The organism is Paenibacillus sp. FSL H3-0286 (assembly GCF_045040705.1).
In the GTDB taxonomy this organism is placed as follows: domain Bacteria; phylum Bacillota; class Bacilli; order Paenibacillales; family Paenibacillaceae; genus Paenibacillus_AQ; species Paenibacillus_AQ odorifer.
Genome location: NZ_CP150285.1, coordinates 4,142,960 through 4,200,630, shown reverse-complemented (window position 1 = coordinate 4,200,630; position 57,671 = coordinate 4,142,960). Strand labels below are relative to the sequence as shown.

Genomic DNA, 57,671 nt, shown 5'->3' with positions numbered 1-57,671 from the left:
CAATTCAGTGAAACGTTCACGGATTACTGTAGAGAGAAAAAGATCATGACCGAGTTTGTAAGATTTCATCCCTTGATTGGCAACGCTACGGAATATCAAAGTGGTCTGACCACCGAATGGAATAGGAATACAATTTATATTGATTTGACTGTGGGTTCGGAGTCAGAGCTCATCCGGCATTATGGCAGCAATCATAAACGGAATATTCATAAATTAAAGTCCGCACCCTTTACGATTCGAAACTCGAATCTGAAGGATCGTATTGAGTCCTTCAGTGAATTGTATTACGGAACACTAAACGATTTACAGGCGGATTCTTTTTATTATTTTCCCAAAAAATTTATAGAAGATACTAGTCATCTACTTGAGGGGAGAGTAGAGCTATTCGAAGCTATGGATGGGGAGAAAACGGTGGCGACCAGCATCGTGTTACATGAACGACCGTGGATGCATTATCACCTATGTGGTTGGGATCGCGCCTATCTGCAGTGGTCACCTACCAAATTGCTAATACACGCAGCAGCCAAGTGGGGGATGGAAAATGGCTTTGAATGTTTTCATCTTGGCGGGGGATATAAGGGGAATGACGACTTATTTCAATTCAAGCATAGATTCGCGACACAACTGGAACCCCTTGACTATTACTTAGGTAAACGAATTTTTTTCCCAGAGTTGTATGAGCGGATCATATCCTTTTGTGACACCAGAATATCAGGAAATTACTTTCCGCTCTATCGGCATCCAGATCTCGATATGATATGTATTCCATCTGAAGAAATCGGTCCAAATGGAGAAAGGAGCTTCGCATGAGCATTCGTCAAACGAGCATTCTGCCACGAATCTTGTTATCCCCGCCGCATATTAGTGGACGTGAGCAGGTCTACATGGAGGAGGCGATACACTCTGGTTGGATTGCTCCTATTGGTCCGCAAGTTGATGCGTTCGAGCGGGAGATGGCCGCCTACACAGGATCAAAGGGTGCACTAGCGTTAAGCTCTGGCACGGCGGCGATTCATCTCGCACTTCGTCTAGCCGGTGTCACACAAGGAGATTACGTGATCTGTTCAACGCTCACGTTCGTTGCTAGCGCCAATCCTATTTTATATTTGGGGGCCACCCCCGTATTTGTCGATTCAGAGCCTGAGACCTGGAACATGTGTCCGCTAGCTTTTCAGCGGGCCTGCCAAGCTTTGAATGACAAAGGGCTGCTGCCAAAAGCGGCTGTTGTCGTCAATTTATACGGACAAAGTGCAGACATGGCGCCCATTGTAGAAATAGCTGACCGATATGGAATTACCTTGATTGAAGATGCTGCCGAATCACTAGGTGCTTTCTATCAAGGCAAGGCCAGCGGAACCTGGGGCCGATTCGGAATCTATTCTTTCAACGGAAATAAGATTATTACGACGTCAGGTGGGGGCATGCTCGTATCCGACGATACCGAAGCCTTAGATCAAGCGCGCTTCTGGTCTACGCAAGCCCGAGACACTGCCCCTCATTATCAACATTCCGAAATGGGATACAACTATCGGTTAAGCAACCTGTTGGCAGCCATAGGACGCGGTCAATTAGAACTGCTTGAAGAGCGAGTAGAGCGTCGCAGATCTATTGGCCGGCGATATAGGGAACGGTTAGGTTCCATACCGGGTCTTCATTTTATGCCGGAAGCGCGCAATTGTCGCAGCACGCACTGGTTGAGTGCGCTGACCATCGATGAAGAAGTGGCGGGGTTCTCTTCACAACAACTCCTGTCATGTCTGGAACAGCACAATATCGAAGCTAGACCTGTATGGAAACCGCTGCATTTACAACCCTTGTTCGAGAGCAATTACTACTATCCTTACAGTGAGGAATACAGTGTATCGGATAAATTATTTTCAACAGGTGTCTGCCTGCCTTCTGGAAGCTCTTTATCGGATGAGGATTTGGAACGTGTCGTTTATGCGATAGAGACATGTAACCAATACCGTTGATTCATCTTATTTAGCCTTCCATCCGCTGGCAGCTGATCCGCTTTCCTTCACATACAAAGTGGCTTGTGCCGTGCCATCCGTTCGCATGGCCAGACTGCCAACTGGGGCGGTTACGACTCCCTCGGGCGAACCCTCTACTATGAACACCGCGGGCAACACTGCCCCGCCAGTGAGGCGAATGGCCCGTTTGAAGTTACCGTAGGTCGAGAACCATTCAGGGAGCGAATATGGATTATACAAGGTTCCTAGTGATGTGCCTTGCATGCCGATTAGTGTTTCGAATTCTAGAATTCGCTTTACCTTCACTGCTCGGGTATCAAACACCGCTACATTATTGAGGCGCAGAGACGGTTTAGCTGCACCGTAAGAAGAGACTAGCACTACCTGATTGGTTCCGCTATTGCGGACGATCATATTGTCGACAGTAGCCATCGCGTCAGACTCCGTTGTGAATAAATGCAAGGTATTGCCCGTTAAATCCTGTGCATCTATCGTCCCCACATAAAGATCTCCTCCGTCGATTCGGACACCACTTGCTAAGGTGGAACCCGAGCCGTACATTCCTAACGAACCGATATGCAATCTTGGTTTACCTCCGGCAGCATTAAACGCTGCATAGATCGCAGGGCCCCCGATGCCATCGAACTTGGCGCTAGCGATATCAATAAATTGTGAATAGATCGTCTGTAGACCGAAGCTAGCTTTATGATCGGTGGAGCGGATAGCCAAGTGATTGATTTTCAGCGTCAGTCCATAGGACAGTAAGGCTGGACTTACCGATCCGCTTACACGCATATCTAGTGAACCGATGTCGAGTGTCCAGAGTCTAGCGATAGCATCTGTAAGCCCTGCTGATAGATCGTTACCGAAACCAATGGTAGTCAAGGAGTCGAATCGCTGATAAAAGCTGCGCGTTCCTTTAAAGACGTCGGGTTCAAGATCGAGAGAGTTAGCGCCAGTAAAACCTGGTGCGCCACCGCGGCTATTATTCAGAACCGCTCTGTTGACATGAAGCTGGTCTACAAAATGGACCACAAAGTTCTTTCGTCCAGCAGTCTCACAGCGTGCATATCCGATGTGCACATTAACGGAGGGGATTTCTTCTGTCCCCCCAATGAAGATATTATCCCCATAGCAATCGTGAGAGTACACTGACTCTATCGTTATATTTTGCGAAGAAGAAATGAACAAGCCGTGAAGCTGATCGTTGACGGCTGTTTTAACAGTCGATGCACTTCCATCAATTTCAAGGGTGCCCGCGATTGTGATATTTGAGGCATTTAAGATTACTAGAACCCTAGTGTCTGAAGGTGGGTTCGGGGCAAGCACAAGTTTGGAGCCGGCTTCAAAGCTTAAATTCGTTTTGGCCGGAATTCGAAGACACCACCAGTCGAGGATGGAGGGGTTACGCATGCGTCCCGAAGATACCTTATATACACCTGGAGGAAAGATTACTACTTTGTTTTTGGCGTTTCCCGCATTGATAGCATTTTGAATCGCTACTGTATCGTCCTTGATACCGTTTCCTACAGCGCCGTACGATCGGACGTTCACATAACCGTTAGTCTCAGGGTCTATTTTAATAGATGTGACCGCACCATCAGAAAGGATGGACGTAGTCACCGAGCTGTCTGGAATAGGGGCAGTAGCCATATACTTCACTCCTTTATCCTTTGATTTTGTATTTTATGTGAATTTTTCGGGGAATGCACGGTACAAAGATCACTCTTAGCGGGCGAAAGGAGTTTTTTATTTTGAAGGTATTGGTAACTGGGGGGTTAGGCTTTATTGGATCCCATGTGGTTGATCGGCTAATAAAAAAGGGCATAAAAACTGTGATTGTAGATAATGTATCCGGAGCCTCCGGTCTGACTTATATGAATCCTGCTGCGGTTCTGTATAAGTACGATATTCGGGATGAGACTTTGCATGAGGTGTTTAACCTTGAAAAGCCAAATGCGGTCATTCATCTGGCTGCACAGATCGACGTCAGAGAATCACAGCGGAACCCGTTATTTGATGCGAATGTGAATATTGTTGGCACGCTGAATGTACTGCGCATGTGCGAGATCCATCAGGTTCAAAAGCTAGTCTATGCCTCATCGGCAGCGGTTTATGGGAACCCGGAATATTTGAGCATTGATGAGCAGCATCCCTTAAATCCCGAGTCCTGCTATGGTGTATCCAAAAGTGTACCAGAGTCATATATTCGGATGTTTTCCAGCTTACATGGGCTAAAATATACGATACTGCGTCTCGCTAATGTATATGGGCCTAGGCAAAGTTCACATGGGGAAGCTGGCGTTGTTTCCGTTTTTCTGGATCGCATAAAGCAAGGGAAGAATCTTGTTATCTATGGGGACGGTGAGCAGACTAGAGATTTCGTCTATGTGGAGGATGTGGCGCAAGCGTTTGTTGACGCGCTTCAGACCGAAGGCAGGGTGAATAATGAGACGATGAATATTAGCAGCGGAATACCAACCTCGATAAATACGATGGTTCGGATGATAAGCGACATCACGGGTGGTGATTTCCTGACAACCTATGCGGAGCCCCGTCCGGGGGATATTCTCCATAGCTATTTAAACAATCAAAAAGCTCAGGAATTATTGTCTTGGTTCCCTAACCATAACTTTCATACCGGGCTGGAAAAAACAATTACTGACCGCTTAAGTGTAGGAAGCGCAGTAGATCATTAAAAACACCCATTGAAAGGGGCACTCCGCATGGAACGCAAAATGAACTCGGAAATGTTCGTTCTTCGTAGTGTAGCCTGCTTAAGTATAGCCCTGCTGCATGCTCTTTATCGGGTTTATGATGATGGAAATACATCTTGGGTAGAGTCGGTGGGTTTACTGTTAACGTTTGGCACACCTGTATTCGTATTTATCTCCCAATTCGTGTTGTCATTTGCCTATCCCAATGAAATTCCAGCGAGATTTTGGGAGAAAAGAATCAAGTATATTTTATTGCCTTACTTTTTTTTTGGGACCTTGTATGCAGGACTAAAAGGATTGGAGCTGTCGAGTAGTGATGGCATTCCTTTGCTGCAGGCTTTTTGGTATTACCTCTGGCGTCATTTGCTGATTGGAGATTTCCATGGTTATTTTATACTGATTATCTTTCAGTTTTATGCTTTATTCCTCTGGTTTCAGACGTATGCGAAGCGGCTTAACCCCCGCAATATTCTAATCGTATCGTTCCTTATTAACGTTATCTATTTGGGTTTCTTCAACTTTACTACGCCCGCAGATACGGCTGCCGCCCATTATTTCTGGGATAAAATGTACTGGATTTTCGCACCTGGTTGGATTTTTTACTTTACAGTAGCCTATTACTTGGGACGAAATGAGCTGTGGTTCCGGGAAAAATTAAAAAAGTTCCGCATAGCCGTATACACGCTCCCGGTTCTGACAGGTGCGCTAGTGCTGTTCGTGAATAGTCAAGGCTGGATAACGGCGCATAGCTCCAAAAGAATTGATATGCTTCTATTCGCCTTAAGCATGATTTTGCTGCTCTTCTCCGTGGCATCGAAAATGAAGAAAGTGCCACGTGTACTGGAATGGAGCAGCAGATATTCTTTTGGCATATACTTGCTTCATCCTTTGCTATTGGCTATATTCGTTAAGCTTCCAGCTTCATTTGGGTTGCAAAACCTTGGACTATTTAGTGTTCTGCTGCAATTTGTCGGTTGTGTGGTAGGCTCGGCACTTATAATGAATTTAGCGAATCGAATTCCTGGCGGAGCGTTTGTATTCGGTCGGATCGGCGTTGGGATAAACCCAAGCAAACCACCGAAATCGCTGGATAAGCCGATAACTCCGAGTATTGGGAATGCAAACTAGCTTGGATTTGACCGGCCGCTAATCGTCTGTATTAAGGTGATTAGTGGTCTTTTTTGTTTTTGTATTAATTGCGATTACTTCGCTAATTACATTGCTATTACATCGCGATTACATCGCACTAGCAGTATCCTCTCAATTCTCATTAAAAAAGCAAAATAGTTGTAAAAAGTACAATTAAGCTCTTATGCTCGCAGCTTTAGGGCAGTTTAATTGCAAATTTTACAACTATTATTCTAGAATCCCGCCATATTGAGGCAATTGCTCGTATTTAAGTGTATAGAGTGCAACTAAATCCACAAAGGCTACCTTCAAAGCGTATATAGTTGCACAAAATGCAATTAAACAAACTTCGTCGTTACCACGCCCTAGCTGCACTGTGCGTTGGTGGTAAATACAATTAAACAAACTTCGTCGTTACCACGCATTAGCTGCACTCTTGCACATTGGCGGTAAAGTCCCAGTATAATTGTTGTATTATGGTCAGTTCACACGAGGTTTTGTTTGTTCGGACTGTATTGCAGCTATTTTCACTTTTTAGTTCATTTTGCGATAGTTTCGGACTGTATTGCGCTTATTTCCATAAAAACACACATTATGGAAGCTACTTTGCACGAATAGCTGCATCTAAGTCCGATAATTTAGCAAAATGAATGAAATTATTAAATTAACGGCTCCTCAGTCCGATCTATAGTGAGGGGGATCTAATTAGATGAACTTCGATTATAGTCGAAGGGACCTAAATTAGTTAGTCTATAATTAGGTAGTCCCTTTATGGTTTTTTACATCCAGAGAATAATGCATCGTGCAGAATATTAGGAGGAAATGAATAGTGGAACTTGGAGTAAGCACATTTGTCGAGACCACACCTGATGTCCAAACGGGTGAGACAATAAGTCATGCAGAACGACTACGTGAAGTAGTGGAGGAAATTGTACTTGCCGAAGAGGTGGGATTAGATGTATACGGAGTAGGTGAGCATCATCGGCATGATTATGCGGCGTCTTCACCTGCGGTTGTACTGGCTGCGGCTGCTTCGTTGACTACTAAGATCCGGTTGAGTAGTGCTGTAATGATCCTGTCTTCAGCCGATCCGGTGCGTGTCTTTCAGGACTTTGCAACGCTGGACGGAATTTCAAACGGACGTGCGGAGATTATGATCGGCCGGGGTTCGTTTACAGAGTCTTTTCCTCTATTCGGATATGATCTGAAGGATTATGAAGAACTGTTTAATGAGAAGCTGGAATTGTTATTAGCCATCCAAAAGTCAGAAAAAGTGACCTGGAAAGGCAAACACCGAGCAGCTATAGAAAATTTGGGGATTTACCCGCGTCCGGTTCAAGATCCTTTACCGATTTGGATCGGGAGTGCAGGAAGTCCAGAGTCTGCGATCCGCACAGGATCACTAGGTTTGCCTTTTGTTTTAGCGATTATAGGGAATGTTCTACCACTGGATTATGCTTCACATGTACAGCTTTACAAAAAAGCAGCAGCTGAAGCCGGGCATGATATTTCAAAATTTCCAATCGCTTCGCATTCACACGGGTTTATAGCGGAGACTAATCAGTTAGCGCTGGAGAAATTTTTTCCTTCAACGCATGCCCGGACCAATGTGCGGGCGAAGGAAAAAGGAACACCTCCGTACCATCGTGCAGATTATGATGTAGCGTGCAGCTTAGAGGGCGCCCTTTACGTAGGTGATCCAGAAACTGTCGCTAATAAAATCATTCATCTGCGCAAGCATGTGGGAATTACGCGATTCTTTTTACATGTGCCGCACGGTACTATGCCTCATGAGGATGTTATGCAGGCGATTAGACTGCTGGGCACCGAAGTGGCCCCACGTGTGCGGGAAGAAGTAGCGCGCTGGGAAGCAAGTAACCGGTAATTTAGTAAGCTGCGTCCTTAGGACGTGGCTTTTTTTGTAAGGTATACTGAAGAAATGAATAGCGTTTTATACAGGAGGGGCAATGGAAAAAAATCATTATTTATCTCAATTCAATTTGCTTCAATCGTTAGGACTGGAAGATCTAATTGAAATGGAAGAATTAACGCGAATAACAGTAGTCCCCAAAAATACATATATCCAAACACCGTCAACCTTTTCTGAAGGACTGTTTTTTGTGAAAAAAGGAAAGGTTCGCTTATACCAATTAAACGCAAACGGTAAGCAATTTACATCGGATATCCTCAGTGAGGGTAATGTTTTTGGTGAAATGGGTATGATTTCTTTTGGAACGAAGGAACATTATATTGAAACGATTGAGGAAAGCCATATCTGCACAATTGATCCTGCAAGGTTTGAAGAATTCATCTCTCACCGGCCTAGGTTTATGATGTCATTATTGCAAGTATTGAGCGACCGCATAAAAAGTATGAGTCAGTTAACTCAGAATCTAGCCATCGGAAATCTGCATGATAAAATATTGTGCGTTCTTTTAAAGCTAGCGGATCAGCATGGGGTTGAGCATAAGGATAATTGTTACAAAATTAATGTTCCTCTATCGCATCAAGAAATCGCTAATTTAATTGGAGCCAGCAGAGAAGCTGTAACAGTGGCATTACAAGAATTGGTGAAAGCGGAGGTTATTCAGACAGGGTTCAGAACTATCTATATCCAGCGAGACAAGATTTTGGAAAGAAATATAACATAGCTATCGAGTTGTAAACGAGATTACAGCTTCATTTTTAGAAACAACGGTATCCTAGCTATGACATGAAGGTGATTTAAGCTTTCAAATCATAGTGAAGGGACGATTTCCATGGAACACAGGAAGGGCGCTCGAAAGGTTACTGAAATTCCCGTTGAGATTGTAGAACTGCTGAATAAAGGATATTTACAGAGCGTGAATTTAACGGAATGGCTTGCTGTGGATCATCTTGTCTTGTTAGAAAATGTACTGAATGAGCTAGGTTTTGAACAGGAAGCTAAACCAATTTTACAAAGGCTGAATGCGTTATTGGAAAAGAAAATCATGAAGCTCATCCCGGTGATTTCACGTGAGTGGCAGCTTCTATTTGACTGTAAATCAGAGCTGGAACGTTCCCGGCTATTTGCAGTGTTAGCTCATCATAAATCCGATAGTGTTCGCTGCTGGGCTGCTTATATCGTGGGCCAGAATCATCAATGGAGTCTAGTTCAAAAACTAACAGCAATCCGTCCTTTTGCAGCGGATGGGCATTTTGGGGTGCGTGAGATTTCATGGATGGCTTTGAGGGAATCAGTCATTGCCGAGCTGGAAGCGTCCATTGAATTGTTAAAGGATTGGGTTCATGATCAGGATGCGAATATTAGGAGATTTGCGATCGAATTGACGCGCCCACATGGGGTATGGGCAAAGCATATTACAGCACTCAAAGAAAATCCAGCGATTGCCCTTCCGCTATTAGAACCGCTTAACTCTGATCCGGCAAAATACGTTCAGGATTCTGTAAGCAATTGGTTAAATGATGCTAGCAAAAGCCATCCGGCATGGGTACAGCAAATTTGTGATGAATGGTTGAACCTATCAGGTACCAAGGAAACAAAGCGGATTGTAATCCGGGCTACAAGAAGTATTACTGATCAAAAATAAAATAAGTGCATCACTTTAGACTGGATAATCAAACGTCAAACACTATGGGCTAATAAGTGTTGGCGTTTTTTTGTTGTGGAGTTAACTTGGATAATTCAAGAGAAAGACTCCTTCGTGTTTATTATTTAAACCAAAATTCATGAAAATATTTATATTGTTAATCCTCAGGTCATCTGTTATACTCAGAAACACCAAATGTTATAAAAACTAACACTCATTAAAGGAATGGAGGATTTTCGTATGAAAAAACAAATAATTCGTAATGTAGGTGTCACGTTATCCCTATTTTTAGGGGTGAATTCGTTATCTTGTGTTATGTATGCTAACACGACGAACGATGCGTATAAACCAAAAACCCATGTTCTGAAGGCGAATTCGGAGACTGTTCGATGGGGGAATATAGGTAAGGGAGATCCAGCTCTAACTGTGCATTCGGGAGATATCGTAACGGTTGAGGCCATTACACATCACTCAGGGGATGATTACGAGCGGATGATTAAAGGAGATGCGGGAGTAGAGGATATTTTCCACTGGATTGAAGGGGAGAAGAACGAAGCGCTCCGCGGGCCAGGCGTACACATTATGACAGGTCCTATCGCTGTTGAAGGTGCTGAACCAGGAGATGTGCTGGAAGTTAAGATTCTGGACATGAAGCTGAGACCAAATGGGAATGACCAATACGCTGGCAAAACATATGGCGTGAATGCCGCAGCGAACTGGGGCTATCTATACGGAGATATGGTAGAGGAGCCGAAAAAGCGTGAGGTAGTAACTATCTACGAGATGGATACGGAGGGTGGAACAGATTATGCAACAGCTGTATATAACTACAAATGGTCTGTGCAAACCGATCCAGATGGTCAAGTGCACCCGACAATTGACTACCCGGGTGTTATCGTTGACCATAATACGATTGATAAAAACTTCGATGTGCTAAAAGGTGTGAAAATTCCGGTTCGTCTCCACTTTGGTACAATGGGTGTGGCGCCGAAAGAAGCGGATGTTGTTGACTCCGTTCCACCTTCTTACAACGGCGGTAACGTAGATGATTGGCGGATTACCGAAGGTGCAACAATGTATTATCCTGTATCCGTAGCTGGTGCACTACTGTCGATCGGTGACCCGCATGCCGGTCAAGGCGATTCGGAGATTAACGGAACTGCGATCGAGACATCGGTCACTGGGGATATACAAGTCATTCTTCATAAAAAAGCATCGCTTAACAACAAGCTGAAAGGTTTAAACTTCCCATTACTTGAAAATGAGAACGAGTGGGTTGTGCATGGATTCAGCTACGCCAATTATTTGGAGGAGCTGGGGGCTAGTGCTCAGACGGATATCTTCAAAAACTCGTCCATCGACAAAGCGATGAAGGATGCCGCTCATAAAACAAAAGATTTTTTAATGGCTGGAATGGAATTGAGCGAAGATGAAGCGTACTCTCTGATGTCTGTGTCAGCTGATTTTGGAATTACACAAGTGGTGGATGGAAACTGGGGCGTACACGCCCTAATTGATAAAGGTCAATTCGGCGATTCCGAGCGCAAGCCCGTGGTTTTACGGAGCAGCTTTGAGAACTTTGGAGCAAAGGTTGGCTGGCAGCCAGCCACTAAGACAGTTACGCTAAGCTACAATGGCAATGTTCTGGAGATGAAGGTTGGAGCGACAACGGGGATTTACAACGGAGAGACAGTGAAGCTTGTAGCCCCAATAAGTGTTGTGAACGGGAAGATCGTGGTCAGCGAATATTTCGTGAACTTTTATAAAGCTAAGCTGGCTAAGACAGAATAAGACGAAATAGCAATTATTCGATAATCCTAAAAAAATCCATATGAGAAAAGAACCGTCTTTATAGGCGGTTCTTTTCTCATATATTCAATCCGTCCTGATTTTTGTGGCGTTTTAATAAGATTTGGTTTTCTACACGTACCAGTCCATCCAGACAGTAGATTGATTCATGCATAAACCGTTCCATCTCTTCAAGATTCTCTACCAAGATGTGAATATGCAGAATACATGGTCCCGTCATTTCGTATAATACAGCTACGCGTTCGTTTTCCTTTAATACATCGACGATATGATTTAAATGAGCAGGTTCTACTTCAAGTTCCAGGTAGGCGGAGATTTTCTTTCCTAGCTTTTCAGCACTGATGACAATCGAGAACTGTTCAATAATCCCTTGATTGACTAGCCGATCAATACGATCTTTCACCGCGACACTTGATAAACTGACTTCTTTAGCTAGATCAGTATAGGAAATTCTGCTGTTTTGGGCCAGCCGCATCAAAATATGGTTATCGATAGGATCTAACATGCGGATTCGTTCACCTCTTTTTTCGTAATTGTATCAGAAAAAAAGTGGAAATGCCTAGTAGCGCTTTACAGTAGAAGTGTGTGACGGCATTCTCTCCTGAGATAGTTGACATAAAAGAATTATTTCACTATACTGGCTGTAATCTTATATACGATATACGTTGAAGGAGCCCAGTAGTAACTTAGTCCCTGTTTCAGAAAGCCGGGGGTTGATGAAACCCGGTACACACTAAGCTTGCGAATTACACTTTGGAGTATCTCGGGTAATACCGAGCGGAATGGCGAACGATATCTCGTCAAGAGTGGTATCAATGGTATGCTTGAGCATAAGCGTTTCATGGGTGCAATCTGGGTGGTAACACGGTTATTCAATCGTCCCTATGTCTACAATAGACAAGGGGACGATTTTTTTTGTTTTTAAATATAAGGATTTATAGGGTTCACTTCATCAATACTCCTTATATTTCTCGCTGAAACGGTCCCGTCCTAATCAGGAGGGCGAACCGTTTCCGCTTGGCGGACTGATGTTTCATTTATAGGATAACTACTAATTTTGAGGGGTGTAAGGCAATGAATATTATCGACGAACTAGAATGGCGCGATGCCATCAATCAACAAACAGATGCCGAAGGGCTTAGAGAACTGACCAATCAAAAATCGGTATCCCTGTACTGCGGTGTAGATCCAACAGGTGACAGTATGCATATTGGCCACTTGATTCCATTCATGGTGCTCAAAAGATTTCAACTGGCAGGACATCGTCCGGTGATTCTTATTGGTGGGGCTACGGGAACGATTGGTGATCCAAGTGGACGTCAATCCGAACGCTCTTTGCAAACGCTGGAGCAAATCCAAGCCAACGTTGACGCACTTACAGCACAGATGAAAAAACTGTTCGTGACTGATGGCGACAATCAAATCCGCATGGTGAACAACTACGATTGGACGCATAAAATCAATGTTATCGAATTTTTGCGTGACTATGGTAAAAACTTCAGCATCAATTCGATGCTTGCCAAGGATGTTGTAGCGAGCAGATTGGACAGCGGAATTTCCTTTACGGAATTCTCCTACCAAATCCTGCAATCCCTGGACTACCTGCACCTGTTCCAGCATGAAGATGTGCAGCTGCAAATCGGTGGTTCTGACCAATGGGGGAACATCACAAGTGGCTTAGATCTGATTCGTAAAAAAGAAGGTTCTGAGGCGGTAGCATTCGGACTTACCATCCCGCTTATGCTGAAAGCCGATGGTACAAAATTCGGTAAAACAGCTGGCGGAGCCATTTGGCTGGATCCGAACAAAACGACAGCTTTTGAATTCTACCAGTTCTGGGCGAATACAGATGACCGTGATGTTGTGAAATACCTGAAGTACTTTACATTCCTCTCTAAAGAACAAATTGATGCACTTGCAGAAAAGGTGCAGACCGAACCGCATAAACGTGAAGCGCAAATAACACTGGCTGAAGAAATGACCAGATTCGTGCATGGTGAGGAATTGCTGGAGCAGGCTAAACGTATTACTGCCGCTCTGTTCAGTGGAGATATTAAATCTCTGACCGCTGACGAGATCGAGCAAGGCTTCAAGGAAATGCCGACCTACGAAACGACATTGGAGTCCAAAAATATTGTGGAGTGGCTGGTAGATCTAGGAATTGAGCCATCCAAACGTCAAGCGCGTGAAGACATCACCAAAGGCGCAATTTCCATGAACGGTGAAAAAGTTAGCGATGTAGCATTTGAAGTTACAGCCAGCGAAGCCATCGGCGGACGTTTTATCATTATCCGTAAGGGTAAGAAAAACTACAGCCTGGTGAAATTGTCCTAATAATAAGAAGCCTTCCTTATGAATAAGGAAGGTTTTTTGTTGTATTTTAAGTATAGAGGCCGACTATTTGCATATTAAGTGAAATTTGAAAGGTGAAATCGTCAAAATTATGGTAAGCTTAGGATTCGTGTGATTTATGGATTAACATGATATTCTACAACTATAACAGAAAATTAGGAGTGGTAATTTGAGAAGACAAAAACCAATGACCATGGAAGAATTAATGAATGAGTTACAAGGACAGAAAACGTATCAAGAAGATCCCAATCACATCTCTTTCGAGAAATTGTTTAATGAAGCGTTTATGAGTAAGTATTCCAATTACAAAAGTTTCGATGAGTTTGTAACCAAAGGGAACTTTCAAGTAAAGACAGAAGAAGATGTTGCTGACATACCTGATGAACTGTTTGATCGTCATGTTGTTAGGGAGACGAAGTTTGCGGATTGGAAATCCATGTTGGAAACAGCAAATAGAGAATACGTCCGTAATTAATAAGACTAGTCTCTAACTACCGTTAGACTCATCCACAAAGAAACTGTACACCCTTATTGCTTTGTCCCAACGGACAATGGGGAGTGCAGTTTTTTTGTGCCCAGTTATTTGACCAGCTATGATGTTTTACTCATTGTTGACTTGCAGATCTATGATTTAATTGAACAAATAGGAATTAGGTTCTACAAAGATAGTATTACATAGGAGGGGCAGAATCGTATGACTGCATGTATACAAACCTCTAAGCAGGAGACCCTTCATGTCATGTGGAAAACCGTCTCAGAGGATTGTAATCTAGCCTGTGATTATTGCTATTACAGTACTGCCGGGGGACATCCTCAGCAACCGATCCGGGTGATGGATACGGAGCTTCTGGAGCGGTTTATCGCTCAGTACATGAAAAGATCATCAGGGATAGCGACTTTCTCTTGGCAGGGTGGGGAGCCATTATTGGCCGGACTTCCGTATTTTGAACAAGTGATTTCATTTCAAGCTAAGTACGCTCCGCCTCATACGATGATCAGTAATGCACTGCAGACCAATGGAACGCTTATCCATGAGAAATGGGCGAAATTTTTTAAACGGTATAACTTTTTGGTCGGGATTAGTCTGGATGGCCCAGAGCCTATTCATGATGCTCATCGTGTAACGGGTTCGGGAAAAGGCAGTTATGATCTAGTTATGCGTGGGATTCGTCATTTACAGAATGAGGGTGTGGAGTATAGTATTCTGACGGTGATTCATGAAGATAACGTGACGAAACCAGATGAGTTGATGGCATTATATCTAGAACACGAATTTCCTAATATTCAGTTTATCCCCTGCATGGATTTTGTTTCTCAGAAAAGTGATGTAGCGGGACGTTTCCGAATTACACCTGAACAATACGGAGTCTTTTTATGCCGTACATTTGACCTTTGGTACAACGGTGGGTACCCAGAGCTTCCTATTCGTATTTTTGAGAATATGCTTCTTGTATTCATGCATCGTGAGGCAGAATTATGCGTTCACAACTCATGTTGCCCGAAGATGATGGTGCTTGAAACGAACGGGGATGCCTACCCTTGCGATTTCTTTATTGATGAAGAGAATAGGCTAGGAAATATCGGCCAAACTGACTTGGAAGCACTGCTAAGCAGCCCAGTATATGATGATTTTTTGTTAATGAAGCCCAATATGAATGAATCATGCTATAAGTGTGAGTACCTTAGCTTTTGCAATGGGGGATGTCCGCGCAACCGGAATTGGCTTGATGTTAATGATCGGACTGAGGTTGATTATTTCTGCCACAGCTACAAAATGTTCTACTCATACGCCTATGAACGCATGTTATTACTGGCGAACCGACTTAGATCGGAGCGGATGCTGGAGTACAGGAAAAGTGCAAAATCACTTCCAGGTCGAAATGATCCATGTTTCTGCGGAAGCGGGAAGAAATTCAAAAATTGCTGTCAGGCATTATAAGCTTTGACTACAGAAGGTTGTCCCAACAGTCATGCAAAGGATTGGGAACAACCTTTTTGTTATGTTATAGAACCATATGATTTCTCGCCATTATTGCCGCACCCGTCACCACAGCTTCTTCTTTTAATATACCTAGGGAGAAGTGAGGTTGGTATTCAGGATAACGGTAAGTGTTTCTCTGTGCCACCTCCACCGCTGTTTGGAAAAACAACTCGTGAGAGTGAATGAGCGCACCGCCTAGAATGATGGTCTCTGGATGAAACAGGTTGATAACGTTGGCGAGTCCGATCCCGAAGTGGCTGGCAGCTTGGGTAAATAATTCACGCGCGTGTGGATTACCGTCTCTAAAGGCTTGTACCAATACATCATAAGTCAGCTTCTCAGGCGCCACTTTATATCTTTGGAGGATCAGATCGTTGTCCATTTTCGCCTCTGAGCGCGCACTTTGTTCTAGTGCCTGCACAGATACGAATGCTTCCAGAGCCCCGTAGTTCCCGTCATGATTTAATCGGGGTCCATCTGTCTGGATGATCATTTGACCAATTGCATCTTCCATATCCATTGTGCCATGAACAATACTTCCATGCGACATCATCGCATAGCGGAGTCCTGCTCCAGCATGTACATAAAGCATATGCTGAATGTTTGCGTGACGGATAGACCATCGTTCCCCAAGCAGTGCAGAATTGGCACCGTTGTCCAACCATGCCTTGAACCCCGTCCGTTCCTCTACCAGTTTGCAAATCGGCAGATTGTTCCAGCCTGAAGAAGGGAAGTGCAGCGGTTTTAGGATCAAGCCTTGTTCCCGATCAAGTGGCCCCACAGCCCCTATTCCTATCCCGATGATTTGACTGTCCACTAACTGATGGTCCCTAAGGAAAGCGCGTATTTGAATACTGATATGATCTATAAATCTTTCAGGTGTGAATGCCTGATCCATTCGCCAGTGAACTATTGATTTTGGGTTCATTTGCATATCAAATAAACCAAGGGAAGAATACACCCTGGAAATCTCTAAACCGATTATATAACCGTAGGAAGGATTGATCTGGTATAAAATAGGTCTTCTGCCTCCGCTAGATTCTCCAAATCCGCTTTCTATCAGCAAGCCTTCTTCCGTCATCTCATCTAATATCCGGGTCATTGTGCTTTTGGTAAGCGAAAATGTCTGTAAAAGATCCAACTTGGAAACAGTGCCTTGTTCGGCGATTCGGTCGTATAGGAGTTTTTTTGGTGACGGAATATGTGTCGAGCGCTTTTCCACGATATACCTCCAAGCTATATATAGGATGAACTTGTAAGATCGTTTTTTATATAGTTTGTATTTATTAACATGAATATAGTATAACTCATAAACCCTTGGTTGTATTTTACCGTTCAAAAAACTTAATTCCATTTTGGGAAAAAGTGATATAATGAAATTACGACAGATTATATAAGGGTGGATTCCATGAGAACAACTATGAAAACAAATATGATACCGAATACAGACCTGAGGATAAGTCTATTGTTTCAGTTATTTTGGGTATTTGTTCGAATTGGTCCTGTAACCTTCGGGGGAGGTTATGCGATGATCCCTATGATCGAACGGGAAATTTCCGCTAAACGAAAATGGCTGGGTGAAGAGGAGATGGATGAAATTCTATCTTTAGCTGGTGCTGCACCTGGGGGTGTAGGTGTAAATGCAGCAGCATTCATTGGTTATCGTCTTGTTGGTGTGAAGGGTGCGATTGCTGCAATCGCAGGGATAACGATTCCGACCTTTATCATTGTTTGTTTGCTTAGCGCCGTATACTCCCAACTGGCAGACCAGCCAAAAGTCATTGCCGCTATGAAAGGGATAAATGGTGCTGTTATTGCCTTGATCCTAGTAGCTGCATATCGAATGGCCAAGAACGCTATAATTGACAAGACTACCGCTGTTACGGCGTTAGTTATACCGGTTGTTTTACTGGTTTTCGGAATTAATCCCATTTACGTGATTGCAATTGGTTTATGTATTGGGTTTGTATATCTGCAAATTAAACAGCTCTTAGGGCTCCAAGTTCGAACGGAGAAGGAGTCCTTGAAAGCTTCTGATGAAGAATCGAATTATCCGGAGTATTACATCTAGGGGGAAGCGATGTGATTTGGAGTTTGTTTTTCACTTTTATAAAAATTGGCCTTCTTTCTTTTGGAGGAGGGTACGCCATCATTCCGATGATTCAGCATGAAGCTATGGCTGGGGGGTGGTTATCCGAAGGGGAATTCCAAGAGGTAGTTTCCATCGCAGGGATGTCACCCGGGCCTGTTGCAACGAACAGTGCAACCTTGATCGGATATCGTATAGTCGGAATCGAAGGAGCGATTGTGTCAACATTAGGCATGGTTCTGCCCTCATTTTTAATCATCATCGTTATTTCCGTCTTCTTTTATCGGGTGAGGGACAGTCAATGGATTAAAACGTTATTTTATGGTTTGCGGCCAGTGATTACAGGCTTGATTGCCTATGCTGCGATTCGTTTTGGCTTAAATAGCGTGGAACATGCTTTTATTACTTGGCAGACCCTTGGCATGTTGATCATTGTATTCGCTGCACTTTATGGTTTAATGAAATATAAGCTGCATCCGCTCACCATTATCGTTGCTTCTGGCATTCTTGGGGTAGCTTTTTTTTAGACAGAGCCGGGACGATCCCAGATTGGAGGTAAATCATGTCAGAGAATATACGGGCTTGTTGTTCAGCTAGTCGAAATCAAGTCGCGAAACAAGAATCTATTGATGTTTGTAAGGAGAACACAACGGTTCAAGGAGTAACAGGGGTGAAAGATTTCTCGGACATGATCCTTATCCCTGGAGGCACTTTTCTTATGGGGACGGATGATAAGGAAGGGTTCCTCGCAGATGGAGAAGGGCCGACTAGGAAGGTTACCTTATCTTCCTTTTTGATGGATGCAACGGCGGTTACGAACAAGCAGTTTGCTGCTTTTATCAAGGAAACAAACTATGTTACAGATGCGGAACGATTTGGATGGTCTTACGTGTTTCATTCTTTTGTTTCCATGGAGACTGGGAAAAAGGTGACCCAAGTAGCCACTCAAACCCCCTGGTGGTGTGTGGTGGAGGGAGCGGATTGGTGTCATCCTGAAGGTCCGGATTCCCATGTAGATGAACGACTTGATCATCCGGCTATTCACCTATCATGGCATGATGCGGATGCATATTGTCGTTGGGCTGGTAAACGTCTGCCTACGGAAGCGGAGTGGGAGTATGCCGCACGAGGAGGACTGGTTCAGAAACGGTATCCTTGGGGGGACGAATTAAAACCAGGCGGAGAACATCGCTGTAATATATGGCAGGGAAAGTTTCCCGATAAAAATCATGCCAGCGATGGTTTTGCAGGTACCGCACCTGTAAGGTCCTATCTGCCTAACGGCTATGGTCTTTATAATATGTCAGGAAACGTGTGGGAATGGTGCGCGGATTGGTTTACTAAGGACTATCATTTATCTTCCGAAGCCGTGAATCCGAAAGGTCCAGTAAGTGGTGTCGCAAGATCGATGCGTGGAGGATCATATTTGTGCCATAAATCTTACTGCAACCGTTATCGGGTGGCGGCTAGAAGCAAAAATACTCCAGACAGCTCTGCCGGAAATATTGGCTTTCGATGTGCGGCTGATTATACAGGTTAGAGCACTTTTACGACTACTACATAAGAAGGAGGAACTTCCTTGTCCTCTATCATCCATAGTCAGTTTGACATCAGCGTGCTGGACGTCCTAAAGATTCAATATCAGAAGCGGATCCTGTTCGATTACGTCCAGTCTTGTTATACCGTCTCTTATATCCAAAAAGGTGAGGTATTGACGACATCCTCCGAAGGAGAATATGTTGCTTCTGCCGGAGACGTGATGATCCACCGTCCTAACGAGCCTTTTAATGTGATCTCCAAAACGGATGGGATACATTATCTGTTTAATATTAACGCTAAAGTTAAAGACGGAGATGACTTCTTTAAGTTATTCCCTTTAGGCAAGGTGATTCGGGTCCGGGATCGAAGCGAATATGAGCGGAGATTTGACGAATTGCGGAGCCTGTGGTTGCAGGAGGAAGATGATTTCAGGAATGTTCAGGTCGGTTCATTGGCATTTTTTCTTCTTTATGAAATTATGGAGAGTACCAAGCTTGGCGGGCGCCGCTCTTCACGAGATCCCTTTATCACGGACCGTTTTAACGAAGCGTTGCAATATATGGAGGAGAGGCTTGATCAGGAGATTAGTAGAGAGGAGCTTTCCAAGCTCTATCATATGAATCCTGTTTATTTTAGCCGGGCATTTCAGAAAATATATAAACTGACACCCATGCAAATGCTGCGAAAATTGCGGCTGCAGCAAGCAAAACAAATGCTGGAATATACGGATTATACAATCGAGCATATCTCCCAGAGATGTGGTTATTATGATGCTTCACACTTCAGCAAGGTATTTCGTGGTGAATACGGCAAGGGGCCGGCAGAGTACCGGAAAAGTATCGAATTTACAAAAACAAACATCGCTGCTCCATAGCGGAGTTTTCCATATTCATTTACTCTTATAAGCATGAGCAGATCATTCTAAGCTGCCCGAATCGAGCGTAACCATTTCGATGAAAAGGAAAGGCAGGGAATAACTCATGAGAATCTTGTATTTGGATTTGGATTCGCTTCGCCCGGACCATCTGGGATGTTATGGCTATCATCGGAATACCTCCCCGAATATCGATTCAATCGCTAAAGAAGGTGTCACCTTTACCAACTACTATTGTTCAGATGCTCCTTGTCTGCCGTCTCGTTCCGCTTTAATGTCGGGGCGATTTGGCATTCATAATGGGATTGTAGGGCATGGCGGAACCGCTGCTGATATGCGTAGAGAAGGAGCCAAACGTGAATTCAATGACCGTCTGGGGATGGAGAGCCTTCCGGCTATATTAAGGCAAGCGGCGATGAAAACCGCATCGATCAGCACCTTCTCCGAACGACACTCGGCGTGGACCTTTAACGCCGGGTTCCAAGAAGTGTTTAATGTTGGTGGCAGAGGGCATGAGACGGCAGAGCAGGTGCTTCCAGTGGCACTTAAATGGATTGAGGATAACGGGGAGTCCGAAAATTGGTTTCTGCACCTGAATTTCTGGGATCCGCATACACCTTATCGTACACCCGAGAGCTACGGTAATCCGTTCGAGAAGGAGCCTTTACCCGATTGGATCACGGAAGAAGTGTTTGAGCTTCACCGAAATAAGAAGGGGCAGCATAGTATTGAAGATATGAATGCGCTCGCGAAATCGCATTATCAGCAGCATTTCAGGCATCAGCAGGAGATAGAGAACCGTGATGACCTGCGTGTTATCTTTGACAACTATGATGCTGGAGTTAAGTATCTGGACGAGCATCTCGGGAAAGTTTTTTCTAAGCTGAGAGAACTTGGCGTGATGGAAGATACGGCTATCTTGATCTCTGCGGATCATGGAGAGAGTCTGGGTGAACTAGGAATTTACTCCGAACATGGCACAGCAGACGAGGCGACTTGCCGTATTCCGATGATTGTTCGCTGGCCAGGGGGCAAGAAGGGAATCGTGGAGGAGGGGCTACATTATCACCTTGATCTAGGACCTACATTAGCGAGCCTTTTGAATTTGAAAGCGGCTGCTTCTTGGGATGGTGAAAGTTATGCAGGTGCTATTTTGGAGGGGAATTTGGGAGGGCGTGAGTATCTCGTAATCTCACAATGCGCGCATGTGTGTCAACGCAGCGTCCGGTTTGCGGATTGGTTATATATACGTACCTATCATGACGGACACCATGGATTCCCGCAAGAAATGCTGTTTGATTTGAAGCATGATCCTTATGAACAACATAATCTCGCCGAAGTGCGTAAAGACGTTTGTATGGAGGCTGTCTATCTGTTGAATGAATGGCATGATCATATGATGGGCTCCATGGATTGTGATATCGATCCATTATGGACGGTACTTATGGAAGGTGGACCCTACCATGCCAAAGAGTATCTGAGCGCATCCTTATAGGATGCTTAATAATATCCTAATAAATGCGGCGAATGAAAGACATATGAAAGGGAGGTTGCCCTGAATGGGCAACCTCCCTATTTATGTTCTCGCTTTTTGTGGATCTATTAAAGATCCGGGAAGCCTCAAAACGGTCTTCGTCCCGCTACCCTCCTTACTGTACAGCAGAACGCCGCAAGGATCGCCATACTTAAGATTTAGACGATTATTGACATTTAGGAGACCGATATGATCTCCTGATTCTATATTCTTACCAGCCAGCAACTCCGTAAGTTGTTCCAGTCTTGTTGTATCGATACCTACACCATTATCTTCAACCACGATTTCAAGCAGCCCCGCTTCGTTTTTCTCTACGGAGATCAGCAGAATTCCTTGTCCTTGTGCCTCAAGCCCATGACCAAGCGCATTTTCAACAATAGGTTGAAGGATCATTTTAGGCACGGGAATGTGTAACCATTCCTGTGGACACAACAGCTTGTAAGTAAATTTGTCCGGGAAACGGCCTTGGTAAATCCTCACACAAGATTCCGCGATTTTCAGCTCTTCCCCAAGAGTTACCTCCTCTTTGCCTTTGATGCTGTACTTGAGCATTGTGCTTAAGGCGGTAGTCATCTCGAAGATATCCCGATTTCCTTTTACGATCGCAACGCCCTTGATTGTATCTAAAGTATTGCTTAAGAAATGCGGATTAATTTGACTTTGTAAATACGAATATTCCGCCCGCTGCTTTTCCAGATCGGTCAGATAAAGTTGAGTTGAAGCATCGATTAATTGGTCCGTCAAATCGTGGATCCGTGTGGTCATATCGTTGAACTGTCGAGAGATGATTTCAATCTCAGCATAGCCCTTTAAATCGACCTTGTTGTTCAATATCCCCAGACTTCCACCCTTTAATTGATTCATATAGCGCATAAGCCTAGACAACGGTCTTAAGAGATTCATCATAAGTACAGAATAGGGAATAGAGACGACCAGCAAGATTAAGGCTAGAAGAGCATAGCTGACCTTCTTCAATTTCTCCAGTTCTTTCATTAAATTATGGACAGGAACAGCAGTTATGATTTTTCCAGAGATCTCCGGTAAGCTAAAGGACTGAATTGCATATTTCTTTCCATGAACCGTCTCGACGATGGACTCTCCATCCCTTCCAGTTGCCCGAGTTTGAAACTGCTGGAGCATATCCTCCGGCTCATTGCTATTAGAGTAGATCATGCCTTTATCATCCATCATAAAAAAGCTGGTTCCGACCAATCGGGGATACTCAGAAATTTCAGTTTGAATGGCTTTCATATCTACAATAACTGCGAGATAGCCAATTTTTTCACCATATAGGGACGTGTCACCTGAAGCGAAGATGTTCATCCCGAAAAGCAGTTTTCTCTTGTCGATGACTTTGTCTGGAGGACTGTATCCGCGATAATGAACGATTCCATCCTCCTCAGCTGTTTTCATAAGATCGATAGCATATTTTGTTCTTCCTGCTAAGGAAATACGTGTGTTTGAGCTACCGATAACAATAATATCTAAGATATCCGTGTTCATATTTCGGGCGATGCTCAACAATCCTTCAACTTTTTGGGATAGATCGTAGACTCGAAGCTTATCATTCTCGACTAGGAACTTTTGGACGGTCGAATCGTAACCCACATTCATCATCATGGAAGAGACGTTGGCATAGTTGTCAGAAATCCGTTGCTTGAGGAGGGAGACCAGCTCCGTATTGTATTGCGTATTTTGATTAATGATAGTCTCGCTTGATAGTTGGTAGACTCGTGAAACGATGATTGGGATAATGGCAACAATAAATAACCCGAATAGCAAAACCTGAGTACGGATGGATAGTCTCTTAAATGTCTTCATTGTTTTGTTCCCTATATTGTGTAGGTGTCATTTTGAGATGCCGCTTAAAAATTCGTGTGAAATAGAAATAATCCTGAAAACCGCATTTCTCACCGATTTGGTAAATGGAAAGGTTGGTTTCGATTAGCATTTTACAGGCGTATTCAATTCGTAAACGACTGATATGTTCGATGATGGTCTCGCCGACCTCTTTTTTGAATAATTGGCATAAGTAATTTGGGCTTAAAAAAAACTGATTGGCTAATTGCTGGATCGAAATTTCTTGATTGAAATGGTTGCGGATGTATAACATGATTTCTTTGACTTTGTGGTTTGAGATTCGTGAAATATCAGATTCGTTTCTGTTCATAAAAATATCAAGTGTCATAAGAATCAGATCATCAATCATAGCTTCAGCCGTGCCGTACCGATAATAGAGCTGTTCATATCCTTCAAAAAAACGGCCGCTAACCCGAGTCCCTTCCCGAGGAAATAAGTAGAGGATCGATGTATAGAGCAAATAGGCTTCTTTAATGGTGAACGTTCCCTCTTTGAATAATTTCTTTATCGATTCCATGGCTGCTATGAAACCGAGCCGGTCTTTATTATGAAGAATCCGGGAAATCTCTTTGAGCTTCTCGTCGATCGGTATTTCCTGTTGTGGATTCACCCGGTAACATCCGGGCATCCCCGTTGTGAACATACTGAAAGCAGCATGAGAGGCGGACTCTAAAGACGCATCCAATTGGTGTATATCCGAAATAGGAGGACCGATCCCGACTCCGCACTCTTGTACAACTTCTGTTTGTTTAAACCCCTGGAGGAAGACTTCGTATTGGCACTCTTCCAATAAGTAACCATACCGACGGCGGCTCATTGGGAAGACCAGGGAAGAGAACTGCCTGACATCTACAGGTGAACTTAACCCTTGGATAACAATGGGGATATGAGGGGTATCTTTCGACAAGGGTATTTTCTTCTCATCCAACCATAAGTTAATTCGTTCAAGATCTCCGGAACAAACCGCTTCATAAAGTTCGAAGTCGTGGATAGGTTGTTCTTTAACTGTCTTGGAATCGTGTTGCTGGGCTATTCGGTTGAGCATTCCTTCAATTTCTTCGATTTCAAAGGGTTTGAGACAATATCCGAAAGTACCATAATTCATTGCTTTTTGTGCATAAGCGAACTCGGCATGTCCGCTGAGTACGATAAAGATCGTATCCGGCGCGATGGCCTTGCCACGTTGAATGAGCTCTAGTCCATTCATAACAGGCATCTTGATATCTGTTAGAACAAGGGTGGGGCGAAGCGATTGAATTAGTTGAAGGGCTTCTTGCCCGTTTTCGGCATCGTCGATCACTTCAAAGCCGTATTTCTTCCAATTCACTCCTGCTTTAATTCCTTCTACAATCCACTTCTCATCATCTGCAATAATTACTGAACGCATAAGTGAATCCCCCTCTCTTTATAGAGCTCTTAGATTTATCCTAGCGATTGTGGACCAAGGGGGGTATGGACGATCTTACGCTCACTATGTCCGATATTACGTGCCACAGGAAGGTCTCCCGCAAAGGTGTGAAAAATCCACATGATCGGAGTTGTATTCTCTATACAAGAGAATTTACACTCCCGATATAATTTACCATATAAATCGCTTACAAGCATAACAAACTCATACAGAAAGGTGGGGAGAAGATTGGCTGATTCTGTAACCGCTCGTACGCCTAAACGAAACTTAAAAACTCGTGCTCCAAAGCAAAGTTTAGGAAAAACGATTTTACAGTACAAGTATTTTTACCTCATGGTTCTACCGGTGTTAATCTGGTATGCCCTCTTCAGCTATGCTCCCATGTACGGTGTAACGCTAGCGTTCAAAACATTTAATTACAGTGAGGGGATTCTGGGAAGTCCTTGGGTTGGGTTGGAGAATTTTCAAACGCTGCTGACCGACCCCGATTTTCGCAAGGCGTTTTGGAATACGGTCATTATCAGCTTGATGAAGCTGGTCACTCATTTCCCGATGCCCATTATCCTGGCGATTGTTTTATATGAGTTTTCCAGGACAAAAATGAAGCGGTTTTTTCAGACGATCCTGACGTTCCCGCATTTTATATCGTGGGTTGTACTGTCGGGGATTATTATCAATATTTTAAGCAAGGACGGGATTTATAACCAGATCATCATGCTGTTTGGTGGAGATCCGAATTCTCCTCTTGTCGATGAAAGTGCATTCAGACCCGTTCTGTATATCACGCATGTGTGGCGAGAGATCGGTTGGGATTCAATCATTTACCTGGCGGCTCTGGCAGGGATCAATCCTGAGCTGTTTGAAGCGGCTGAAGTGGACGGAGCGAACCGGTTTCGCCGTTTGCTAAACATCGCATGGCCGGGTTTGAAGAGTACAGTCGCAGTTCTGTTAATCCTTCAAGTTGGACAACTACTAACCCAAGGTTCGAGCTTTGAGCAAATTTTCAACCTGTATAGTTCGCCGGTATATTCGGTTGCCGACACGATCGATACTTACATTTATCGGACTTCCTTCACGATTGGAGGAGACTTTGGATATATGACCGCCGTGGGTGTCGTCAAGTCCATTATCAGCCTAATCCTTTTATGGGCGGCCAATACGTTCGCTAAGAAGATGGGCGAGGAAGGGCTGTATTAATCTGCAGGAAAAGGGGAGAAGCAAGTGACCGACACAACGGTTAAAAAGAGAAAAAAGTGGAGTGTCTTCGATATCGTCGCATTCGTGGTTCTGGGGCTCCTAGCAATAGTAACATTTTTTCCTTTCTATAATGTTCTTATTATCTCTGTGGCAAAGTTCGAAGCGATTAGTAAAAGTGACTTTTATATTTTTCCGCTTTCGTTTGACCTGTCCGCTTACAAGCTTTTGCTTCAGGATATGAAGTTTTGGACTTCCATCTTTAATTCTGTCATCGTAACTGTGGTTGGCGTGTTGTTCAGTATGACAATCTCTGTGGCGGGAGCTTACGCATTATCCAAGCGGGGTATGCCCGGCAGAAACATAATGCTCAGCTTGATCTTGTTCACTATGTTTTTCAATGGCGGTTTAATTCCTTTTTACTTAGTCGTCAAGGATCTAGGATTCGTAAACAATATACTCGTCATGATCATCCCCGCGGGTCTCAATACGTTTTATCTAATCATTATGAAAAACTATTTCAATACCATTCCAGAAAGCTTGGAAGAATCGGCTAAGCTGGACGGGGCGAATGATCTGTACATTCTTTTCAAAATCATTATTCCGATCTCTGCTCCATTCATGGCGACTTTTGCTTTGTTCTATGCTGTGGAAAGATGGAATGAATGGTGGTATGCGCTGATTTTTATCAGTGACGCTGCAAAAGCACCACTTCAGATTTATCTGCGGGAGACACTCATTACTTCGAATTCCTTGCTAAGCCAAATGGCACAAACGATGGCCGAGCAGGAGCAGACGGGGAAGGTCTACACACCTGCACTTCAAATGGCAGCGATTGTAGTTTCGAGTATTCCGATTATTGTTGTTTATCCGTTCCTGCAGAAGCATTTTAATAAAGGGATTATGGTGGGTTCAATAAAAGGATAAGAAACATTTTAAATAGATTGATTCTATCCTAAAATAGTATAAAGGGAGGTTTCAAGCATGCATAGAAAGAAAATAATGACATTGGCATTATGTATAACTTTGTTGGCTTCAGTACTCACGGCTTGTGGTGGAGGCAATAACGGCAAAGGGCAGGCTGGTTCAAACGGTGAAACATCTCCGAATTCTTCTAACTCCACGGATAATCCTTACAAGGATCCAATGACCATTTCTCTTGGGTTTTGGGATGCGGATGCCGAGATTGCTAACATCGAAAAGGACCCGATCGCTAAACAAGTATTGGAGAAATTCAACATCACACTAAAACCTGTCAATTTGTCTTGGGATGACTATACCCAGAAGATTCAAATGTGGGCCGCTTCCGGCCAATTGCCAGATATTTTCGCGATCGACGCCGTCGGCACGCAATATCAGCGCAAATGGGTGAATCAAGGCGTTGTCAAAGCGCTCCCGGATCTTTCAAAGTATCCAAACCTTGCAAAATACTTCGAATCCCCAGATATTAAAGGATTAGGAGTAGATGGAAAGTATTATACTGTGCCTCGCCGGATGTTCCCGAGTGTTGATTGGAGCGCACTGGATCGTATGGTCTTCTATCGTTGGGATCTTGCTCAAAAGGCTGGGATCACCAAAGAGCCAGAGACATGGGAAGAGTTTGAAGCCATGCTTGATGCAATCGTAAAGTCGGATCCGGAAGGCAAGCATGTTACTGGTCTTACGACGACAACTACCAAGATGCTGGGCGGATTCTTCTGGTTGTATGGCAACCCGGTTGCTACTAGTGATGGAAGCGGCAGTGATTTTAAATGGATCAAAGAGGATGGAAAGTTTATCCCTGCTGTATTCTCTAAAAATGCGCTGCCAGCGCTGCAAAACATGAAGAATATGTACGAAAAAGGATTGATCGATCCAGACATCGCGCTCGTCAAACCAGCAGAGTCCTATGACAATTTCGTAGCAGGCAAAGCAGCTGCTCTTCTAAGCGGTGGAGGTTTCATAAATTTAAATAGCGATATGTATGAAAAACGCTGGAAAACAGCTTATCCGGATAAGGATATGACGGAGAGTGTGAAGGCGCTCAAGCCGCTTATCGGTCCTGATGGTGAACGCTCACACGCCATCTTTAAAACATACTGGTCAGAAAGCTATTTCAGCAATAAGATTGACGATAAAAAGATGGATCGCATCATGGCACTCTATGATTATGTGTTGTCTCCTGAAGGCAAGGATCTGTTGACTTATGGCATCGAAGGTGTAGATTATAAGCTCGAAAATGGGCAGAAGGTTGTCATTGAAAAGGGTTCATTAAATGAGAAGTATCCAGCTAGCAGATTTCTGAAGAATTTGGTGGCTTATGAAACTTCAGATAGCTATAACATGGATAACCCGACGATTGCTAATGAAGGAATCCGCAAAGAAGCTGTCGATTACATCGACTGGATTCAGAACAATACAAAGGTGCCAGAATACGACATTCGGTTAACTTATATGTCCACCCCAACAAAGGATAAATTTACTGTGCTTGACCATGATGATTTGCTTAAGATCATGCTTTCCAAAGAACCCGTTGAGAGTTACTGGAATAGCATTGTGAACGATTATAAGGCTAAAGGTCTTGATAAAATGATAGAGGAAGTAAATGAGAAGGCCAAGGAACAAGGTATTGAATAATGGATGAATAGAGAAGATCCGGGCGCTAGTAGCCCGGATCTTCCGTTTAATTATTTGAAGTATGGCTTAGACTGTGCGGCGCTACTGACCGCATATTTATAAGATTGGGAGGGTAAAGTCTATGAACCTTAGCATTCACTTGACAGGGTTAACCGAGAAACAGTTAGCAGCTGTTTCAGAAGTAGCGGGAATATTGAGTATTCGAATGGAACGCTCAGGGATACCAGTGATTTGTAAGAAGCAAGGGAAGGGCATTCAAATATCTTACGATGAGGCTCAGGTCACCATTGCGTATGAACAGGAGCATCAATTGTTCCGGGCACTCAGCCGATTCCTTGAGAACGTACGCCGTGGAGAACGAGTTGAAATTAATGAACGGCCGGTTTATGAACAGTTAGGCTTCATGGTAGACTGTTCGCGAAATGCGGTTCTTAACTATGAAGGATATAAGGAATTGATCCGGCGTTTAGCGCTTATGGGATATTCAACGGTTCAGTTGTATACGGAAGACACCTACGAACTGGAGGGATACCCTTATTTCGGCTATTTGCGAGGCCGATATACAGGAGATCAAATTCGGGAGCTGGATCAGTATGCCGCGTTATTTGGCATAGAACTGGTTCCTTGTATTCAGACCCTGGCCCATCTCGGCCAAGCGTTGAAATGGCAGGCACATGCACCGCTTGTGGATTTCCAGGATATTCTCCTTATTGATGATCCCAGAACTTATGAGTTAATTGATCGAATGTTTGCTTTTATGTCGGCTCATGTAAGCAGTCGCCGCATAAATATCGGGATGGACGAAGCTCATATGATGGGACTTGGTAAATACCTGGATAAGCATGGGTATCAGGATCGCTCCTCGTTAATGTTAAAACACTTTAGCACTGTTATGGAGATCGCCAGAAAATATGGTTTCCAGACGATGATGTGGAGCGACATGTTTTTCCGTCTGGCCAGTTCCGGAGAATATTACGATGCTGAAAGTCCAATTAACCCTGATATTGTAAAGCTGATTCCTGAAGATGTTACCTTGATCTACTGGGATTATTATTCGGAAACGCAGGAGAAATACGACGGGATGTTAAGCAAACATAAGCAGCTGAATGATCATATTGGATTTGCAGGTGGTGCTTGGAAATGGATGGGCTTCGCTCCAAACAATGAATTCAGTCGCCATGTCAGTCTGCTGGCTCATGATAGCTGTGTTAAGTATGGAATTCAAGAAGTGTTGATTACCGCATGGGGAGATAATGGCGCTGAAGCTTCCGTTTTCTCGGTTCTTCCTACCCTTCAACTTTGGGCGGAGCTCTGCTACATGAGATGTTTCGTGGAGAACCATGTCAAAGAAAGATTCAGTAGCTGCGTGCAAGGCAATTATGATGACTTTATGGCACTCGATGCGGCCAACTTGGTTCCGGGTAACTCGGCACCGGGGGGATGTTCTATCAATCCGGCTAAATACTTGCTTTATCAAGATATTTTATGTGGTTTGTTCGATCGACATGTTATTCCTAGCGCGTATTCGAAGCATTATCAGCAAAGTGCAGAAAAGCTCGAACAGGCGATCACTCGCAATTCGCCTTGGCAATCCTTATTCTCTGTACAAGCCAGCTTGTGTCGCTTGCTCGAAATAAAGAGCGAAATCGGGATTTCTATACGCGAAGCTTATCATCGTGGAGATTTAGAGGAATTGGCTCACTTTGCCAAGGTGACTTTGCCACAATTATCTGATTTGGCCAGACAATTCATGGACGACTATCGAGTGCAATGGGAGCAGGAAAATAAGGTGTTTGGTCTTGATGTCTTTGATCTTCGTATGGGAGGATTGCTTCAGAGAATCAGAACGGCGATTCATCGAATCAATCGTTATGTCGAAGGGAACGTGGAAAAGATTGCTGAATTAGAAGAGGAGCTTCTGACGTTCGACGGCCTTGTTGACGAGGGCAACCCCAGGGCGATAAGTGCGAATTTATGGCACACGATTGCAACACCATCTGTGATCGCTGGGGTTTAAGAAGGGGGTGAGGTTATGATTGATACTAATCTGGACAATCAAAAGGGCACAAAGCAGCCTAACCTTCTGCTTATCACCGTAGATCAGATGCGTTTTGATTGCCTGAGCATTATGGGACATCCCGTCGTTGAGACACCCAACCTGGACGCTCTGGCATCAAGGGGGATCTTATTTGAGCACGCGTATTCGGCTACCCCCAGTTGTATTCCCGCCAGGGCTGCTATCATGACAGGAATGGGGCAAAGATCACATGGCCGGGTTGGTTATCAGGATAAGGTTGAATGGAATTACGCCCATACGATTGCCGGAGAGCTTGCTCAAGCTGGTTATCATACGCAGTGTGTTGGTAAGATGCATGTGTATCCTGCACGTAATCTATGTGGATTCCATAATGTGGTGCTTCATGATGGATATCTTCACTACAATCGGGATAAGAACCAAACGTTCCATGATGAACACTATGATCAAGTGGACGATTATTTGCAGTGGCTGCGAAGACAAACTGATACCAATTCGGATATCACTGACTTAGGCCTCGATTGCAACGCCTCAACGGTTGCCCGACCCTGGCACTTGCCGGAAGCGATGCATCCAACGAATTGGTGCGTAACCGAGTCGCTAGACTTTTTGCGGAGAAGAGATCCTGGGAAACCATTTTTCCTATGGTCTTCCTTCGTTCGCCCCCATTCCCCCTTGGATCCGCCACAATGTTATCTAGATATGTACAAGGACTTGGAATTTCCTGATCCTCCAATCGGAGATTGGGTGGACGAGAGTGCTGCCTTAAACGCAGCTAAGGATCCAACTTCTTCGTTCACTAATTTGCCAAAGCGCAGATTGGATCGTGCCCGTGCCGCGTATTACGCGCTAATTACGCATCTTGACGACCAAATTGGGAGGTTGATCAATGGGCTGCAGGAGTATGGTGTTTTAAATGAAACTTTGATTCTATTTACTTCTGATCATGGTGAAATGATGGGGGATCACCATTACTTCCGGAAATCTCTTCCTTATGAAGGAAGTGCTAAGATTCCTTTCATAGTGTTTGATCCGGGAGAAACGCTTGCACTTCTTGCCGGCTCCCGGCTTGATTCCATTGTAGAGCTTCGCGATATTATGCCCACATTTCTTGAAGCTGCTGGCGTCCAAATACCATTTACAGTAGAAGGGCAAAGTGTGTTGCCGCTGTGCAGGGGAGATCAGACATTGTGGCGATCTTATATTCATGGGGAACAAGCCTATGGAGAAAAGTCCCACCACTTCTTAACGGATGGAAGAGAGAAATTTATTTGGTATTCTCAGACAGGGGAAGAGCAGTATTTTGATTTAGCGGCAGACCCCTCAGAGAAGATTAATGCGATAGGCTGTATTGATAAATTCGAGCGCATAAAAGAATGGAGAGAGCGTCTTATTCACGAGCTGGAGGGACGAGAGGAAGGGTTTGTAAACAACGGCGAATGGATTGCCGGACGCCCAATTTCTCATATTCTAAAGGCATCCCAATTGGGGGAATAATCATAACTTAGGGCAACCTGAACTTTCAGGTTGCCCTAAGTCTGTTAAGGATAGAAAGAAAGGTTATTGAATTTACCAGCTACTCCGGCGTTCAGGCAAAGGGTCCTGATCTTGAATCATTCGATGGACGAGCAATTCAACCATCGAATGGCGAATATCTCTATAATCGGGATCTTCAAAACGATTGGAGTTCTCATGAGGATCCTCTTTCAAATCATACAATTCACCGTAGGTCTCACCTGCGAAGATTACCAGCTTATAGCGTGTTGTACGCAAACACTTAGCGTTAATGCCGCGATCATGAGCAATATAAGCGGTTAGGGCAGAATTACGCACATGGGACTCTCTTCCAGCCAGCACCTCCATCTGTGACACACCTTGAATTCCGTAGGGAGTTTTGAGACCTGCGGCTGCAAGCAGTGTGGGGACAATATCAACATGTTCCATTAAAGCAGGGACCCGTTGCCCGGAAGCAATCCCAGGACCGCGTACGATCATCGGGATTCGTGTTAACCCTTCATAAAACCACGGCCCTTTGTAAATCAGCCCATGGTCACCGAGCAGTTCTCCGTGGTCGCTGGTGAAGAGGATGACTACATCATCGTACATTTCTTTTTGACGCCAAGCTTTTATAATACGTCCGATCTGCTCATCAATGAAGGTAATCATCGCATAATAATTTCGGGTGAGCCGTTTCATATGCGCTTCATTAAGAGAATGCTCCTCACCGCCACCAGGCCAATATCCTCCCTGACTCTGACGCAGCAGATGTGGAGGACGAAGATGCACGTCGTCTGCTTCGCTGGCTGGAGATGGAATGTCAGTGTCAGCGTACATATCCGCGTAAGCTTTTGGAGGGTCAAAAGGGTGATGTGGATCGACGAAACTGGTCCATAAAAATAGCGGTTGTTCGGTTTTGTGAGAGAGGATCACATCGATGCTCCGTTCAGCAATCCAGTATGACTGGTGTAGCTCTGGAGGGATTTCGCTCTCCCACACATCGTTTTGAGCATTAGAAGCTCTGTAACGGTCCTTGCTGAAACGTTCTGCCGCTTCAGGGTTGCGCTCTCTAAGCCACTCCATATATTCCCCGATACAATTGTCTTCCGTAATATGATGTTCATCAAATCCGTAGTACGTTCCATCGGAAGCTCTTCCGCGGTCACGATAAGCAGGCTCTTCATATTCTTGTGAAAAGTCCCCCTTCATCTGAGGGCGGAAATGCATCTTTCCTATACCGATGGTTTTATAATCCGCTTTCTTTAAATGATCGCATAAGGTAAGTTCGTCTTCTCTGAGTGTGGTACCGATGTTCCAGGCACCGTGAACATGCGGATACCTGCCTGTAAAAATGGAAGAACGTGAAGGCGTGCAAACAGGACTAGCGCAGTAAGCACCAGTGAAGAGTGTGCCTTCCGAAGCAAGCTTGTCAAGCTCAGGTGTCAGTACGGAAGCGTTTTCGATACCTAGTGCGTCCGCACGCATTTGATCTGTGGTAATTAACCAAATATGAGTTCTTTTTGACATCCGTAACAACCCCCTATGAATATAGTGTATAGCATCACAAAAGCCTCTAGCAACCAATGAATTCTCCATATATTTCATTAGAATCGTCCATATGGGTTGATATTTTTATTACCTATAATTAAATAGTCTATCTCAATGTTGGAGGAGAAATTATATGCGGAAGTTATCCATATCAGGGGATCATTTTACATTAGACGAACAACCCATCCGGTTGCTTTCTGGTGCGCTTCATTATTTCCGGATCGTTCCGGAATATTGGCAGGATCGTTTGCTGAAGCTGAAGGCTTGTGGATTGAATACTGTTGAAACCTATATTCCTTGGAATTTACACGAACCAGAAGAGGGGAGCTTCAATTTTGCTGGATTTGCTGACATCGAGGCTTTCGTTAGACTTGCTGGAGAGCTTGGTTTGCACGTGATTTTGCGGCCAAGTCCTTATATTTGTGCGGAATGGGAATTCGGTGGATTGCCAGCTTGGTTACTTGCGGACAATAACATACAGCTGCGTTGTAATGATAACGTCTATTTATCTAAGTTGGATGCCTATTTCGATGAGTTGCTTCCACGTCTGCGGCCTTTGTTAAGCACTAACGGTGGGCCTGTGCTTGCTCTTCAGGTAGAGAACGAATATGGAAGCTTTGGTAGTGATAAGACTTACCTGAATGATCTAAAAGCAGGAATGATCGCCCGCGGCATGGACGTTCTGCTGTTTACTTCAGATGGAGCTGAAGATCATATGCTCCAAGGGGGCATGATTGACGGAGTGTTCGCCACGGTGAATTTCGGTTCACGGGCAAAGGAAGCCTTTGCTAAACTACGTGAATATCAGCCTACGGGACCGTTGATGTGTATGGAATTCTGGAATGGATGGTTTGACCACTGGATGAAACCGCATAATACACGCCCCGAATCTGAAGTAGCGGAGACTTTGGATGAAATGCTGGCTTTAGGAGCCTCTGTTAACTTCTATATGTTCCATGGGGGGACGAATTTTGGATTTATGAATGGGGCAAATCTTTTTGACAAATATGAGCCCATCGTAACCAGCTACGATTATGATACGCTGCTGGACGAATCCGGTAAGCCAACTGCAAAATTCTATGCAGCTCGAACAATAATTGAGAAATACGTAACGTTGCCGCCCCTGGAATTACCGCCGTTAATAAAGTCACAAGCTTATGGTAAAGTGTTGATGACAGAAGCAGCACCACTGTTCACTCAGTTAGACGTTTTGTCTCACCCAGTACATAGAGCATGTCCCGAGCCAATGGAGAAACTGAATCAGAATTATGGGTTCATTTTGTATTCGACGAAGATCAGTGGACCCCGCAGCAGTACGGAGCTCGTCCTTCAAGAAGTACGTGATCGTGCGCTTGTATTCGCGAATGGGGCCTTTGTCGGTACAGTTGAACGCTGGGATCCGCGAGGAATTCCATTAGAGGTTCCAACGGAGGGACTGCAGATCGACATCCTTGTGGAGAATATGGGGCGTGTAAATTATGGCCCGCTGCTTCGTGATCCAAAAGGCATAACCTGTGGCGTTAGACTCGGCTATCAATTCCTGCATGATTGGACGATTCGTTCTTTGCCTTTAACCCATCTTAAGGGATTATCATTCACAACGATAGATTGCGAGCAATGTCAGCAGCCCACTTTTTACCGGGGGAGCTTTCAAGTCAGTAAGCCTGAGGATACTTTTTTGCAGCTGGATGGATGGAGTAAAGGTCAGGTTTTTATAAACGGCTTTAATTTAGGGCGCTACTGGGAGCAAGGTCCCACTAAAACACTGTACTTACCAGCGCCGCTTCTGCGTCAAGGTGATAACGAGCTAATCTTATTCGAACTACATGGCGTAATGGAGCCAGTGGTTACTTTTGTGGATACACCGGAGCTCACATGATATTTAACGGGTGAGGAAGTATCATGATTCTATAGTATGGGTCTGATGATTTTTAATATATAATCAAAACAGCCCAACAATTTATAGGAACTGAAAATGCACGATTAGGGTGGGTTAGAGGAGGATTTTAAATGAGCTATGATTTGATGGCATTCGAGACGTCTAAAGCGCCGCAAGAGAGAGCAGCGTTTATGGAGTGGTATGAGCAGCAAGTGCAGTGGTCGGAAGACCATGCCTATAATGATCCATCAGTTTTATCGGAGGCGTTGCAACACTTTTATAGTGAGTTGTCTGAGCAATTTCCTAATATGAATGTAGAGGACGAGATTTTTGAGGCGATGGAGGAAGCCGGAACGGATAACCGGTTGACTGACTACTCACTTGGCTCATCCGTCATCTATGCAGCTTTCGCTTATTCTGTAGCTGAGGAAGCTTATATGGCGATGCGGGAGTTGGCTATAAAACACAAAGTAGGATTTTTTGATGTAAGCAGCAACGAAGGCGATATTATTTTTCCTTGAAGCAAAATGATTTAGAGTGTAGACAGCTGGTTGCTCTCCTAGTTGTTAATGAAGTAGTGGCAACCAGCATGTTTTCTATCTTCTTTACTCTACAACAGACGGAATAATACAATCCTTAATCAGAGGCCACCGGTCACGAGGCTGAAGTGTGAATTCTGAGGCGATGGCTACGACAAGTTTTTTTTCTGGAATGCAGCAAATGACATTACCACCATCACCTAACGCTGAGTAGGTGTAAACCCCGTCTTCTTCGCGTAGCCACCACAAGTAACCGTAATGATTAGGGTTCATCGCTGTTGATTCCTCAATCCATGTCTCCGAAATGATCTGATTATGCCCCCATTGTCCACGGTTCAAATATAATAAACCAAAACGCGCCATATCGCGTGGAGACAACATAAGTCCCCATCCTCCTGTGGTGATACGATTGGGGTCTTCCACCCACCCCGTCACCTTAACCCCAAACAAATCATCGAACCCAAATGAGCTCATCTCATAATCCGGGATTTCATTCATTCCGATAGGTTTAAATAAACGTTCGTTGGCGAACTCACGGGCACTTTGTCCAGTGCTGCGCGTGATGATGGCAGAAAGCAGATGTGCTCCAGCGGTAGAATATTTGTAATCCCCAATTGTTCCTTGTTGGCCTAGCATATCCAGCGTATATTTTACCCAGTCAGGCTGCATACACATTTGCTCCAGCGGTTCGTGCCAATCTGCAAAAGCATAAGGTGCGGTCATCGTCAGGAGATGGCGTAAGGTGATTTCTTGTTTTTGCGGATCTTGAGCAGCGTTTGGAACATAGTCCGGGAAAAACTCCAGTACCTTTTGATCTGCATTGTTAATAAAGCCAGCCTCTATGGCAATGCCTATGAGCGCGGATATGATACTTTTTGTTACAGAGGCCACATGATGTGTGTCATTCGGGCTAGCGCCATTATAATATTTTTCATAAGCAATAGTTCCATTTCTTACCACAACAATCCCGTTGATATTGCTATACTCGGATTTGATCCTTGATTCTAGCTCTGAAAGCATATTAGCATCCATTCCTAAGTTTGCGGGGGCTGAGATTTGCCAATCTGAAGTTGGATAATTGTTTTTGAGCATGAAAGGTACTCCTTTATGAATTTTTTTTCTTTACTGGAAAATAGACCTCGGTAACCAGATCCTCAGGCACAGCAACCTGTGTCGGGTCCGTTAAGTAGATTTCATAAGGTGAGTTCACCCATTCATAACCTTCATTTTCTATCCATTCTCTCAGCTGAGCATAGACCGAGGTCAATTCTGAATAGGCGCCTTTAAGAACAGATCTCGCACAAAGGGCATCAGGCAAATCTCTTGTACCTTTTACACCCTCTTTTATGGGGAGAGCAAACTCTGTATCATTTCCGGCTGGATTATATTCATGGCTGTGATATATCGTTATTGGCGTACCGAGCAAAGTGAGTTTTTCCGTGGCGATTTTTTCATATAGCCTGCTAAAATAATGTCCATAACCTAACGCATAGTCATCACTGCTCAACATCTGACGCATAAAAAGAATATTCATAGGCTGAGTTTCAACAAGCTCTACTTTTATCTCATTCAGGTAAGACATCATGGGAATACCTTTCTCCAAATTTAAAACATCACTATTGATTTGTTGTAAGGTGTATTCATAAGCGCTTATTTTCTCCTGTATTTCTTTTTTCTTGAGATTAAGGGCTGAGTAGAGCTTCTCTTCTGAATGATTCTGTTCCCCTTGTAAAATGTCTTTGATTTCTTCCAGCGAGAAACAATAACCTTTCAGACGATTGATAAAAAGCATTTTTTTAAGTTGTTTAATGGAGTAATACCTATAACCGTTCTCAGGGTTAATCTCATCGGGATGAATTAATCCGATCTCATCATAATATCGAAGCGTCTTCGTAGAAACTTCGCATATCTTCGAGAATTCTCCAATCGACAGCAAAAAGTCATCTCCTTTTTTCGTTTTAATTAAGCTTCCAAGCCAAAACATCGATGTTTGGTTCTAGCTCTACTTAACACCTTACCCTAAGGTCAAAGTCAACAGCAAAATAGTGAACCGATTCCAAGGTTACGACAATATATAGGTGAATGGCCATTCAGAAAGGAGTAGCCTACTTGGAAATTGAAGAGTTGAGTGACCTAATAAAATTACATGGCAAAGCAATTTACGCATTTTGTTTTACGCTTGCGGGGAATAGGATGGAGAGGTTATGCCAGAGGATGCATTGCTGTCCCAGGAGCTTCGGCACATGATTCATGCTGCCGCAGACCGGCTGAATGAGAAACTGAAAATACCGCTCTATCTGTACTATACCGCAGAAATGACCGTTGATGAGATTGCTTCAGCGCTAAGGATTCCACCGGGCACAGTTAAAAGCAGACTTTTCCAAGCCCGCAAGGCGATGAAAAAGATTTTGGAGGTTGAATCCCAATGAATGACTCCGAAAAGTTGGATCAACTGCTAAAGCAAGCGCTAGCTTCTACAGCAGAGCCGACAGAGGAATTAAACGAAAGAATCATCCAACAGTTTAAGGAGACTAAACCAATGAAACCAGCCTATAAAAAAAGAGTTTCGATTGGACTAATGGTTGCTATATTCACGCTTGTAATGTCTTTAACGGCTTATGCAGCTACACAGCTATTTAGCCCCAAGCAGGTTGCTGAGCATCTGGGCCAGCAACTGCTGGCAAAAGCATTCGAAAGCAGGGATGCTGTTGAAATCAACCAATCGGTTATATCTGGTGATTATAACGTGACGTTGAATGGAATAGTCTCGGGGGAAGGTCTTTCAGAACTGAGTAAGTCTGATCAGAATATTAACCCAAACAGATCCTATGCCGTTGTATCCATCGCCAGAATAGACGGTGGCCCCATGCCTGCTACAAGTGAACCGGAGTATGGCCAGGATCCATTCTTTGTGTCACCGCTTATAAAGGGACTAAAACCATGGCAGGTTAATATCACAACAATGAATGGTGGCTATAGCGAGGCTGTTATAGATGGAATTATGTACCGGCTGATTGAATGTGATGGAGTGGAGATGTTCGCTGACCGAGGGGTATATCTAGCTGTCAGTAATGGTAGTTCTTTTTTCAGCAAAGATGCGTTTGCTTATAATGAAAGTACAGGGGAAATTAGCGCTAATAACGATTACAAGGGAACCGCTATTCTATTTGAACTTCCGCTGGACCCAACCAAAGCTGACCCTGTCAAAGCTGAGAGCTATTTACAGGAGCTGTTGAAAGAACCCTCTGCCGACAGCAAAGTTGATTCAGCGGTTTCAACAGATGCAGCTGCCTCTATTGATGATGATGAGAAGGAACTAATTAAAAAAATAGAGGATATGAAGAAAAAAATCTCCACCGGCACGATTATCCCTGAATCTGTAAAGGAAGTGCGTGTTGATGAACAAGGGGCTTTCAATTATGAATACGATAACTGGAGTGTTAAGCTTTTTGTCCAAAATATGTTTGAGGAAGGGCAAATCGGTTACTCGGATTCCGTAAGCTTCAGTGCGGACGATAAAGAAACTAGGGCACTTCAATTTTCCAGAGATGAAAAGGGTGTAATCACGGGCAGGATTATTATTTTGAATTAGAGTATCATTCAGATAACTTTTCACAAGACTTATCTATATTCGTTTTATTTATCGTCCATGACCTTCAGATCAATTCTTTGATCGGTCAGTAAAGAATTTAACGAAGAATTTAAAGCAGGAGAGATTGTTGAATATCAAATCATAATAGAACAAAACGAAGTATCTATTCAAAAGATTAAGGCCAATAAGTAGCAGACTCAATGATTGCAATGAAAAAAGCAGGTGGACTAGCCACCTGCTTTACCGATCACCACACTTTAATATAATTTTTGCCCTTATTCAAAAGTGTAAGAGGTCCTAAAGTGCTTTTATTCTCTTTCTTGTTATCCAGAAAATCTGTATCCAGGATTATATTGCTGCCATCCGGATTCTCAAACTCGGCATCCACGATGCGCACCCGCGGCAAAGTTTCAGTTGAATGTACTTCACCTAAGAAGTTAACGAAGCTATCAGGCAGGTCAATGGAAAGGAATCCCTCATCTCCTTGATCTACAATAAAGAATTCTGGATCAAAGCTTTCTTCAACCAGCTTTACATTCTCTTTTTCGAAAGGCTCTGCACTGTTTAAGTAAGCGTTGTTATTAATGAACATAGGCTGTTCAACGAGTTCAAACTCCTCAAGATCACCGTGTAACTTATGGACATTCTCGATATACTCCGCCAAAGAGGTGGTGTAGTGATTGAAATGTGATGTGCCCACGCCTGTCCATCCGTCTTTTCCAACAATGATATTGTTATAGAACCGATCGTCCCCACCATAAATAAGTGAGAAACCGGCAATTTTTGTACTATGCGGAAGATGATATTGCGTGGACCGGTTTAGTACCTTTCGATGAACCATCCTGCCGCCGATTAGATTGTTGATATAGGCTCCACCTTGGGCTACATTCTCTAAAGCATGTTTAGCTGTCAAGATATTATGGTCAACAATGTAAGGGCCATGGCTTACTTCTATAAACAAATCCCGATGATTTTGATAGAACAGATTTTTGCTGATTCTTGTCCCTTGGGTCTGCCAATCCAGCCATAAACCTAAAGTACAATCGTGAATCCGGTTATGGTGGATGTGAGTATCGATCGGTGCGTGAAGCTTGATCCCGGCAATTTCGTGGCCCCAGAATTCCCGTTTTGTCGCAATGTTGTATATATGGTTATGATGAATTTCGCTGAAAATACAACCTAAGTGGCCGACGATGGCATTTTGGCCGCAATCATAAATGGTATTATGGCGGATAAGATGTGAACCGATCGATTCTTTGCTCCAGCCCTGACGCTCAGCAGTAAAGACGGATTCAAGCTGATATTGATATCCGGGTTTGTCTTTTCGAAGGGTGCGGTAATTATGGCCTGTGGAAGCTTCTTTGCCGATACTGATAGCGCTGCATTTGGCATCGTGAATGATATTATTTTCAATAATCCAGCCTTTGCTCCAGTTAGTGCCTAGCAGTCCGGGCTGGTCTGCCGTTGGAGGTGCCCAAGGTGTTGCCGCATGCGCCATTTCAAAACCTTTTACAGTAATATAATCAATTCCGGTTTCTTCAGGGTAGAAACAAGATCTGCGTACATTGATTTCTACCAGTTCTTTGTTCGGGTTGGCACCTTGGAAATTAGCGTAAATCGTGGTGTGGTCAGGGCTTACTTCGGCAAACCAAACGTAGGTCGTCTGTTTTGGATTTTGGACCGGAACCATCTCTTGTGTCCAGAGATCCTTGAACTCCAGCTTTTCGACAGGAGCTGCCAGTTGATCATACTGACTGACCTCATAAAAAGACATGCCATTTAGATATACATCCCCTAAGTGTCTTGTCTCCTCTATAGTGACGAGCCAATCGCCAGACACTTCCTCAACATACGGATTAAAGCTGCCAAAAAACGTGTTCGGCAAGATCACTTTCCATATTTGGTTCTCAACCTGCTGCCAATCTTGTATATGCTCAGAGCCTTTTATGACAACCTGCTCGTCTTCAGCGGCTTGATAAATAATTCTTCTTTGTTCGCTTAATCCTTTGTATCTCGGTTTTACCCACTCGCGATATATCCCTTCATGAACGATAACCTTATCCCCAGCCACAGCTACTGAAGCCGCTTTATTGATGGTTAAAAAGGGATTATGTTGAGTGCCTTGACCTTGATCTGAACCAGTTTTTGATACGTGATATTCCATTGTCCTATAACCTCCGCTTGGTTGACTTTATCCAATATTATAGGAATTAACGTTGTTAGTTCTATACTTTATATAGTACACTTTAAGACAAAATTAGTGTTTTCGTGAAGGAGAATCTACTTGTGGCCCTTTTTTGAAAAACATGGTGTCGGCGAAAAAGATTACTTTAAACTCATTCCATTGAAAAACTATCATTTTCCACTTCATTTTCATCGGGCATTTGAGATTATTTATGTCAAAGACGGGCAGTTATCTATCACCATTGATGGGAAAAGCTATCAGGTACAGAAAAATGATCTGGTTTTTATTTTTCCTAATCAGATGCATGAATTTGAGACGATTGATTTTTCGGAGATTATGGTAATCCTCTTCTCCACAGAATTGATAGGTGATTTTCACATGAATTATAAAAGCTTTATACCAAATGATAATGTTCTCCATGCTGTGAATGAACCTGATTGTACAAAGCTGGATTCAATTTATAGCCAGAAAAGTTTCCTGTATGGTGTATGCGCGCAGTTGATCTGTCAGACATCATTTGCTCCGGTCAAACAGTCCCCGCAAACAAAGGTGCTCTATAAAATCCTGCTTTTTGTAGAACAAAATTATTCTGCCGATTGCACATTAAAAGCTGTAGCAAAACATCTGCAATATGATTACCCGTATTTATCAAAGCTATTTGTCCAGCTGATGAAAATGCCCTTCACAGATTACTTGAATCACTATCGGATCTCACAAGCATGTTATATATTAAAAAACTCGAATCTGACTATTGGTGAAGTTGCCAACCTTTGCGGCTATAGTAACTTACGGTCATTTCATCGGAATTTCCAGAAAATCACCCATCAATCACCGAAAGGGTATCGGGTTTCCAATCCGCCTGATAAGGAAATGAACTAGAAGACTTAAGGGGGGAGGGAAGAGGATAAAAAGAACTCCAAAACCACGAGTATAGTGGTCTTGGAGTTCTTTTTTTATTTTTGCATCATAATTCTGTAAATCAGCATGGCGGCTTCGGCACGTGTGGAATGGGCAGTTGGTGTAAGCTGCTGCTGAGAGTCTCCTTTAATAAGACCTGCTGATACCAGCTTTGCAATATCATTTGCCGCATAATTAGAAATTTGATTATGGTCGGTGTAGCTGTCTAATGCAGAGGGGGAGGAAGAGGTCGTATTCGATTCCCATACCTCAGCAGCCTTCAATGCCCTAGCTGCCATAACAAACATTTCTTGTCTGGAGATGGAGTCATGAGGGTGGTAAAGGCCGTCGGGTTGGCCCGTAACGACCCCTAATTTCTGAGCTGTCATAAGTCCCTCATAAAAATAATCGTTAGGTGACACATCAGCAAAGCTATTTCCTTCTGCTGCGGATAGACCTAAAGCTCTAACCAATAAAAGTGCGAAATCTGCACGTGTAACAGTCTGGTCGGGCCTAAACTCTGTTTCTGTTACACCATTAATGACACCTTTTGATGTTAGTACTTCTACAATAAACTTCGCCCAATGAGAATCAGTTATGTCCCTGAACGTTTTGTGATTGTAAACGGCGGCGTATTGTCCAGATGAATTTGTTGTTGAGAAAATAGCTTGCTTCTTATCTGAATCATAATTCCCGCCTACTACCGGTTGGATGACTCCGTGCTCATTGACGTTCCAAACTACAATAAAGGCGTTGTTCAATGGAGGTACAGCTGCTGGATAAGGAAGCCCAATTTGTATGGCCGAATTTAAACTCTCTAATTGAACTGTTGTACCATCCAAAAGTAACTCGTAATCAATAAGCAAACTTTCACCCAATTGCTTCTTTAAACTTCCTGTTGTATCGACAGGCTTGAGGAGCAAGGTAACCGTCTTCACATTGTCCAGTGTCTTCGCCGGGAATAGATTATCCGGAAGTACAAAGGTAGCTAGTGATGTATTGATCTCCAGCTGCAATGTGGATGCTCCAACAAGAAATGCTGCGGCAGGGAGAGTGACTTCAAATGAGCCAACATTTGACGATTGTTCCTCTGCGAGCTGAATTCTTAGGATTTTGTGGCCTGCGGAATTAGGTTTGGCTAAAGCCATAATCTTTTGTAAGGAAGATTCAGTCAATATTGCGCTAGCTTTTTCTCCATTCATAGTAGTAGGTATCTCAATACTTACGCTACCGTCCAAATGGAGTATAGTAGGGGCCGAATCTCCAACCGATGATCCGGAACTGCCTGAGCTCGCGGCAGCCGTCGGACTTGGAGAAGCGGTCGGACTTGGAGAAGCGGTCGGACTCGGAGAAACAGTCGGACTCGGTGAGGCCGTCGGACTTGGAGAAGCCGTTGGGCTCGGAGAAACAGTCGGACTCGGAGAAGCCGTCGGACTTGGAGAAGCCGTCGGACTTGGAGAAGCCGTTGGACTCGGAGAAGCCGTCGGACTTGGTTCCGGCCCATCCAAAGGAATGAACTTCAAGAAATCGCCCCAGATTATATTCCCGTCAGTATCCCGAGAGTAATTGACTACAGGATTTAAGCTGACAAAGTTAGAATCACTCAGTTCTAAACCTGATTTATTCGCCGATCGCGTACCGTCAAACATGAAATTATTGTCCGCAGCTAAAGAAGCTGGATATTGGTCTTTTGCAATGTTGGCAGTTCGGTAAGATAAGAAACCGTCAATCGTAAAGTCTGCAGTAATGTGATCATAAGTGGTGAAGCTTATATTACCACGCGTATTGTTAAATCCGATGTTGTTGATGGCGATCACACCTGGATTACTATTGCTTGTAAAACCATAAGCGCCATTACCAAAGGCGATGGAATCGCGGATGGTATGTGTGACATGAATGCCTTCGCCACCAAGCTTGAAGCCATTTTTATCACCGGCACCTACGGTTCCGTCTGTTAAGAACCCATTGTTGAAGGCGGCGCTGTGCTCAATCAGCACTGAACCTATTGCACCTGAGCCTGCTTTCGTATATAAGTCCCAGCCATCGTCGATATTGTTATGCGCCAGACAACCTCTAAAAATATTACCAACACCCGCAGTCAATTTTGCCGCAAAGCCATCGGCATTATTGTCAGATGGATCACGGTTGTCGAAGGAGGTACTGTTGAGAATTAAGTTGTAGGAAGGCCATTCACTGAGTTCTATCGCGGTACCATCTGTTCGGCTGATTTGTAGACCAGTGTCACCATTCGCATAGAAACGGCTATTTTCAACGATGTTATAATTGCCTCCCACTGTAAAGCCCTTGGTATTCCCAGCTGAGCGAGTGAAATCAAGTCCCTTCACATGCCAATAGTTTCCGCTCAAGAGAACGCCTTCTGTTTTTTTGTCAAAATCAAAGATAGGTCTTGCTCCTGGTGCTGCTTCTATATACTTTTTGGCGGAGGCTTTGCCATCATTGTACTTTTTAATCTCAAGTGGTGATTTCCGCACATAACGACCCTCAAGCACAATAATATGCTGACCTGGTTTAACGAAATCAATCGCAGTATCGATATCAAGTGGGAGATTGATTGTTCCATCTCCGGAGCTTGATCCGGTGGGGGATACGTAGATATCATCATCTTCGTTATAACTTTTTAGGGTGACGGTAAAGTTGCTGATGATCTTCTCATAAGAGGTCAAATACTGAGTATCATCTGGTAAAAAAGTAATGCTGAAGTTCGTATCTCCTTGATCAAGAAGTCTCGTGGGAATAGAAAGACGTTTACCAGCTATTGCCTCGATATCCTGAGCGATGATCGTAGAACCTTGCTTCAACGTCACCGTTCCGTTGACATTAGAGCGCACAATCATTTGGTAAGCTGGATCTGAGGTTTTACTTAGTGAAAGTATATTTAAGCTAGGTGTGACGGGAGTCGCAGGTGGTTCTATTTTAGGAGAATCTGTAGCTGCTGAAGTGACTGTTAATTGAATATTGCTTACATTAATTGTGGCTAAACGAGCAGCATAGAATCCGACATACATTTTTGAATCCTGTACGCTTAGAATGTCTGGTGTGAAATGAATAGCTTGTTGGCCATTATTGAGCTGTCCTGTAAAACCACTATTCGTCTTTGCTAAGGTTAAATGGTAAGGTGCTGCTGGAACAGTATTGGCAGGTGCAGGACGTTCTTTTTGAAGCATGATGGTTTGAATCCCTTTACTGCCAGTCCCATCCGTTTTTTCAACTCCCGTACGGACAAAAAGCTGTGTGCCCAGATCGCTTTTCGTCCCGCCGCTATAACCACCGATGGCAGCTATATTGGATGCAAAGACGCTAGAATTTCCTTGTGTGCCGATGACGTCACGTGCCATAATGCCAAAAGATTCTTGCCCGTCATATGGATTTTTTGCAAAAGCCAACACTTGGATATCCGCAGACAGCACGAAATTATCTTCCGCAGCATCTAGCTCGGTGTAATAGAAGGTAATGCCGTCATGATCTTCGGTGACTTTACCGCCGCCTTCCAAAGCGATCAGTTGGGCGGATCCATCCTCGTTGACAATCGTCTGATTGTTAGCAGCTGAAGTGGACTGACCGAATTGAATGCTTTTCCAAACGGGTTCCATCTTTTCTTTTACTGTAACGGAATACGTAATGGGCATAATAGAAGAATCGGTAGGGAGTATGCCAATTTCATACACTCCAGCTGCCTGATTGTTGAACTTGGAAGTGTCGAGCGTATAGCTGTTTAGCTTCTCTCTATCTGAATTATCATACACTTTGGATACGAAGAGATCTTTGCTGTCAAAGTTTTCGTTAATAAAAAAGGTAGTTTTAGGATAGCTGGTGACTTCGATGCCAAGTAGTTTTTTAACGTTGACCTTAACTTGAAAAGAGGTTGTTAAGCCTTTATGCGTAATTGTGATTTTTTTATCCCCAGATGTCGTGGTGTCGAGAAGAGAGACCTTGTATTCATTGTTCAACAGCCGAATCTGTGTACCATCACTGTAATGAGCATAAACCACAAGTCCTTCTAGTTTGAGGGAGTCACCGATATAGTAGAGTGTTTGTTTAGGTTCATTTCGAATTTCTAAAGCGGATAACGTCGCTGCTTTTACTTCCACGTTAAAGGTCGTTGTGATTGCCGGCGCCTCTGTTGAAGTAACGGATACCGCTGTGGATCCTGATTGCGTAAATAGATACGGTAATAAATCGCTGACCGGTTGTCCGTTAATGGAGAGGGAATAAAGATCACTGGTCAGTTCTTTGGTCAGGAAGCCGTCGTTATAATTGGCAACAAGAACAAGACCTTCTGGATCGAAGGTATCCCCTGGGTAATATACGGTTTTAGCTGGATAATACTTCACTGATAATGAGGTCATAGATAATGGAACGATTTGCAAAGGAATGCTCACGAAAGCACCGTTGTAGTTAATGGTTATGATATTTTCTCCAACCTTGCTGCTATCAAAGCCTGTAACAATATAATCCGTAGAAGACAAAACTGCTTCACTCTCATCAGAAAAAATAGCCTTAACGACTAATCCAGTCAAATCAAGGGGTTCACCAACCAGATAAGTGGTTTTCGTCATTGCGCTCGTATCAGCGGTTAAGCTGGTTACGATTTTGGATTCAAGCTGGATGTCTATGTCACTGAAAGTAACAGTTGCATCTCTAGCTACATAAATTCCGGCAAAAAGAGTATCTGTGAACGTATCGTCCAGAGTTATGATTTCGGTCTGATCACCCACACTTAATCGATAAGTATCTCCTGATTTTTTAATACTTAGCGAATATACAGCTCCTGCGGACGGGGCCTGGATATCGCTAAAAGGATTTAACTTCACTTGGGTATCTTTTTTATAAAAACCTTTCATTACCTGATCCAAAGCACCGACCGCCGCGTAGTTAGAAGTGCTTGTGCTTGCATCTCCGTTTGTTCCAACACTGTCGCGGAGCATAAGACCGAAGGATTTCTGGTTAGGTGTGCTGACAGTACTATTGTTATTAAAAGCAATCACTGAAGCGGTCGCTTTCAGTTCAAAGTTCGCATCCACAGGAATCTCTTTCGAATAAAAAGATAATCCCTCATCGCTGCTGGAGATTTTGCCGCCGTAAGTCGTCATCGTTACAGAGGTTGGACTTTCAATTATAGGTTCGGGGTTCTTAGCTGGACTAGTATTGCCTCCGAAGGCGCTGAAGCCCCAAGGTCCTAGCTCGATTTGGCCTTCTTGACTGAATTGAATGTTTCGGAACGTAACCGTAGTATTTCTAGCAGTATAAAGGCCCGCATATTGAATGGAGCCGTCAAAGCTTTCGATCGTTTTGGTTTCATTGCCGATGCGGACAATATACAGATTTCCGGTCTTTTTGATGCTTAATTCGTAATTCTCTCCTTGGGCAGGGCGATTAGCGTTATCAAACACGTACCCAAGTTTCTGTAGGCTTGTATTTTGCAATTTATGAAACGCTTTCATTTCTTGATCCAAAGCACCCACGGCGACATAATCTCCAGAGTAGGCTCCGAATTGGTTATCCCACACATTGCCGCGCAGCATTATTCCGAAGGAAACTTGGTTATTGGCTGTCCAAGCATCCACGTGAGCCGTTGCCTTCAATTCAAAATTAACACTTGGATCAACTTCTTTAAAGTAATAAGCGATACCTTCCGTGCTGCCCGATACTTTACCTCTATCGTTCGAGCTTCGCAGTGTTGCTGATCCATCCGTGTTCTCCGTAATGCCAAAGTTGGCCGCAGTAATCTTGTCTTGCCCCCCAACATCACCAAATACGCTGCCTTGCCATTCACTTTGAATGTTAATCATTCCTTCATAAGGATCAGGTGCTTCCTCTGCAAACATCGATAACGGAAAAGAGGAACACAAAAGCAGGAAGGTTACGAGCATGGCTAACAAACGTTGTTGTTTTCTCAATGATTAAAACCTCTCCTTATATGATCGATTTTGACCAAAGCTAAGCTTGATCATCCGAAATTATACGTTATCACTAAAGCGTACAGCTATAATCAATACGCCATATAACGCTGTTTATGCAGCAGGAGAGGGATAATCTGAGTTAATGACACCCGGTTTATGCCTTTGCTTCTGCTACTTACGTGGAGTTTCCGGAGTCTGTTGCTGGTGGTTAGTACGCTGCGTGGTGGTTACGGGTGCCGAAGCTGCCGGTAAGTATGCTCGCAATGGAAGTCCGCGACCGTTTGAGCCAAAATTACGCCCGCGATTGGAGTTACGGACCGTAGTGCAGCTATTTCAGCTAATTCGCTCATTTTCCCTGAGTTTCGGACTGCATAGCTCTTAATGAGCAGAAAAAGTGGATCAGAGCAGTGTTTTTGAGTAAATAGCTACAACTGAGTCCGATAGCGTGGCGAAAACGAGGAAATTCAGCAAATAAGGGCTGTACGGTCCGAACGTATGGAGTGCATTGGTGATAGACCTAGGTATTCTATAAGATACGTAGATTCTGGGGAAATCATAGCCAATACACGGGCTTGGGCAGTCATTACTTCCGCGGTTGTTGTTGCGGACCGTAACGCAGCTATTTCAGCTAATTCGCTCATTTTCCCTGAGTTTCGGACTGCATAGCTCTTAATGAGCAGAAAAAGTGGATCAGAGCAGTGTTTTTGAGTAAATAGCTGCAACTGAGTCCGATAAGGTGGCGAAAACGAGGAAATTCAGCAAATAAGGGCTGTACGGTCCGAACGTATGGAGTGCATTGGTGATAGACCTAGGTATTCTATAAGATACGTAGATTCTGGGGAAATCATAGCCAATACACGGGCTTGGGCAGTCATTACTTCCGCGGTTGTCGTTACGGACCGTAACGCAGCTATTTCAGCTAATTCGCTCATTTTCCCTGAGTTTCGGACTGCATAGCTCTTAATGAGCTGAAAAAGTGGATCAGAGGGGTGCTTTTGAGTAAATAGCTGCGTCTGAGTCCGATAGCGTGGCGAAAACGAGGAAATTCAGCAAATAAGGGCTGTACGGTCCGAACGTAGGGAGTTCAGCTGGCGAGAGTGCATAATGAATGGCAAACAGATTAAAACTGGCTTACAAAGTGAACCAAATCATCTAAATATGGCTCAACAACAATATGTCGTGGAAAAAAGACAGCGGTCAAATATGTTCTTAATGGTGATAAGGCATTCTTTTTTGAGAGCATAGAGTGATCAGCATCAGGAATATAGAAGACGGAGAGTAGGTTTTCAGGAATTTTTTCACGGTAAACACGTTCGGTTTCCTCAACATCTACATTTATATCTTGCCCGCCAAGAACTAAGTGGACAGGTGTAGTGAAGTTTTTTAAATCCCCGCTCGCATCTGACTGATAATTTTTAGCGAAAAAACCCCATTTTTCTTTGGAAATTAAATCGTCCGATTGTGCAATTCGCAAGTACTTTTCATACGACGCCTGTTCTTTAAGTAGCAGTAGGATTTGCGCGTTATAATCTTCTCTCTTTTTTATCTCCTGTTCTGAAAAACCTTCTAAAATCATCTCTTGTCTGGTATTGTATTGTCCTTGAGAAATCCATTGAATGGCGGGGGATACAAGAATACTGAAGGCGAGATCAGGCACTTTTTTAACAATCTTAGGAATCACCCAGCCCGCCTGACTTGCTCCCCACAAACCAATAGCTTGAGCATCAATCATAGGTAAGGCTTTAGCCCAGTTAATCGCATAAATAGTTTCTTGCGCTCTATCCTCCATGCTTTGTTCTAGCCAGTTCCCTGAGGAACCCCCAATACCCGGTTTGTTAAGAGATAAGGAAGCATATCCGGTAGAGGCGAGCTTTTCCCACAAAGGTTTATATCCATCATCGTAAGTATCATTAACTGGGCCATCCCCATGAACAAAAACTACCAGTCCGACGGTTCCAGAGTAACTTTCGGGCAGAACTAAGGTTCCTGTTAGTTGACCTTGAGGTGTATCTATTTCAATTTTTTGCTCAGTCATTGAAAAAGAATGTTGCTGTAGTACGAACAGGACCGCTGCAATCAACAACGAAATGGTAATCATCCAGACAGTTAGCTTAATTTTCTTTTTCATTCATTGCTCCCCCAGATTGTAGCGATGTTTTTCTTATCATGTAATGCCAAACAGGCTCTTTAAAAAGTAAATGTCTTACCGCGCTATAGTCAGATTTATGGATCTCAAAGTTCAACTGCTGGTACATATTAATGGCTCGTTTATTATTGTTAGCAACATGTAGCGTTAATCTTTCAACCTCAGAATGACTGTTGACAAAATCTGCCGCCCAAACCAGCAACTCTTTGCCAATTCCCTTATTACGGTGACTGGACCGAACAGCCAAATGAGCCACATAACACTCTTTTGCTCTAGGTTGATAATCCAAAAAATATAACCCAAGGATTAACTTACAAACATTTAAGTATCCAAATTTCTTGAATAGCTGCAAAAAGGGAGCCCGATTCAGTGGTTTAATTGATCCTTTTTTAAGGGAGAGCGTATCCTGCCATTTTAAGTAGATAGTGCCAACCACTTCTCCGTTTTCATAAGCGATTATTTGTTTACATGATAAGGAAGAAGAATCTTGTTCCCAAAGTCTTATAAGTAGATCAGCAATTTCATTGTCCTCGAGAGAGAGGAGAGAGTGAAATTTCCCGTGAAATGCATCTACCAAAAGCCTGCTTACAGCCTCACGATCTTGTTCCTGGTAATGGGCGATGATAACCTCGTTTGTACTCATTTAGTGGTATCATCTAAGGCATGCTCGATTTGAATTTGAAGCTCATAATGAAGCTTGTCGTTGTTAAACATGGATAGGTACGATTTCTCCAAAATGATGATTGGTCCCAATACCATGTAGTGATGCCCATTTAAAAAGTGTTCCAGCTTGGCAATCTCATGATCTACATCCTGATCGTCTGTTACAAAAAATGCTTTATAGAGATAACACCCTTTTTCTAAAACAATGTCAGGGGCGGGAGTGGTTTCAATGGTTTCAAAGCATAAGGTTACTTGTTCAGAATCGTATACATAATGCAAATCTGTTTCAAATAAATGATGGTATTGCGGTCTTTTTTCATATAAACTTCGTGCAGTTATTGTTTCGTTATCCTCTAGCACCAACCACTTTTTCAGATAACGATTATCCACATGTTTAATTTGATACTCCCCCTCCATGTTGCCATAATCTGCATGCTCTTTTAGTACCTTTTGTATAAATTGTTGCAGCATTATTAATTGGTTTATTTCTGTGTTGATTTTGTTTAACGATTTCGCTAACAGCAGTCGGTAGTCATTCGTTGCGGATTTATTCATACTTTGGTTAATGGTGCTGACAGGGATGTTTAATTTGCGGAGTAACAGGATATGTGCCAATTGATAGATTTCATCGATGCCGTACATCCGGTACTGATTATTGTCTATATAGGATGGAAACAGGATTTCTTTTTCTTCAAAATATCGAATCTGGTGGATAGATACATTCATAAGTTTTGATAGTTCGCCAATTGTAAGGTACGGATTCAAGGGTGGTGCTCCTAACTGTAAGTTATTTGATAAAATAACTATAAACCTTAGGTCAGACCTAAGGTCAAGTGTTGATTAAAATACGGACTAAGCAGAGCACTTTTTTTCTGAATAATGATTAGTAATAGTAATAGTAATAGTAATAGTAATAGTAATAGTAATAGTAATAGTAATAGATGGTAATGAAAAAGACTTAGATTTTGGAAGGACAATGCGGGGGTGCAACGGATTAGATTCATGATCATTTTTTTGTATGAGCCTTGCTGGTATGACCCTAGAGTTGCCATTACGGACCGTAATGCAGCTATTTTAGCTAATTCGCTCATTTTCCGTGAGTTTCGGACTGCATAGCTCTTAATGAGCTGAAGAATTGGGTCAGAGCAGTGTTTTTGAGTAAATAGCTGCAACTGAGTCCGATAGCGTGGCGAAAACGAAGATAATTGGGAAATAAGAGCTATACGGTCCGAACGTAACTTTGTTAATCAAACCATACTAATCAAACCAAACTAATCAAAACAAACTAATCAAATCATCACATTCTAAGCTGATAGGTTCGATTGCGTACTTTTCCACCGACGATCTCTAGTAGCTGCTGTTCAACTAACTCATATAAAACACGTCGGGCATGGCGATTAGTGACTCTAAGATGGTGGGTGAGCTCTACAGGTGTGAACGGACGCAGAAGACGTCTTGCGAAACGAAGTGTTTCAGCTTCTAACCAAGTTAATGAAGAGGGCGCGTCTGAAGCCATGAATTTGCCGATGAATGCGAGTACTAGTTGTTGACATAGCTGAGGCTCGTCCGTGATTGAGGGATAGGCGATGGATAGGAAGGTCCAACCGTCTAGCGATAATAAGGAATGGCGTCTACATAAATCTTTGAATCGTCGTACATCAAGATCTCTAGCATGCGGACCGTAGCCTTGAATCTCAATTCCACCCTTTGCTCCACCTGGCATATAGGCCAGATCAAGATAACGATAACCATTGTTGAAATCGCGCACTTCCCATTCGGGGAACAAGTAGTTGAAGTTTCCTACAGCAGGAAACCATACCGCACGCAGAAATTCGACTGTTCCATAGCCCAACCCTTTTGCAAGAAGCTCCTGTCTGCGGGGATTGTTCTCCTTATCCAAGTTGATCTGTAACCATTCCTCTAGTTGCTGTTCGAATCTGGACATTTTGTATATCCTCCTTAAGTAATTTTTTGAAAAAAGAAAAAGCCGCTCCCATACAATTCCTCCTGAGCTTAACCCAGGATAGAGATTGTATAAAAGCGGCGTGTTCTTCACGACCTATAGTTGCTATTATAACGAGTGCTGGGGATTTCTTCAATGAGTTACTGTGTATAAAGATGACGAATTCTAATAGGTTTTAGATGAAGGAAGCTAGCATGGTGAACGAGCTGAATTTGCTGAAGTTAATAGTTACTCTAAAAGCGGATTCTTCCCCCCGCGCGGCCGCATGGCTTTTCTAGGACGATCATCATGTGCTTGCTGATCCGCAAAAATGGATTACGTGCTCTGCGCAATATCATTATTCATTTTCGAACGTTGCGGACCGTATTGCAGCTATTCGTACATTTTCGCTCGTATTCCAAAAGTTACGGACTGCATAGCTCTTATTAGCTGCATATCGACTCAAAATGGGGTAGTTATGAGCGAATAGTTGCAACTGAGTCCGATAGCGTGGCAAAAACCTCATTTTTCAACAAATAAGGTCTTTTGAGTCCGCAAACGCGCGGTGTAAGTATTCAGAGTTCCCAACGACGTCAGAATTGTCTATCTAGTCCAAGATATCAGATTATCCATGTTGTCTATGTCACCAAAGTCATGTAACTCCGGGATGAACGGACCGTATTGCAGCTATTCGTACATTTTCGCTCGTATTCCAAAAGTTACGGACTGCATAGCTCTTATTAGCTGCAAATCGACTCAAAATGGGGTAGTTATGAGCGAATAGTTGCAACTGAGTCCGATAGCGTGTCAAAACCCTCGTTTTTCAACTAATAAGGTCTCCTGAGTCCGCAAGTGCGCGGCAGATGCGTTCGAGTCGCCAAAGTAGCACAAGTCGCCCAACTGGTCCATTCATTTCATCATTAAACTCATCATGCTCATTTCGTCGTCCTACTCATCGTGCTCATACCGTCATCCTACTCATCATGGTCATATCAGACCCTCTTTTCATACAAGTCCCGCTTTTTCCGAAAAAAATCCTAATAAAGGCCTATTACTTTGTCGAATTGTGAAGGAAATTAGAAAATTTTATAGAATTATCTATGTTCATCTAAACTTTTTACTCTACATCACGTGTTGCAGGATGGCCCTGGTGATTGCTGCAGCTTTACTCTTCCATAAAAGGGGCCGATACGATGCTCAAAAGGACATTACTTATCTATCTGATTGGTTTAATTTTATTATCTGCGATTCCTCTATCCATTCTTATGGGTCACGATAAACAAGGAAGTCACCTGCAAGTGCAGCATGGAGTCATGGATCTCGCGGCTTGGGATTATGAACAGGATAAGATTATCAAGTTAGACGGTGAATGGGAGTTTTATTGGAACCAGCTATTAACTTCTGAGCATTTTAGGGCGGGTAGCGCAGATATACCTGATTCTACAGCTTGGATGGAGGTGCCCTCCCGGTGGAACGGCAACATCGTTAATGGAAGCCCTTTACCCGCCTTCGGTTCCGCCACCTATCGGATGGTTCTAAAAAACCTGCCTGTAAGCGGGGTATTCGCCTTGAAAAAAACTAATATCCGCTTTTCAAGCAGGATTTTTGTTAATGGACAGTCAGTTATTGAGGATGGTAATCCTGCTGCTAATGAAGCTGATTATCGGTCAGGGAATATCCCGCTGATAGGGCTTTTTTCGTCTGATAAGGGAGATGTAGAAATCATAATTCAAGTCTCCAACTTCGATTATGTGAATGGGGGCATTCCGGTTTCTTTATCCTTTGGTGAGGAAGCAGCAATGATGGAGGTTCAGCAGAAGAGTACGGCCCGTGAATTTAGCACCGTTGCTATTTTAGGCACACTTGCCCTTATCTTTTTTATCTGCTTTGGGGCAGCGTCCTTATACCGTAAGCAGGATTACTCTTTACTTGTGTTTTCAACTATTTGTTTGCTGTTTGCGATATATCATGGGTTGATCGGCGAGCGTTCACTCTTACTCTTTTTCCCTAAACTTTCGTTCATAGTGCTCTACAAAGTAAAGGATATAAGCTCCATCTCCTGCTTTATTGTGCTCGCAATATTTTTTTACCAAATGCACAAAAGCATAATATCTTTAAAATTTACTCAAGCCATAACGATTGTTTTAGGCAGCTTTATAATTCTGGTCGCCATCCTGCCGATTCGTTCTTACACGGTCATTTATCCGTATGTGATTATTTTATATGAGCTGATGTTAATTTGGATGTTATGCAGAGTGGCTACCCTATATATCAGAAGCGCAGAAGTAAATAGAATCAAATTGCTGCTGATGTTTATGGCGATTCTAGCTATTAATTTATATTCCATAGACATTATTTTGTTTGCTCTTTCTATAAAAGAGAACCTTTGGCTCGGGCAGTTTTACATTGTGGCTTTTAATATCATCATGATCGTGCTGATTGTTCTACGTTTTTTTGAAGCCTACCATACCATAGACGAGATGAAAAACCAGCTGATCGGGCTGGATAAAATTAAAGATGAATTCCTTTCCAACACCTCACATGAACTAAAAACACCTCTAAATGCCATAGTGAACATTACAGCTACGCTGCTGGATGGGGTTGAGGGTCCAGTTAATGAAAAACAAGCGCAGAATCTAGCGATCGTAATAGGGAGCGGCAGAAGATTAACACATATGGTAAATGAACTACTTGATTATTCCAAAATGAAGTATGGAGACATCACATTATACAAAAGCAACCTGGATTTGAAAGCCGTTGTTGATTCCGTCATGGGTATTCATTCTTTTTTGCTCGGAGAAAAGTCGATCCTGCTCGTTAACAGAGTCGCTTCGAATTTCCCTATGGTGAATGCAGATGGCAATCGTCTGATTCAAATTTTCCACAACTTGGTTGATAATGCGATTAAATTTACGGAACAGGGTGAAATAGAGATTAGTGCCAGAGTTATTCAGGAGTGGGTGGAAGTACGTGTGGCAGACACAGGTTTGGGAATCTCACCGGATATGCAGGAGCGTATTTTCAAAGCTTTTGAGCAGGTGGATGAGGCGGAGATTCATAGTCATGGTGGAACAGGGCTCGGATTAAGTATTACTAAGAAGCTAGTAGAACTGCATGGTGGGAACATAGCTGTGGAATCTACAGTGGAAAAAGGTTCGGTGTTTATTTTTACACTTCCACGGTGGGATAAAGCGGTTAAGCCAATCTCGAGGCCAACCCTTAAGGCGGCACATTCTTATAAAAAATTAAGTTTCTCTCATGGTGATTATCCCCTTTATATCAAAGGCGAGATCGATGAGCCCATTTTAGTAGTGGACGATGATTTTGCCAATCTGCAATCTATGATCAATCTGTTTAAGCTAGAGAAATATTCTATTGTGGTTGTCAATCGCGGGCAGATGGCACTTGAGGAGCTAGCGAAAAACACAGACTTTTTTCTGGTGGTACTGGATATTACCATGCCGGACATTTCGGGTTACGAGGTTCTGCAAAAGATTAGAGAGAGATTTACTCCTTTTGAACTGCCTGTGTTAATGCTGACGGCCAAGAACAGGGTGAGCGATATGAAGATGTCCATGGATAACGGTGCAAATGACTATGTGGGAAAACCTTTTGAAGCTGAAGAGCTAATGGCACGTGTTAAAAGTCTGACTCGATTGAGAGCTTCCGTGAAGACTGCTAAAGACGCCGAAATTGCTTTTTTACGATCCCAGATCAAACCTCATTTCTTATACAATGCTCTGAATTCAATTGCTGAACTATGTGTGGAAGAACCTGAGAAGGCCGAAGAGTTGACACTGCAGCTGTCCCAGTATTTGCGAAGCAGCTTTGATTTCAAACAACTGGATTCACTAACGAGTCTGGAGAATGAGCTTGAGCTGGTAGAGGCTTATATCAATATTGAAAAAGCACGCTTCGGTGCCAGATTAAATGTGGAATATGATGTGAGAGTGAATACGGATTACCGGATTCCTCCGCTGATTCTACAGCCTTTGGTCGAAAATGCAATAAGGCATGGCCTAATGTCCAATTTGCGGGGTGGCACGGTAATTATATCTGTAAAAGAATTAGAGAATTCTGTGATTAGCTTTATTGTGGAGGATGATGGATCTGGAATGAGTGAGCATAAATTGAAAGAAGTAATGCAGTCAGATGTAGATAAAAGAGGGGTGGGGCTGTGG

41 protein-coding genes (2 of these 41 running past the window's edge) are annotated in these 57,671 nt (G+C 43.4%); 27 read left to right on the top strand and 14 right to left on the bottom strand.

What is annotated here, in order from left to right; all coding sequences use genetic code 11:
- Positions 1–810: the 3' portion of a GNAT family N-acetyltransferase gene (locus MHB37_RS18855; protein ID WP_076194880.1), read on the top strand. Its footprint begins 324 nt before the window's first position; 810 of the gene's 1,134 nt are visible here — the last part of the coding sequence; the start codon falls outside the window, past its left edge; it ends in the stop codon at positions 808–810.
- Positions 807–1,973 (top strand): DegT/DnrJ/EryC1/StrS aminotransferase family protein, encoded by a 1,167-nt coding sequence (locus tag MHB37_RS18850; RefSeq protein WP_076194882.1) that lies wholly within the window; start codon positions 807–809, stop codon positions 1,971–1,973. The genes MHB37_RS18855 and MHB37_RS18850 overlap by 4 nt, the downstream gene beginning before the upstream one ends.
- 6 nt (positions 1,974–1,979) lie before the next feature.
- On the opposite strand, the gene MHB37_RS18845 is transcribed toward MHB37_RS18850, so the two are convergent.
- Entirely contained in the window at positions 1,980–3,626 is a 1,647-nt protein-coding gene (locus tag MHB37_RS18845; RefSeq protein WP_076182389.1) for a glycosyl hydrolase family 28-related protein, read from the bottom strand.
- Between the two features lie 101 nt (positions 3,627–3,727).
- Here MHB37_RS18845 and MHB37_RS18840 point away from each other — a divergent pair, with 101 nt between their 5' ends.
- From MHB37_RS18840 to MHB37_RS18815, 6 genes are all read left to right on the top strand, one after another.
- Positions 3,728–4,672 carry an NAD-dependent epimerase/dehydratase family protein gene (locus MHB37_RS18840; RefSeq protein ID WP_076194884.1) on the top strand — a complete coding sequence of 315 codons (945 nt, stop codon included), beginning with the start codon at positions 3,728–3,730 and terminating at the stop codon, positions 4,670–4,672.
- A 27-nt stretch (positions 4,673–4,699) separates the two neighbouring features.
- A complete protein-coding gene (locus tag MHB37_RS18835) occupies positions 4,700–5,818 on the top strand; it encodes an acyltransferase family protein (RefSeq protein ID WP_405168361.1) in 1,119 nt (372 codons plus the stop codon).
- An 829-nt stretch (positions 5,819–6,647) separates the two neighbouring features.
- Positions 6,648–7,703 (top strand): LLM class flavin-dependent oxidoreductase, encoded by a 1,056-nt coding sequence (locus MHB37_RS18830; RefSeq protein WP_405168360.1) that lies wholly within the window; start codon positions 6,648–6,650, stop codon positions 7,701–7,703.
- An 82-nt stretch (positions 7,704–7,785) separates the two neighbouring features.
- On the top strand, positions 7,786–8,469 hold the full coding sequence (locus MHB37_RS18825; protein ID WP_076129738.1) for a Crp/Fnr family transcriptional regulator: 684 nt from the start codon (positions 7,786–7,788) through the stop codon (positions 8,467–8,469).
- Positions 8,470–8,577: 108 nt separating this feature from the next.
- Entirely contained in the window at positions 8,578–9,390 is an 813-nt protein-coding gene (locus MHB37_RS18820) for a DNA alkylation repair protein (RefSeq protein WP_076182381.1), read from the top strand.
- 240 nt (positions 9,391–9,630) lie between these two features.
- The gene (locus MHB37_RS18815; RefSeq protein ID WP_256717255.1) at positions 9,631–11,181 is read left to right on the top strand and encodes an acetamidase/formamidase family protein; all 1,551 of its coding nucleotides are present in this window, start codon (positions 9,631–9,633) and stop codon (positions 11,179–11,181) included.
- A gap of 76 nt (positions 11,182–11,257) precedes the next feature.
- Here the strand turns inward: MHB37_RS18815 and MHB37_RS18810 are convergent, their stop codons facing one another.
- The gene (locus tag MHB37_RS18810) at positions 11,258–11,704 is read right to left on the bottom strand and encodes an Lrp/AsnC family transcriptional regulator (protein ID WP_038571749.1); all 447 of its coding nucleotides are present in this window, start codon (positions 11,702–11,704) and stop codon (positions 11,258–11,260) included.
- A 569-nt stretch (positions 11,705–12,273) separates the two neighbouring features.
- On the opposite strand from MHB37_RS18810, the gene tyrS reads away from it, so the two are divergent.
- From tyrS to MHB37_RS18795, 3 genes are all read left to right on the top strand, one after another.
- Entirely contained in the window at positions 12,274–13,533 is a 1,260-nt protein-coding gene (gene tyrS, locus MHB37_RS18805; RefSeq protein WP_076129736.1) for a tyrosine--tRNA ligase, read from the top strand.
- Between the two features lie 205 nt (positions 13,534–13,738).
- On the top strand, positions 13,739–14,026 hold the full coding sequence (locus MHB37_RS18800) for a hypothetical protein (protein ID WP_036688213.1): 288 nt from the start codon (positions 13,739–13,741) through the stop codon (positions 14,024–14,026).
- A 219-nt stretch (positions 14,027–14,245) separates the two neighbouring features.
- Positions 14,246–15,490 (top strand): anaerobic sulfatase maturase, encoded by a 1,245-nt coding sequence (locus tag MHB37_RS18795; protein WP_076194891.1) that lies wholly within the window; start codon positions 14,246–14,248, stop codon positions 15,488–15,490.
- Positions 15,491–15,554: 64 nt separating this feature from the next.
- Here the strand turns inward: MHB37_RS18795 and MHB37_RS18790 are convergent, their stop codons facing one another.
- The gene (locus tag MHB37_RS18790) at positions 15,555–16,754 is read right to left on the bottom strand and encodes an ROK family protein (RefSeq protein WP_076194894.1); all 1,200 of its coding nucleotides are present in this window, start codon (positions 16,752–16,754) and stop codon (positions 15,555–15,557) included.
- 186 nt (positions 16,755–16,940) lie between these two features.
- On the opposite strand from MHB37_RS18790, the gene MHB37_RS18785 reads away from it, so the two are divergent.
- From MHB37_RS18785 to MHB37_RS18765, 5 genes are all read left to right on the top strand, one after another.
- Complete coding sequence (locus MHB37_RS18785) at positions 16,941–17,603, top strand: chromate transporter (RefSeq protein WP_305953712.1); 663 nt, start codon at positions 16,941–16,943, stop codon at positions 17,601–17,603.
- 11 nt (positions 17,604–17,614) lie between these two features.
- A complete protein-coding gene (locus tag MHB37_RS18780) occupies positions 17,615–18,148 on the top strand; it encodes a chromate transporter (RefSeq protein ID WP_405168359.1) in 534 nt (177 codons plus the stop codon).
- Positions 18,149–18,183: 35 nt separating this feature from the next.
- Positions 18,184–19,161 carry a formylglycine-generating enzyme family protein gene (locus MHB37_RS18775; RefSeq protein WP_405168358.1) on the top strand — a complete coding sequence of 326 codons (978 nt, stop codon included), beginning with the start codon at positions 18,184–18,186 and terminating at the stop codon, positions 19,159–19,161.
- A 39-nt stretch (positions 19,162–19,200) separates the two neighbouring features.
- Positions 19,201–20,034: a helix-turn-helix domain-containing protein gene (locus MHB37_RS18770; RefSeq protein WP_076305392.1), complete on the top strand. Its 834-nt coding sequence runs from the start codon at positions 19,201–19,203 to the stop codon at positions 20,032–20,034.
- A gap of 106 nt (positions 20,035–20,140) precedes the next feature.
- Positions 20,141–21,529, top strand: a complete 1,389-nt coding sequence (locus MHB37_RS18765; RefSeq protein ID WP_341086891.1) for a sulfatase — start codon at positions 20,141–20,143, stop codon at positions 21,527–21,529.
- 81 nt (positions 21,530–21,610) lie between these two features.
- Here the strand turns inward: MHB37_RS18765 and MHB37_RS18760 are convergent, their stop codons facing one another.
- Together MHB37_RS18760 and MHB37_RS18755 are read right to left on the bottom strand one after the other, a co-directional pair.
- A complete protein-coding gene (locus tag MHB37_RS18760) occupies positions 21,611–23,389 on the bottom strand; it encodes a sensor histidine kinase (RefSeq protein WP_036688197.1) in 1,779 nt (592 codons plus the stop codon).
- The gene (locus MHB37_RS18755) at positions 23,376–24,815 is read right to left on the bottom strand and encodes a response regulator (RefSeq protein ID WP_076182358.1); all 1,440 of its coding nucleotides are present in this window, start codon (positions 24,813–24,815) and stop codon (positions 23,376–23,378) included. The genes MHB37_RS18760 and MHB37_RS18755 overlap by 14 nt, the downstream gene beginning before the upstream one ends.
- Positions 24,816–25,064: 249 nt before the next feature.
- Here MHB37_RS18755 and MHB37_RS18750 point away from each other — a divergent pair, with 249 nt between their 5' ends.
- The 5 genes from MHB37_RS18750 (at position 25,065) to MHB37_RS18730 (ending at position 32,178) form a co-directional block, all read left to right on the top strand.
- Positions 25,065–26,033, top strand: coding sequence for a sugar ABC transporter permease (locus MHB37_RS18750; RefSeq protein WP_076194905.1), 969 nt, complete (start codon positions 25,065–25,067; stop codon positions 26,031–26,033).
- Between the two features lie 24 nt (positions 26,034–26,057).
- On the top strand, positions 26,058–26,957 hold the full coding sequence (locus tag MHB37_RS18745; protein WP_076129726.1) for a carbohydrate ABC transporter permease: 900 nt from the start codon (positions 26,058–26,060) through the stop codon (positions 26,955–26,957).
- A 57-nt stretch (positions 26,958–27,014) separates the two neighbouring features.
- Positions 27,015–28,646, top strand: a complete 1,632-nt coding sequence (locus tag MHB37_RS18740) for an extracellular solute-binding protein (protein ID WP_076129725.1) — start codon at positions 27,015–27,017, stop codon at positions 28,644–28,646.
- 121 nt (positions 28,647–28,767) lie between these two features.
- On the top strand, positions 28,768–30,663 hold the full coding sequence (locus MHB37_RS18735; RefSeq protein ID WP_405168357.1) for a family 20 glycosylhydrolase: 1,896 nt from the start codon (positions 28,768–28,770) through the stop codon (positions 30,661–30,663).
- Between the two features lie 15 nt (positions 30,664–30,678).
- Positions 30,679–32,178 (top strand): arylsulfatase, encoded by a 1,500-nt coding sequence (locus MHB37_RS18730; RefSeq protein WP_076280215.1) that lies wholly within the window; start codon positions 30,679–30,681, stop codon positions 32,176–32,178.
- A gap of 72 nt (positions 32,179–32,250) precedes the next feature.
- On the opposite strand, the gene MHB37_RS18725 is transcribed toward MHB37_RS18730, so the two are convergent.
- On the bottom strand, positions 32,251–33,705 hold the full coding sequence (locus MHB37_RS18725; RefSeq protein WP_076281662.1) for a sulfatase: 1,455 nt from the start codon (positions 33,703–33,705) through the stop codon (positions 32,251–32,253).
- Positions 33,706–33,859: 154 nt separating this feature from the next.
- On the opposite strand from MHB37_RS18725, the gene MHB37_RS18720 reads away from it, so the two are divergent.
- Together MHB37_RS18720 and MHB37_RS18715 are read left to right on the top strand one after the other, a co-directional pair.
- The gene (locus tag MHB37_RS18720; RefSeq protein ID WP_405168356.1) at positions 33,860–35,605 is read left to right on the top strand and encodes a glycoside hydrolase family 35 protein; all 1,746 of its coding nucleotides are present in this window, start codon (positions 33,860–33,862) and stop codon (positions 35,603–35,605) included.
- Between the two features lie 131 nt (positions 35,606–35,736).
- Positions 35,737–36,126, top strand: a complete 390-nt coding sequence (locus MHB37_RS18715; protein WP_405168355.1) for a hypothetical protein — start codon at positions 35,737–35,739, stop codon at positions 36,124–36,126.
- Positions 36,127–36,210: 84 nt separating this feature from the next.
- Here the strand turns inward: MHB37_RS18715 and MHB37_RS18710 are convergent, their stop codons facing one another.
- Together MHB37_RS18710 and MHB37_RS18705 are read right to left on the bottom strand one after the other, a co-directional pair.
- Complete coding sequence (locus MHB37_RS18710; protein ID WP_405168354.1) at positions 36,211–37,236, bottom strand: serine hydrolase domain-containing protein; 1,026 nt, start codon at positions 37,234–37,236, stop codon at positions 36,211–36,213.
- A gap of 13 nt (positions 37,237–37,249) precedes the next feature.
- The gene (locus MHB37_RS18705; RefSeq protein ID WP_076281665.1) at positions 37,250–38,080 is read right to left on the bottom strand and encodes a MerR family transcriptional regulator; all 831 of its coding nucleotides are present in this window, start codon (positions 38,078–38,080) and stop codon (positions 37,250–37,252) included.
- A gap of 268 nt (positions 38,081–38,348) precedes the next feature.
- On the opposite strand from MHB37_RS18705, the gene MHB37_RS18700 reads away from it, so the two are divergent.
- Positions 38,349–38,573 (top strand): RNA polymerase sigma factor, encoded by a 225-nt coding sequence (locus MHB37_RS18700; RefSeq protein ID WP_405168353.1) that lies wholly within the window; start codon positions 38,349–38,351, stop codon positions 38,571–38,573.
- Entirely contained in the window at positions 38,570–39,736 is a 1,167-nt protein-coding gene (locus MHB37_RS18695; protein WP_076129716.1) for a hypothetical protein, read from the top strand. The genes MHB37_RS18700 and MHB37_RS18695 overlap by 4 nt, the downstream gene beginning before the upstream one ends.
- Positions 39,737–39,983: 247 nt before the next feature.
- On the opposite strand, the gene MHB37_RS18690 is transcribed toward MHB37_RS18695, so the two are convergent.
- Positions 39,984–41,900 carry a right-handed parallel beta-helix repeat-containing protein gene (locus tag MHB37_RS18690; protein ID WP_405168352.1) on the bottom strand — a complete coding sequence of 639 codons (1,917 nt, stop codon included), beginning with the start codon at positions 41,898–41,900 and terminating at the stop codon, positions 39,984–39,986.
- Positions 41,901–42,020: 120 nt separating this feature from the next.
- Here MHB37_RS18690 and MHB37_RS18685 point away from each other — a divergent pair, with 120 nt between their 5' ends.
- Positions 42,021–42,800 carry a helix-turn-helix domain-containing protein gene (locus tag MHB37_RS18685; RefSeq protein ID WP_076194929.1) on the top strand — a complete coding sequence of 260 codons (780 nt, stop codon included), beginning with the start codon at positions 42,021–42,023 and terminating at the stop codon, positions 42,798–42,800.
- Between the two features lie 74 nt (positions 42,801–42,874).
- On the opposite strand, the gene MHB37_RS18680 is transcribed toward MHB37_RS18685, so the two are convergent.
- From MHB37_RS18680 to MHB37_RS18660, 5 genes are all read right to left on the bottom strand, one after another.
- Positions 42,875–48,736 carry a bacterial Ig-like domain-containing protein gene (locus MHB37_RS18680; RefSeq protein WP_405168351.1) on the bottom strand — a complete coding sequence of 1,954 codons (5,862 nt, stop codon included), beginning with the start codon at positions 48,734–48,736 and terminating at the stop codon, positions 42,875–42,877.
- Positions 48,737–49,859: 1,123 nt separating this feature from the next.
- Positions 49,860–50,867 (bottom strand): alpha/beta hydrolase family protein, encoded by a 1,008-nt coding sequence (locus tag MHB37_RS18675; RefSeq protein WP_405168350.1) that lies wholly within the window; start codon positions 50,865–50,867, stop codon positions 49,860–49,862.
- A complete protein-coding gene (locus MHB37_RS18670; protein ID WP_405168349.1) occupies positions 50,851–51,528 on the bottom strand; it encodes a GNAT family N-acetyltransferase in 678 nt (225 codons plus the stop codon). The genes MHB37_RS18675 and MHB37_RS18670 overlap by 17 nt, the downstream gene beginning before the upstream one ends.
- Positions 51,525–52,313: a MerR family transcriptional regulator gene (locus MHB37_RS18665; RefSeq protein ID WP_076129711.1), complete on the bottom strand. Its 789-nt coding sequence runs from the start codon at positions 52,311–52,313 to the stop codon at positions 51,525–51,527. The genes MHB37_RS18670 and MHB37_RS18665 overlap by 4 nt, the downstream gene beginning before the upstream one ends.
- Positions 52,314–52,845: 532 nt before the next feature.
- Complete coding sequence (locus MHB37_RS18660; RefSeq protein WP_341088801.1) at positions 52,846–53,493, bottom strand: transcriptional regulator; 648 nt, start codon at positions 53,491–53,493, stop codon at positions 52,846–52,848.
- 1,190 nt (positions 53,494–54,683) lie between these two features.
- Between MHB37_RS18660 and MHB37_RS18655 the strand changes: the two genes are divergently transcribed.
- Positions 54,684–57,671 carry the 5' portion of an ATP-binding protein gene (locus MHB37_RS18655; RefSeq protein ID WP_339243797.1) on the top strand. The gene runs 123 nt beyond the window's last position, so only the first 2,988 of its 3,111 coding nucleotides appear in the window; it begins with the start codon at positions 54,684–54,686; the stop codon falls past the right edge of the window.

Coding starts and splice junctions, on each gene's coding strand:
- MHB37_RS18775 (WP_405168358.1), top strand. CDS start 18,184: ATGTCAGAGAATATACGGGCTTGTTGTTCAGCTAGTCGAAATCAAGTC.
- MHB37_RS18810 (WP_038571749.1), bottom strand. CDS start 11,704: ATGTTAGATCCTATCGATAACCATATTTTGATGCGGCTGGCCCAAAAC.
- MHB37_RS18710 (WP_405168354.1), bottom strand. CDS start 37,236: ATGCTCAAAAACAATTATCCAACTTCAGATTGGCAAATCTCAGCCCCC.
- MHB37_RS18820 (WP_076182381.1), top strand. CDS start 8,578: ATGGAACACAGGAAGGGCGCTCGAAAGGTTACTGAAATTCCCGTTGAG.
- MHB37_RS18720 (WP_405168356.1), top strand. CDS start 33,860: ATGCGGAAGTTATCCATATCAGGGGATCATTTTACATTAGACGAACAA.
- MHB37_RS18800 (WP_036688213.1), top strand. CDS start 13,739: ATGACCATGGAAGAATTAATGAATGAGTTACAAGGACAGAAAACGTAT.
- MHB37_RS18845 (WP_076182389.1), bottom strand. CDS start 3,626: ATGGCTACTGCCCCTATTCCAGACAGCTCGGTGACTACGTCCATCCTT.
- MHB37_RS18740 (WP_076129725.1), top strand. CDS start 27,015: ATGCATAGAAAGAAAATAATGACATTGGCATTATGTATAACTTTGTTG.
- MHB37_RS18725 (WP_076281662.1), bottom strand. CDS start 33,705: ATGTCAAAAAGAACTCATATTTGGTTAATTACCACAGATCAAATGCGT.
- MHB37_RS18850 (WP_076194882.1), top strand. CDS start 807: ATGAGCATTCGTCAAACGAGCATTCTGCCACGAATCTTGTTATCCCCG.
- tyrS (WP_076129736.1), top strand. CDS start 12,274: ATGAATATTATCGACGAACTAGAATGGCGCGATGCCATCAATCAACAA.
- MHB37_RS18795 (WP_076194891.1), top strand. CDS start 14,246: ATGACTGCATGTATACAAACCTCTAAGCAGGAGACCCTTCATGTCATG.
- MHB37_RS18765 (WP_341086891.1), top strand. CDS start 20,141: ATGAGAATCTTGTATTTGGATTTGGATTCGCTTCGCCCGGACCATCTG.
- MHB37_RS18695 (WP_076129716.1), top strand. CDS start 38,570: ATGAATGACTCCGAAAAGTTGGATCAACTGCTAAAGCAAGCGCTAGCT.
- MHB37_RS18700 (WP_405168353.1), top strand. CDS start 38,349: ATGCCAGAGGATGCATTGCTGTCCCAGGAGCTTCGGCACATGATTCAT.
- MHB37_RS18660 (WP_341088801.1), bottom strand. CDS start 53,493: ATGTCCAGATTCGAACAGCAACTAGAGGAATGGTTACAGATCAACTTG.
- MHB37_RS18755 (WP_076182358.1), bottom strand. CDS start 24,815: ATGCGTTCAGTAATTATTGCAGATGATGAGAAGTGGATTGTAGAAGGA.
- MHB37_RS18715 (WP_405168355.1), top strand. CDS start 35,737: ATGAGCTATGATTTGATGGCATTCGAGACGTCTAAAGCGCCGCAAGAG.
- MHB37_RS18735 (WP_405168357.1), top strand. CDS start 28,768: ATGAACCTTAGCATTCACTTGACAGGGTTAACCGAGAAACAGTTAGCA.
- MHB37_RS18760 (WP_036688197.1), bottom strand. CDS start 23,389: ATGAAGACATTTAAGAGACTATCCATCCGTACTCAGGTTTTGCTATTC.
- MHB37_RS18815 (WP_256717255.1), top strand. CDS start 9,631: ATGAAAAAACAAATAATTCGTAATGTAGGTGTCACGTTATCCCTATTT.
- MHB37_RS18670 (WP_405168349.1), bottom strand. CDS start 51,528: ATGAGTACAAACGAGGTTATCATCGCCCATTACCAGGAACAAGATCGT.
- MHB37_RS18785 (WP_305953712.1), top strand. CDS start 16,941: ATGAGAACAACTATGAAAACAAATATGATACCGAATACAGACCTGAGG.
- MHB37_RS18690 (WP_405168352.1), bottom strand. CDS start 41,900: ATGGAATATCACGTATCAAAAACTGGTTCAGATCAAGGTCAAGGCACT.
- MHB37_RS18675 (WP_405168350.1), bottom strand. CDS start 50,867: ATGAAAAAGAAAATTAAGCTAACTGTCTGGATGATTACCATTTCGTTG.
- MHB37_RS18730 (WP_076280215.1), top strand. CDS start 30,679: ATGATTGATACTAATCTGGACAATCAAAAGGGCACAAAGCAGCCTAAC.
- MHB37_RS18825 (WP_076129738.1), top strand. CDS start 7,786: ATGGAAAAAAATCATTATTTATCTCAATTCAATTTGCTTCAATCGTTA.
- MHB37_RS18835 (WP_405168361.1), top strand. CDS start 4,700: ATGGAACGCAAAATGAACTCGGAAATGTTCGTTCTTCGTAGTGTAGCC.